The sequence below is a fragment of the Uliginosibacterium gangwonense DSM 18521 genome (assembly GCF_000373965.1).
Taxonomy (GTDB): Bacteria; Pseudomonadota; Gammaproteobacteria; order Burkholderiales; family Rhodocyclaceae; genus Uliginosibacterium; species Uliginosibacterium gangwonense.
Genome location: NZ_KB892838.1, coordinates 115344 through 173014, shown reverse-complemented (window position 1 = coordinate 173014; position 57671 = coordinate 115344). Strand labels below are relative to the sequence as shown.

General features: G+C 54.2%; 51 protein-coding genes and 2 pseudogenes (2 of these 53 cut by a window edge). 28 read left to right on the top strand and 25 right to left on the bottom strand.

The genetic code is table 11. From position 1 onward, the window contains the following. The 5 genes in view from gmtY to gmtX (B145_RS29475) are tightly spaced (at most 1 nt apart) and all read left to right on the top strand, a layout consistent with a single transcriptional unit that may run on beyond the window. On the top strand, nt 1-1413 hold the 3' portion of the coding sequence (gene gmtY, locus B145_RS0108140; RefSeq protein WP_018606534.1) for a gamma-mobile-trio recombinase GmtY. Its footprint begins 60 nt before the window's first position; only the last 1413 of its 1473 coding nucleotides appear in the window; its start codon lies off the left edge, out of view; its stop codon occupies nt 1411-1413. 1 nt (nt 1414) lies between these two features. Continuing rightward, nucleotides 1415-2512 (top strand): VPA1269 family protein, encoded by a 1098-nt coding sequence (locus tag B145_RS29490; RefSeq protein ID WP_211209786.1) that lies wholly within the window; start codon nt 1415-1417, stop codon nt 2510-2512. After that, nucleotides 2509-4371: a gamma-mobile-trio integrase GmtZ gene (gmtZ, locus tag B145_RS29485; protein ID WP_211209785.1), complete on the top strand. Its 1863-nt coding sequence runs from the start codon at nt 2509-2511 to the stop codon at nt 4369-4371. Before B145_RS29490 ends, gmtZ begins: the two co-directional genes overlap by 4 nt. Next, complete coding sequence (gmtX, locus tag B145_RS29480) at nt 4361-4606, top strand: gamma-mobile-trio protein GmtX (RefSeq protein ID WP_018606532.1); 246 nt, start codon at nt 4361-4363, stop codon at nt 4604-4606. The genes gmtZ and gmtX (B145_RS29480) overlap by 11 nt, the downstream gene beginning before the upstream one ends. Continuing rightward, entirely contained in the window at nt 4582-4992 is a 411-nt protein-coding gene (gene gmtX / locus B145_RS29475; protein ID WP_018606530.1) for a gamma-mobile-trio protein GmtX, read from the top strand. The genes gmtX (B145_RS29480) and gmtX (B145_RS29475) overlap by 25 nt, the downstream gene beginning before the upstream one ends. Nucleotides 4993-5111: 119 nt before the next feature. Here gmtX (B145_RS29475) and B145_RS0108125 read toward each other — a convergent pair whose 3' ends face one another. Further along, a complete protein-coding gene (locus B145_RS0108125; RefSeq protein ID WP_018606528.1) occupies nt 5112-5663 on the bottom strand; it encodes a PaaI family thioesterase in 552 nt (183 codons plus the stop codon). Between the two features lie 50 nt (nt 5664-5713). After that, on the bottom strand, nt 5714-7015 hold the full coding sequence (locus B145_RS0108120; protein ID WP_245541843.1) for a DHA2 family efflux MFS transporter permease subunit: 1302 nt from the start codon (nt 7013-7015) through the stop codon (nt 5714-5716). A 10-nt stretch (nt 7016-7025) separates the two neighbouring features. Between B145_RS0108120 and B145_RS29300 the strand changes: the two genes are divergently transcribed. Continuing rightward, entirely contained in the window at nt 7026-7241 is a 216-nt protein-coding gene (locus B145_RS29300) for a hypothetical protein (protein WP_245541842.1), read from the top strand. A 9-nt stretch (nt 7242-7250) separates the two neighbouring features. On the opposite strand, the gene B145_RS0108115 is transcribed toward B145_RS29300, so the two are convergent. From B145_RS0108115 to B145_RS24880, 3 genes are all read right to left on the bottom strand, one after another. After that, a complete protein-coding gene (locus B145_RS0108115; protein WP_018606524.1) occupies nt 7251-7952 on the bottom strand; it encodes an SDR family oxidoreductase in 702 nt (233 codons plus the stop codon). Between the two features lie 74 nt (nt 7953-8026). Continuing rightward, nucleotides 8027-8662 (bottom strand): TetR/AcrR family transcriptional regulator, encoded by a 636-nt coding sequence (locus B145_RS0108110; RefSeq protein WP_018606523.1) that lies wholly within the window; start codon nt 8660-8662, stop codon nt 8027-8029. A 68-nt stretch (nt 8663-8730) separates the two neighbouring features. After that, nucleotides 8731-9030 (bottom strand): Rossmann-fold NAD(P)-binding domain-containing protein, encoded by a 300-nt coding sequence (locus tag B145_RS24880; RefSeq protein ID WP_211209784.1) that lies wholly within the window; start codon nt 9028-9030, stop codon nt 8731-8733. A gap of 118 nt (nt 9031-9148) precedes the next feature. On the opposite strand from B145_RS24880, the gene B145_RS0108100 reads away from it, so the two are divergent. Continuing rightward, nucleotides 9149-10114, top strand: coding sequence for an IS481 family transposase (locus B145_RS0108100; RefSeq protein ID WP_026258952.1), 966 nt, complete (start codon nt 9149-9151; stop codon nt 10112-10114). Nucleotides 10115-10154: 40 nt separating this feature from the next. Here B145_RS0108100 and B145_RS24875 read toward each other — a convergent pair whose 3' ends face one another. Continuing rightward, nucleotides 10155-10358, bottom strand: a complete 204-nt coding sequence (locus tag B145_RS24875) for a site-specific integrase (RefSeq protein ID WP_018606520.1) — start codon at nt 10356-10358, stop codon at nt 10155-10157. 266 nt (nt 10359-10624) lie between these two features. On the opposite strand from B145_RS24875, the gene B145_RS0108090 reads away from it, so the two are divergent. Beyond that, the gene (locus B145_RS0108090; protein ID WP_018606519.1) at nt 10625-13144 is read left to right on the top strand and encodes a S8 family serine peptidase; all 2520 of its coding nucleotides are present in this window, start codon (nt 10625-10627) and stop codon (nt 13142-13144) included. A gap of 530 nt (nt 13145-13674) precedes the next feature. On the opposite strand, the gene B145_RS24870 is transcribed toward B145_RS0108090, so the two are convergent. Both B145_RS24870 and B145_RS29470 read right to left on the bottom strand, forming a co-directional pair. Then, nucleotides 13675-13902, bottom strand: a complete 228-nt coding sequence (locus B145_RS24870) for a helix-turn-helix domain-containing protein (RefSeq protein WP_018606517.1) — start codon at nt 13900-13902, stop codon at nt 13675-13677. Between the two features lie 104 nt (nt 13903-14006). After that, on the bottom strand, nt 14007-16790 hold the full coding sequence (locus B145_RS29470) for a diguanylate cyclase (RefSeq protein ID WP_018606516.1): 2784 nt from the start codon (nt 16788-16790) through the stop codon (nt 14007-14009). Nucleotides 16791-17065: 275 nt separating this feature from the next. Between B145_RS29470 and B145_RS0108070 the strand changes: the two genes are divergently transcribed. The 4 genes and pseudogenes from B145_RS0108070 (at nt 17066) to B145_RS0108055 (ending at nt 19831) form a co-directional block, all read left to right on the top strand. Continuing rightward, nucleotides 17066-17791 carry a hypothetical protein gene (locus B145_RS0108070; RefSeq protein ID WP_018606515.1) on the top strand — a complete coding sequence of 242 codons (726 nt, stop codon included), beginning with the start codon at nt 17066-17068 and terminating at the stop codon, nt 17789-17791. Next, nucleotides 17772-18128, top strand: a pseudogene (locus B145_RS24860) (response regulator); the annotation flags it as partial. The gene B145_RS0108070 and the pseudogene B145_RS24860, both read left to right, overlap by 20 nt. A gap of 41 nt (nt 18129-18169) precedes the next feature. After that, complete coding sequence (locus tag B145_RS28390) at nt 18170-19024, top strand: magnesium transporter MgtE N-terminal domain-containing protein (RefSeq protein ID WP_157288321.1); 855 nt, start codon at nt 18170-18172, stop codon at nt 19022-19024. 90 nt (nt 19025-19114) lie between these two features. Next, nucleotides 19115-19831: an MgtC/SapB family protein gene (locus B145_RS0108055; protein ID WP_026258951.1), complete on the top strand. Its 717-nt coding sequence runs from the start codon at nt 19115-19117 to the stop codon at nt 19829-19831. 1232 nt (nt 19832-21063) lie between these two features. Here B145_RS0108055 and B145_RS28470 read toward each other — a convergent pair. Together B145_RS28470 and B145_RS0108040 are read right to left on the bottom strand one after the other, a co-directional pair. Further along, a pseudogene (locus tag B145_RS28470) lies at nt 21064-21421 on the bottom strand (transposase); the annotation flags it as partial. A gap of 86 nt (nt 21422-21507) precedes the next feature. Next, the gene (locus B145_RS0108040) at nt 21508-23892 is read right to left on the bottom strand and encodes a phosphoketolase family protein (protein WP_018606509.1); all 2385 of its coding nucleotides are present in this window, start codon (nt 23890-23892) and stop codon (nt 21508-21510) included. Between the two features lie 447 nt (nt 23893-24339). Between B145_RS0108040 and gnd the strand changes: the two genes are divergently transcribed. Together gnd and tal are read left to right on the top strand one after the other, a co-directional pair. Then, complete coding sequence (gene gnd, locus B145_RS0108035; RefSeq protein WP_211209783.1) at nt 24340-25368, top strand: phosphogluconate dehydrogenase (NAD(+)-dependent, decarboxylating); 1029 nt, start codon at nt 24340-24342, stop codon at nt 25366-25368. A gap of 80 nt (nt 25369-25448) precedes the next feature. Next, nucleotides 25449-26537 carry a transaldolase gene (gene tal, locus B145_RS0108030; protein ID WP_018606507.1) on the top strand — a complete coding sequence of 363 codons (1089 nt, stop codon included), beginning with the start codon at nt 25449-25451 and terminating at the stop codon, nt 26535-26537. Here the strand turns inward: tal and B145_RS0108025 are convergent. The 3 genes from B145_RS0108025 to B145_RS0108015 are packed head-to-tail and all read right to left on the bottom strand — an operon-like array spanning nt 26524 to nt 28495. Further along, the gene (locus tag B145_RS0108025; protein WP_018606506.1) at nt 26524-27021 is read right to left on the bottom strand and encodes a TPM domain-containing protein; all 498 of its coding nucleotides are present in this window, start codon (nt 27019-27021) and stop codon (nt 26524-26526) included. The genes tal and B145_RS0108025 overlap by 14 nt on opposite strands. 2 nt (nt 27022-27023) lie before the next feature. Continuing rightward, complete coding sequence (locus B145_RS0108020; RefSeq protein WP_211209782.1) at nt 27024-27866, bottom strand: TPM domain-containing protein; 843 nt, start codon at nt 27864-27866, stop codon at nt 27024-27026. Next, entirely contained in the window at nt 27863-28495 is a 633-nt protein-coding gene (locus B145_RS0108015; protein WP_018606503.1) for a LemA family protein, read from the bottom strand. Before B145_RS0108015 ends, B145_RS0108020 begins: the two co-directional genes overlap by 4 nt. Nucleotides 28496-28909: 414 nt before the next feature. Here B145_RS0108015 and B145_RS0108005 point away from each other — a divergent pair, with 414 nt between their 5' ends. From B145_RS0108005 to B145_RS0107955, 11 genes are all read left to right on the top strand, one after another. Then, entirely contained in the window at nt 28910-29740 is an 831-nt protein-coding gene (locus B145_RS0108005) for a PRC-barrel domain-containing protein (protein WP_018606502.1), read from the top strand. Nucleotides 29741-29855: 115 nt separating this feature from the next. Further along, on the top strand, nt 29856-31118 hold the full coding sequence (locus B145_RS26965; RefSeq protein ID WP_245541841.1) for a cation:proton antiporter: 1263 nt from the start codon (nt 29856-29858) through the stop codon (nt 31116-31118). 226 nt (nt 31119-31344) lie between these two features. Continuing rightward, nucleotides 31345-31635: a sll1863 family stress response protein gene (locus B145_RS0107995; RefSeq protein WP_018606500.1), complete on the top strand. Its 291-nt coding sequence runs from the start codon at nt 31345-31347 to the stop codon at nt 31633-31635. Nucleotides 31636-31708: 73 nt separating this feature from the next. Next, nucleotides 31709-32341, top strand: a complete 633-nt coding sequence (locus B145_RS0107990; RefSeq protein WP_018606498.1) for a BON domain-containing protein — start codon at nt 31709-31711, stop codon at nt 32339-32341. Between the two features lie 117 nt (nt 32342-32458). Further along, entirely contained in the window at nt 32459-33475 is a 1017-nt protein-coding gene (locus tag B145_RS0107985; protein ID WP_018606497.1) for a phospholipase A, read from the top strand. Between the two features lie 74 nt (nt 33476-33549). Further along, nucleotides 33550-36162 carry a cation-translocating P-type ATPase gene (locus B145_RS0107980; protein WP_018606495.1) on the top strand — a complete coding sequence of 871 codons (2613 nt, stop codon included), beginning with the start codon at nt 33550-33552 and terminating at the stop codon, nt 36160-36162. A 200-nt stretch (nt 36163-36362) separates the two neighbouring features. Next, the gene (gene ppk2, locus B145_RS0107975; RefSeq protein WP_018606493.1) at nt 36363-37196 is read left to right on the top strand and encodes a polyphosphate kinase 2; all 834 of its coding nucleotides are present in this window, start codon (nt 36363-36365) and stop codon (nt 37194-37196) included. Nucleotides 37197-37209: 13 nt separating this feature from the next. Further along, complete coding sequence (locus B145_RS0107970; RefSeq protein ID WP_033406609.1) at nt 37210-38715, top strand: efflux transporter outer membrane subunit; 1506 nt, start codon at nt 37210-37212, stop codon at nt 38713-38715. Nucleotide 38716: 1 nt separating this feature from the next. Then, nucleotides 38717-39919 carry an HlyD family secretion protein gene (locus B145_RS0107965; protein WP_018606487.1) on the top strand — a complete coding sequence of 401 codons (1203 nt, stop codon included), beginning with the start codon at nt 38717-38719 and terminating at the stop codon, nt 39917-39919. Continuing rightward, nucleotides 39883-42669, top strand: coding sequence for a ribosome-associated ATPase/putative transporter RbbA (gene rbbA, locus B145_RS0107960; protein WP_018606485.1), 2787 nt, complete (start codon nt 39883-39885; stop codon nt 42667-42669). The genes B145_RS0107965 and rbbA overlap by 37 nt, the downstream gene beginning before the upstream one ends. Beyond that, a complete protein-coding gene (locus B145_RS0107955; RefSeq protein ID WP_018606483.1) occupies nt 42669-43796 on the top strand; it encodes an ABC transporter permease in 1128 nt (375 codons plus the stop codon). The genes rbbA and B145_RS0107955 overlap by 1 nt, the downstream gene beginning before the upstream one ends. 233 nt (nt 43797-44029) lie before the next feature. On the opposite strand, the gene B145_RS0107950 is transcribed toward B145_RS0107955, so the two are convergent. The 3 genes from B145_RS0107950 to aceK all read right to left on the bottom strand — a co-directional run bounded on the left by B145_RS0107950 (nt 44030) and on the right by aceK (nt 47990). Next, a complete protein-coding gene (locus B145_RS0107950) occupies nt 44030-45343 on the bottom strand; it encodes a PQQ-dependent sugar dehydrogenase (RefSeq protein WP_026258943.1) in 1314 nt (437 codons plus the stop codon). A gap of 80 nt (nt 45344-45423) precedes the next feature. After that, nucleotides 45424-45675: a hypothetical protein gene (locus tag B145_RS24850; protein ID WP_169558543.1), complete on the bottom strand. Its 252-nt coding sequence runs from the start codon at nt 45673-45675 to the stop codon at nt 45424-45426. A 542-nt stretch (nt 45676-46217) separates the two neighbouring features. Beyond that, a complete protein-coding gene (gene aceK / locus B145_RS0107940; RefSeq protein WP_018606475.1) occupies nt 46218-47990 on the bottom strand; it encodes a bifunctional isocitrate dehydrogenase kinase/phosphatase in 1773 nt (590 codons plus the stop codon). A gap of 221 nt (nt 47991-48211) precedes the next feature. Between aceK and icd the strand changes: the two genes are divergently transcribed. Together icd and B145_RS29040 are read left to right on the top strand one after the other, a co-directional pair. After that, nucleotides 48212-49456, top strand: coding sequence for an NADP-dependent isocitrate dehydrogenase (gene icd / locus B145_RS0107935; RefSeq protein ID WP_018606473.1), 1245 nt, complete (start codon nt 48212-48214; stop codon nt 49454-49456). A 544-nt stretch (nt 49457-50000) separates the two neighbouring features. Beyond that, nucleotides 50001-50291: a hypothetical protein gene (locus B145_RS29040; protein ID WP_211209781.1), complete on the top strand. Its 291-nt coding sequence runs from the start codon at nt 50001-50003 to the stop codon at nt 50289-50291. A gap of 184 nt (nt 50292-50475) precedes the next feature. On the opposite strand, the gene B145_RS0107925 is transcribed toward B145_RS29040, so the two are convergent. The 3 genes from B145_RS0107925 to B145_RS0107915 all read right to left on the bottom strand — a co-directional run bounded on the left by B145_RS0107925 (nt 50476) and on the right by B145_RS0107915 (nt 53905). Continuing rightward, nucleotides 50476-50946 carry a hypothetical protein gene (locus tag B145_RS0107925; protein WP_018606469.1) on the bottom strand — a complete coding sequence of 157 codons (471 nt, stop codon included), beginning with the start codon at nt 50944-50946 and terminating at the stop codon, nt 50476-50478. A gap of 104 nt (nt 50947-51050) precedes the next feature. Continuing rightward, nucleotides 51051-52307 carry a pyridoxal-dependent decarboxylase, exosortase A system-associated gene (locus B145_RS0107920; protein ID WP_018606467.1) on the bottom strand — a complete coding sequence of 419 codons (1257 nt, stop codon included), beginning with the start codon at nt 52305-52307 and terminating at the stop codon, nt 51051-51053. Beyond that, nucleotides 52304-53905 carry an acyl-CoA ligase (AMP-forming), exosortase A system-associated gene (locus B145_RS0107915; RefSeq protein WP_018606465.1) on the bottom strand — a complete coding sequence of 534 codons (1602 nt, stop codon included), beginning with the start codon at nt 53903-53905 and terminating at the stop codon, nt 52304-52306. The genes B145_RS0107920 and B145_RS0107915 overlap by 4 nt, the downstream gene beginning before the upstream one ends. An 89-nt stretch (nt 53906-53994) precedes the next feature. Between B145_RS0107915 and B145_RS0107910 the strand changes: the two genes are divergently transcribed. Continuing rightward, on the top strand, nt 53995-54273 hold the full coding sequence (locus B145_RS0107910; protein ID WP_051082558.1) for an acyl carrier protein: 279 nt from the start codon (nt 53995-53997) through the stop codon (nt 54271-54273). A 135-nt stretch (nt 54274-54408) separates the two neighbouring features. Here the strand turns inward: B145_RS0107910 and argB are convergent, their stop codons facing one another. The 6 genes from argB to B145_RS24840 form a co-directional block, all read right to left on the bottom strand. Then, the gene (gene argB, locus B145_RS0107905) at nt 54409-55299 is read right to left on the bottom strand and encodes an acetylglutamate kinase (protein WP_018606461.1); all 891 of its coding nucleotides are present in this window, start codon (nt 55297-55299) and stop codon (nt 54409-54411) included. 142 nt (nt 55300-55441) lie between these two features. Then, the gene (locus B145_RS0107900; protein WP_018606459.1) at nt 55442-55855 is read right to left on the bottom strand and encodes an Hsp20/alpha crystallin family protein; all 414 of its coding nucleotides are present in this window, start codon (nt 55853-55855) and stop codon (nt 55442-55444) included. A 204-nt stretch (nt 55856-56059) separates the two neighbouring features. Continuing rightward, nucleotides 56060-56500, bottom strand: a complete 441-nt coding sequence (gene nudB / locus B145_RS0107895) for a dihydroneopterin triphosphate diphosphatase (RefSeq protein WP_018606457.1) — start codon at nt 56498-56500, stop codon at nt 56060-56062. Nucleotides 56501-56534: 34 nt separating this feature from the next. Further along, a complete protein-coding gene (locus B145_RS27345; RefSeq protein ID WP_018606455.1) occupies nt 56535-56990 on the bottom strand; it encodes a barstar family protein in 456 nt (151 codons plus the stop codon). Beyond that, entirely contained in the window at nt 56987-57361 is a 375-nt protein-coding gene (locus tag B145_RS0107885) for a guanyl-specific ribonuclease (RefSeq protein WP_018606454.1), read from the bottom strand. Before B145_RS0107885 ends, B145_RS27345 begins: the two co-directional genes overlap by 4 nt. A 237-nt stretch (nt 57362-57598) precedes the next feature. Then, a protein-coding gene (locus B145_RS24840) for a GGDEF domain-containing protein (RefSeq protein WP_018606453.1) crosses the window boundary here: on the bottom strand, nt 57599-57671 show its final stretch. Its footprint extends 1016 nt past the window's final position; only the last 73 of its 1089 coding nucleotides appear in the window; the start codon falls outside the window, past its right edge; the stop codon is at nt 57599-57601.

The following is a 57671-nucleotide window of genomic DNA, read 5'->3' as shown; positions in this document are numbered from 1 at the left end:
ATTCCCGTCATCCTTACTGAGCATGGCCCGTTGAAACCCTTGGTCAACTACTTTCTCGCTCACGCGCAGGTGCGCAGCAGTGCGTGGATGACCAAGACCGCACAAGCCGTGGGCCTACTTCTCGACTACATGTCGGCGAACCACGATTGCTTCGATGACCCCAAGGATTTGTTTGAAGCTTTTGCCCAGCGTTTGACTACTGGAACGGTGGGGGCGGATGGCGTCGACCCCAGTGGACTGTACTGGCTGGGGCGCAACCCCGCTGTGGTGCGGATGCTGGCGAACAGTGTTTCGGGCTTCTCGGACTGGATGGCGCGCGAACTAAACACCAAGCCACTCAACCCATGGAGGGACGCCACGCACAGCGAGGAAATGCTGGCCTGGGCAGCCTGGTACCAAAAGCGCGACCGCGCCTTTCTGGCCCATACGTGGGACAGGGAAACCGCCTCGCTGACCATGACCCGTGCCCGCAATGCCCTACTCAAACGTACGCCGGTGATTGACCATGAGCCAGTCAAACGCTTTTCTGACGAGTGCATACACGAGTTGCTATTCAAGGGCTTCATCGTCCCTGGCAGGCAGAAAAGTCCGCGTCTTGAAGAACGGCTTAACCTGCGCGACATTCTGATCACGATGCTAATGCATTACGGTGGCTTGCGTATGTCAGAGCCGTTTCAACTCTACGTGCATGACGTGTTGCCTGACCCGGTGCATGCAGATCGAGCCTTGGTGCGCATCTTCCACCCGAGTCAGGGCACCGCGCCACCTGATTGGCTGGATGCCAAGGGTAAGCCGACTCAATGCAACCGACAGGCCTACCTGAACGGCAAGTACGCCCTGCGTCCGCGAAATGAGTACGCCCTGAGCGATCAGCTTTTTGCTGGTTGGAAAGGTAATGCGCTTGATTCCAAAGAACATTTCATGTACGTGAACTGGTTTCCGCAGTGGGCTGGCGAATTGTTCTGGAAGCTCTGGGTGCTGTGCATGGCACAGCGGGCGCAACTGGACTGCGACCATCCCTTTGCCTTCGTGACTCTGAAAGGCAGCCCGTACGCCATTGACTCCTTCGAGCGCCAGTATCGCCGTGCCGTGGAACGCATTGGATTGCAGGCAGCCAAAGCCTTGGGTACCACACCGCACGGCCACCGTCACGCCTACGGTCAGGCGCTGGCTGATGCCGAGATCGATCCGATCTTCCGGAAGAAAGCGTTGCATCACAAATCACTGGAATCACAGGTCGTCTACACAGAACCGGACCGTGTCAAGCTCGTACGCGCGCTGGGCGCTGCTGCGGAACGTGAGAAAACCGGCAGCGTCCTGCCGCCCCCCGACTTCCTCTCCTACGGTTTCAAGGATATTGATCCTCTGGGGCTGATTAGTGGCACGGATCCAAAATTATTGAGGAGAAGGTGAGTTGGCAAGCCCAAGATCAACAATACGCGGCACCAACCTAAATTTCGATCCTGAGTTTCGCTTCTTGCTGGTGCTCGATCCGGCCCTTGAGGGCTGGAGGGCGCTCGCCGCCGAGTGGTGGCTAACTCAGAAAGCAACCCGCAACAGGGCCACTGCAGTCGTCACCTTCTTCGTTCGCTACCTGCACGCGCTGCAATTGGACACGCGTCCCATCACTTTGTTCGAGGCAGGCTCCGGCCTGCCCGACCTGTGGAAAACGCTGAACCAAGTGCCCCTCCAAGAAGCGAGCCAAAAAATTCAGTACGACACCATCAGCGATTTTCTCGATTGGGTGCTGCGTACTGAGCTAGCTGAGCCCGATTCCGAAGGCTATCGGGTGGTGCCGACGCACTTGAAACATCCCTTTCCCCGCATTCGACTCAAACAAGTCGGCAAGATATCCGATCTGAGCTTCACGTATGTCACCGAACGAGATCCGCGCATGGGGCACTGGCAGGCGCTGGCCGCCGAGTGGCTGGGGGCCCAGAAAACAGCCGTTCATCTACGCCGCAATGCCCTCGACTGCTTCCTGATTGATTACCTCGTAGGCTGCGAGCTGCCGCACCATCCCATCGAGTTCCTCAAACGCAGCACGCCCAAGCCAAATTTTAGTGAGGTCCTTGTCAAGCGGAAAACCTATGGTGCGGTTGGCCAGTTAGCTGCAGGGGAGATTAAACACAATAACTATGCCGCCGACTTCCTCGACTGGGTGCTCGTCGAAAAACTTTCCATCGACGATGAGTACGGCCACCGGGCTATTCTGCCCAACCTGCACAACCCGATTGCTCGACTGTCCACGTCTGGCCTCGCCACCCCGACGGAAACTGTCAAGGCAGCACTGTCTATCCGCTACATCAAAGAACTGCGCATGCTGCTCGCCGAAGGTCCAAACTTTCGCGACTGGGGGTGGGCTCAGCAGGTGACGGACGGCGGAACATCGGGGGGCGACTGGTTCGTGGTTGATCCCAAACTCATCAACCGAAATGATCCGGACTGCGTGTGGCGCGAGCGAAACTCTACCCTTTATGAGCAAAAAAACTCAAGCTGCCGCCTTGTGTGACCGAGCTGTGGTCCCCGGTGCGCGCCGTGGCTCTTTATCTTAAGTTGGAACTGCCGCTGCGCACGTTTCAGGTACGGATGCTGGACTCTGGTGAGGCGGATACATGGCGCTATGTACACGACCCAAGGGGCGGCTCTTTTGAGCCCAATGACGTCCCGTTTTCCACCGGCAGCGCTACACGACCCTATCAGCGCGGTGTATTTCACCGCCACGTCAACGAGTCCGGCGTGGGCCTATTCATCAATACCAACAAGACCGCCGACATTAACAAGGCGGAGAACGCTAAGGGCTATGTCATCCCTTGGGCGCACGAGACGGTGTTGTATTGGCTAGCGAAGCTGCGCTGCTGGCAGGAACGCTACAACCCGATCAATGAACCAATGGCGTGGGCTGCACTGGAGGCGAAGCACTTCGGTTGCACACCACCGCACCCGGAGGTGCTGGAGGCCCGCGGGAGCGCCTGCTTCCTATTCCGCGATGCTGCGGCAAAGCACGACGACCGGCAAAAGCCTCTGGGCGATAATTCACTCTCCCGTATCTGGTATCGGCTTCTCGCTCGACTCGAACAATGCTGCCTAGCGCGAGATGAAACGCTGGACGGCGGTACGCCGATCCAGTTTGTAGATCACGACCGCGACCAAGCGACGTACTTCCCGCTTCATGCGTTGCGAGTGTCTTTGATCAGCTACCTGATACTTGATTTGCAGTTGCCCCTCGTCGTGGTCTCCAAGCTGATTGCCGGCCACTCTCGCGTCATAATGACGTTGTACTATACGAAATTCGGCCACGCCTACATGAAAGAGGTACTGAACGTCGCCGAGCGTAATACGCTGGCAATCGACGAAGCCAGCCACCGACGTTTCTTGATGGATGCGAGCATGGAGCAGGTCAGCCAGCGTTTTGCGAGCGTCAGCGTTGACGCCATGCGTGCCGCTGTCGGTCACAAATCTGCAGCTACTTTCGTCTTCGAGGACAAGGGCCTCTGCCCGGTGGGCGGGTCAATGTGCGATGCGGGCGGGGCGTGCATAAAGGAACGTCAGACAGAGCCAACCTACGCCCCAGTCCCAGGCTACCCTAATGAGCGCAACTGCGTGCGCTGTCGCTTCTTCCTTTCCGGTCCAGCCTTCCTGCCTGGTCTGCAGGCGCACTTTAATACCGTCAGCTACGAAGCGCACGAACGCAGTGAGCGCCATAACGACCTCCAGGAGCAAGTCTCCATTTTGGAAAACCGACGTGCCGATTGTCAGCGCGACGGTCATTTGTTCACCGAAGCCCGCTTACTGGAACGCCTCTCGCAGCGCTATGAAGCGGAATCAGAGGCGATGGGCAAGCTGGTCAATGACATGCAGGCCACGTACTACCTGATCGCTCGCTCGATGGAAATCATGAAGGAAGCCCATAAGGAGGGGGGGCAGCTCGTGGCGGTAGGTGAGATGCACGACATTCAGATGGGCTTCACCGAAACAGCCTCAGAGCTGCACCAGCTCGAAGTTCTTTGCGAAAACGCCACTATTTATCCAGAGATCGATGCACGCAAGCCGACCCTACGGCGCAGCCAGTTGCTTGATTGCATGCTGGAGTTCAATAAGATGCCGCCGATCTTCTTTCGCCTGACTCCAGAGCAGCAACTAGCCGCCGGCAATGCCGTGATGCAACTTATCCAAGCACGCACCGGCTCGATCAAGGGGGCGCTAGAATGTGTGGAAGGACATCGCCGACTGCGCGACCTAGGCATCGTTGATGACACCTGGGACGTGCTTGCAGAGAAGGTGGCTGGCACCCCTGCCTACGAAATCATTGATGCGGCCCGCGTCAAACGGACACTACCCCACCCAAAAGGAGACAGCAGTGCATCCTGATGAACTTCTGGAGCAGCTCAAGGCCAATACGACGTCCCGCAAGGCGAAGAATCTCGACATCATTCATGCCGTATGTCGGGAGCAGCATGAGCGCGGTAGTACCGATTTCTCCGTGGCAACAATTTCTAAGATATCCCAAGAGCGCGGCGGCCCGGTCACATCAACCATCCATAACAAGACAGGGGACGACTTCAAGGGTTTGATCAGGGCTTGGGCCGGCCATACGGGGGGGTAACCCGCAAGGTACGTAAGCTCAGCGAGAACCCGATTCACGACGTTCTAAACAAGATCCCTGATCCCGCGGTTCGCGCTGTCATGGGGGCGATGCTCGCCGAAAATAAAAGACTGCGTGGCGAGGTGAATCTGCTCAAGGCGAACACCAAGGTCATCATCGACCAGACAACGAGACCGGCTAACCAAAGGCAGGATGCAATTCAGATCCTGCCTGCGTCGACCGGCCTCACCGACTCGGAGAAGGAAGCGCTGCGGCACGCGACCAGTGATGAACTAATGCAGGACGAAGGGTGGAAGCAGGACAGTCACGGGCGAATCCTCAATGCCAAGGGCCGAGCGATCTTCAAGATCGGGTTCGTTTCGGCCATCCGGAAAATCTTGGAATAAGTACAGAACCGGGACAGTGACCATTCTTCCACCGACAGCATCTCGGCCAAAGCGGTCACTGGCATAGAATGCAGCAAGCATCCGCTTATTATTCCATTGCGGTCATGTAGCCGTTGACATTAAGGCGTAGCTGCTCGTGCATTGAAGACAAAACAGGTTGCGGTCGCATGTGCGTATAACCTGCCTTTCTCGTCCTCGACGCGTGCCTCCGCCGTAGCCATTTGACCGCCTCGGTGCAGAACCCTGGCGATGGCACGCAAAGGCCCGGTCGTGTGCAATGCGGGCCGTACGATGTTGATGCTCAGTTCCGCCGTCGTGTAGGAGCGCCCAGCGGGTAGTGTCGTTTGTACAGCACACCCCAGCGCTGAATCCAGAAGGGTAGCAAACCAGCCCCCGTGCACCGTCCCTAGGGGGTTGTAGTGCGGTAGCAGCGGGATGCCCTGGAAGACAGCATGGCCGTCGCCCACTTCCAGCAGCGCCATATTCATGGTTTCGTTCATGGGCGGATATGGCAACTCGCCAGACATCATGGCTTCGAGAATCTCTCGCCCGCTCTTGCCAGCTAGTTGTTCCATTTTGGCTATGCCAGGCACTCCACCTCCGTTACGCGCGCGCTGCACTGCATCAGTCTGAAGATTGATCCAGACGCTTGATTGTTTTTCGATTTCCATAGTTGTCTCCAATTCAGATTGAGAATACCTTGATCACGGTATTCTTGAGATCAGGGGCCTTTCACAATCACTTTTGGCAAGGTATTGACGGGCAGGCAGAGGACTGCCGTTATCAATGCCAGCAAGATATGGCACCAGTAAACTGCATTGAAATCGGTGCGTTGCAGATCAACGCTACCCAGCAACAGAACGGTCAGTGCAACGCCCATGACTGACCCAATTTGCCGTATCGCTTGGTTAATGGCACTGCCAACGGCATACTGGTCTTTGGGCAAGTGGCTGACAGCGGCACCCGACAAAGAGGGCAGCACCATACCTACCCCCATGCCACTGAGAAGTGCTCCCGGTAACCATTGCGTCAGATAGGCCGGCTCTGTTCCTGGCACCAACAAAAACCACAGTCCACTCGCCGCATAGACCAAACACCCTACCACCAGCAATGGACGGTGGCCATGACGGCTTGCGAGGCGACCTGAGAGTGCCGCGACCGGGGTCACCATCAAGGGTCCAGGGGTAATAGCCAAGCCCGCCAGAGGTAACGAGTAGTGCCAAATCGATTTCATGTAAAAGAAAAAGGTAAAAAACATGATCGAGAATGCAATCCCAAAACTCAAGGTCGCAAGATTGACATAGCTATAGGTCGCGTTTCGGAACAACCCCAAGTCCACCAGTGGCGCGGCAGCAATCCGAGCCCAAACCACAAATCCAACGATGCCTGCTATCCCGAGGCTTGCAATCCATAGCAGTTCATAGCGTGACCAATCAGGTGACTCAGCTTGCACAATGGACAGCGCCAGGGCACCAATACCGATGATCAGGAAAATCATTCCCACCAAGTCCAAGGGGCGCTCGGTGGTTGACTGCTTGGCCTCCCTCAACAGTATCGCCCCCCGCCATATTGCAAACAGGCCCAAAGGCACGTTCAGATAGAACGCCCATTGCCAACCGATCGACGCAACGACAAATGCGCCAAGACTCGGCCCTACCGCAGCAGCCAAACCACCGACGGCACTCCATAGGCTGACCGCAACAGCTCGTTTATGTGTCGGAAATGCTGCCAGCACAAGCGAGAGCGAAGCTGGCGTCAGCAATGCTGCCCCCATGGCTTGCAGCGCTCTTGCCGCGACCAGCCATTCCACGCTGACGGCCAAGCCACAGGCTACAGAAGACGCTATAAACAGCATGACGCCAACGAGAAACACTTTCTTGCGTCCATGTCGGTCTGCCAATCCCCCGGAGGGGATTAGCATCGCTGCATAAACCACCGTGTAGGCGTTGAGTACCCACGAAAGATCGGCCGCAGTGGCTTGCGGAAAACCTGCTCGCAAAGCGCTGAAGGCTGCGAACAACATGGTGCCGTCCATGGAAACAAGGAACACTGCAATACTTGCCACCCAAAACACCGGCCATGGTGAAGTGCTGCCAGACGGCCCGCTAAAAAATGCATTTGGCATTGAAACAAGTGAAGACGTTTGGGTCTGGTCGTCAGGAATAGCCATGTATGTATTCCAGATTATTGGTATGCCTGACTCATCAAAGTCAGGCATACCAAGTTATTCGGCCTATAGGGGGTTATGAACGTTCAGGTCAGCGCGACCCCAGATAGACCGGTGGCTGAGCTGACAAGCCGCCATGTACTTGTCGGGTGAGTTCATCGGCGAGCGCCTCTTCTGCACCTGCCTCCAGTGCGTCGAGCGCGTATTTCACGATATCCTCGGGCGACGACTTCACTGCATCGAGCCCCTTCGTCAGATCAGTGTCGACGAAACCCATGTGCAGGCTCATCACCTGTGTGCCCTGCTCACGCAGCTCGTTGCGCAAGCCATTGCTCAGACTCCAAACTGTGGCCTTGGATGTCGCATAGGTCGCCAGCATTGGAAAACTCAACCAGCTACCGATCGATGCCACGTTAAGCAGTGCCCCACCCCCATTGCGTGCGAGTGCAGGGGCAAACGCACGGCTCACGCGCAGCACCCCGAAAACATTGGTCTCGAAGTGACGGCGAAGCAGTGCTTCGGCATCGTCAGCAAGGAAACCGCCAATCGCGGCAATGCCCGCGTTGTTCACGACAATGCTCACGTCGCTCGCCACACGTGCGGCAGCCTCAACATCATCGGGCGAAGTCACATCGAGCTTCAGCGGCTCGACGCCCGGCAAGGCAACGCTCGCAGGATCGCGCGCGCCCGCATAAACCTTGCGTGCACCGCGAGCAAGGAAAGCTTTTGCAAAGGCCAGACCGATGCCTCGGTTTGCACCAGTGATGAGAACAGTTGAGTCAGCGATTTTCATGGGATATCTTTCTTATGATGGTCATCATATTTTCAAGCAAAAAGCGAGGCTGTCTGTGACATGCCATGAGAGCCTCAGTTGGGGAAAACGGGTTTAAACTGTGTGACGAGTTGCTCACGCGTCCGCGCCAACAGATCACAGCCCTGTTGGCCACCGAACACACGCGCAAGTTGCAATGCCCCGACCAGCGTGGCAGCGACACTCGCTGCTTGGGCCGGATCTATTCCATCCGGCAGCATTGAACGTACCAATTCGACAAAAGCGCTCGCATGGCGGTGCGCTTCGTCTCGCACAGTGCCGTCCAGACGAGGCACCTCGGAAGCCAATGCAGCAACCAGGCAGCCGCACTCGATACGCTCCAGATTACTTTCGTGCAGGTACGAATCCACCAGTGCCTTGATTCGACAGTCTCCGCTCGCCACACGACGAGCAATCGCCTCTTTCAACGCGTTCGAACTGTCCCGCCAGGCCCGTTGCATTGCTTCAACTACCAGCGCATCTCTTGACTCGAAGTGCGCATAGAAGCCACCGTGGGTAAGGCCTGCCTCCTTCATCATGTCGGCGACGCCAACGCCATGGGTGCCAGCTCGCCTGATCGCGCGAGACGCGACGTCGACGATACGCTCGTGAGTGATTTGCTTGCGATTGAGTGGGGTCTGCATGATGGTCATCATATTATAACCATCATACAGATACGTCAAGGCATCCATCCCCATCCATCTCAATCGTTCACAACCGCATCAGAATCGATAATCACTTGCAGGCGTGGCACCTTGATTCAAGCAAGCCCAAACGTTTTTCTCAAGCCTTTCTCGACAGGGCCTGCAGGCATGAAGCTACGCAACCAGGCCAGAAGAGAGGCCGCTCCTTTGGGGGTACGACGCATCTTCCATGTACCCAAAGCTGCGTCGACCACCGTCTCGGCGACACCCTCTGGCGAGGGAGCTTTCTGGATGTTGTTTTGGATTGCTTGAGAAACGATGCCCAGTTCCTTTTCGTAATCAGAAATCCTGGCGACGGTTCGCGGCGCGTTGAGATCCAGATTCGTTTTGGTAAAAGAAGGTTCGACAAGTGACACACGAATGCCGAATTGGCGTACCTCGTGATCTAGCGTCCCACCAATCAGCGTATAGGCGGGTGTGTTTAGTCCCACAGTGTCCTGGTGTAACTTATAGCCAGCTACGGAGGGATGACTTATGGGACCGGTACTACACGGATGCGCCCGAACGACAGAGGTTGTGCGTCGAGCAATACAACATAGTCAAGCGAGCCTGAATGCGCTGGCCGATCAGTACGGAATTAATCCAAAGACAGTGGCGAAATGGCGCAGTCGGCAATTTGCTCACGATGCGCCGATGGGGCCGAAAACAAAACGCTCTACCGTACTGACCTTGGAGGAAGAAGCGAGCGTTGTTGCCTTCCGAAAATTGACGCTATTGCCCCTGGACGACTGTCTGTATGCGCTTCAACCAAGCCTTCCTCATTTGACACGATCCTCGCTGCATCGTTGTTTGCAGCGACATGGAATATCACGTCTTCCCGAGGTAGAAGGCGACAAACCCGCCAAGAAGAAATTCAAGGCTTATCCGATTGGCTACTTTCACATCGACATTGCCGAAGTACAGACTGATGAAGGGCGGCTGTATCTCTTCGTAGCCATCGATCGGACATCAAAATTCGCCTACGCAGAACTACACAAGCAATCTGATCGCACCATTGCCTCTGATTTTCTGGCTCGGCTTGTTACGGCGGTTCCGTACAAGATTCATACCGTTCTGACGGACAACGGTGCTCAGTTTTGCATACCACCCAAATACAGAAATGGCGTGACTGCCCGCCACATCAGACACATGTTCGATCTTCGTTGCGACCGCTTTGGCATTGAGCATCGACACACGCTGCCCAAACATCCTTGGACCAATGGCCAAGTAGAGCGCATGAATCGAACGATCAAGGATGCAACCGTCAAGCGCTACCACTATCAATCGCACGAACAACTGAAGAACCACTTGCAGACCTTCTTGATGGCCTACAACTTTGCCAGACGATTGAAAACCCTCAAGGGCCTGACTCCCTATGAATACATCTGCAAAATCTGGACAACCGAACCGGAACGTTTCAACATTAACCCAGCCCAGCACACTGTGGGACTAAACACCTAGTACCGCTCTCTGCAAATCTCGATACGATCATAAAATTCTCTCAATCGTCCAGAACACGCAGATTGACCAGATCGCAACTGCGTAGCTTGCTATCAATAGCCAGGTTGAACATGGCCAGATCACGCACATGACCCTCCCTCTGCAGATGAAACCGAATCGCCCAGATATCTTTGGGTTTGAGAGGGGGCTTTTGCCCAATCAGCTTGCCTTTGTTCCAGGGCTCACGACGAAGAGTTGATTCCATGACAGACTCCTGTTGTTGATCGGAGTTTTAATCTGGATCATGGAACGACAGGCCGCTTCCATGGAAGATGCAGAATACGTACAATTGGCCATCCAGATGATTGCTTTTTCACATAAATTCGTCTCACTGAGTTTAATGACAAGACCGATCTATTCGGCCGAAACATTTGGTATTTCATGAAACAATTAAAGGGTAGATCCCTTTTAGCTAGCTTTGCTTATGGCAGAATGCATTTTCTGTCTGCGTATTTACTCTGGATTTTTCCGATGAAATTCGCCTTTGCTCGTAATTCCACTGGGTTGCTGACCTTGTTGCTGGCCTTGGCCGCTTGTTCTGGAGGTGGCGGCAGTGCTGGCGGAGGTGGCGGGAGCGGAACCCCGCGTTACACGATCAGCGGCACGGTGATTTTGCCCGACACCGCAGCCGTGGATAGTGACACCAACGATCCGGCGCAGGTCGGCTGGGCCGGCAATGATACGAATGCCACGGCCCAGAGTCTCAATACCCCCGTACAACTGGTGGGCTATCTTAATCAGCCGGGCAAGGGCGCTGCGGGCAAAACCTACGCGGCAGGCGATCTGCAGGACATCTTCAAGGTCAGTCTGGTGGCTGGCCAGGTCATCGAGCTGAGCTTTGCCAGCAACACGACCGACAACGACATTGATCTGTTGCTCTTCGACGTCAGCTCGGCGTCAGCGGTCCCCGTCGGCGTATCCAGCTCCAGCACTAGTCGAGAATGTATTGCCGTCACGAAGGATGGTAGTTATTACGTCATGCCCTGGATTGTCAAGGGCGCTGCGGTGTACTCCCTGCATATCAGTGCCGCCAATGACGGCACGAGTTGCGCCAATGGCATGAGCAACACGGCACTTTTTGTGCCGGGCGAACTGGTGGCTCAGGAAAGGGTGAAGAGCGTCGCCCAGTCTGGCAGCCTCGCAACACCGGCGATGCAAGCGACGGCCCATATCCCAAAGTTGCTGAGCGTGCCAAACGGCGCCACGCAGCTGAGTCTGGCGGGGCATGCGACGCCGGTTAGCGTAGATCAGCGCGATGTGGAGATCCAGCAGGTCGTGGGCACTTTGCGTTACGCCAAGGAACTGATGGCCAGCGGCAATTATGCGTATGTCGAGCCGAATTTCCGCACGGAACGGTTTTCAAGTTACGCTCCGAATGACCCAAAATATAGCTACCAGCTCTGGAATTACGGCCAGATCAACGTGCCGGATGCGATGGATCGGATCAAGGCATTTGGCATCACTGGTCAACGCCCCATCATTGCGGTCATCGATAATGGCGTCTTTTCCGAGCACCCGGATCTCCAAGACCAGATTGTCAGCCCCTATACCTTCACTGCATTGACGACCGCCCCTGGTGCAGATGACCCACGCACGGCAAACGAATGCAATTCAGGTGTAGCGCTCGACAGTTGCGGGCATGGCACTTTCGTGGCGGGAGTAGCGGCAGCAATCGCCAACAACGGCGTGTACGGCACGGGTGTCGCGCCCATGGCGCTGTTGATGCCGATTCGGGAAGACGATAGCGAGTACAACCAGATTCAGGCCATTCGCTATGCCGCAGGCCTGAGCAATAGTTCCGGCACCCTGCCTGACCGCAAGGCCGACGTGATCAACATCAGTTGGGGGAGCGGTGCGGCCTGCTCGGCAGGTTTCGCCGACGCCATCGCTGCGGCTCGCGCCCAGAACGTCGTCGTCGTCGCAGCGGCTGGTAACACGAAAGCAGGCAAACAGACGCCACCCATCGTCGCCAGTCCGGCCAGTTGTCCGGGTGTCATCTCGGTGGGTGCAACCAATGCCAGCACGACCCGCACACTCTATTCAGCCTTTGGCCCGGCCTTGACGCTGACCGCGCCAGGTGGCGATGCCAGTTCCTATATCTACAGCACGGCAAGCGCCTTCAGCTCGCGGACAACCCCTGCAGATAAGGCGGATTTCTACTACAATTACGGCACCTCGTTTTCTGCGCCACACGTTGCTGGCGTCATTGCCCTGATGCGCTACGTATCCCCGGGCATTACCACAGAGCAGATCGACACCCTGATCGCCACCGGTCGCCTGACCGATGATCTAGGGGTTGCCGGGCGTGATGATGAATACGGTCAGGGCCTGATCAATGCACGCAAGAGCGTCGACGAAGCCTATGCGCTAGCCACTGGCGGCAGCATCCCCGGTGCCGTAGTCCCCCTGCCAGCCTCGATCAGTTTCGGCAGCGTTCTGAGCAGCACCACGCTGAAAGTGAAACTCACCGCGAGCGGCAGCGAAACTGTTAGCAGCATCGTGGCCAGCAGTCCCGCCATCACGATCACGGCAACCGCCAGTGTCGACGCCGCAACCAAACTGGGCGATTACACCATCAGCGTCAATCGGCTGCTATTGCCACTCGGCTACAGCTATCCGACTCTCACCGTAACGACTTCCACGCGGACTTTCACGGTACCCCTCAGCGTGACCAAGCTCTCTGTCAGCACCAGCCCGAGCGCCACACTAGGGACTGTGTGGGTGCGCGCCACCAATCTTGAGACCACTACGACTTACATGCAGCGCCTTGATGTCAGCGGTGGGCGTTACAGCTGGAATCTCAGTGGCATGCGCGGCGGCACTTACGTGCTGAACGCCAGTACGGATCTGAACAACGATGGCATGTTTTGTAATGCCGGTGAAGCCTGCGGTGACTATCCGGGCAATGGGCAGACCTTCCAGATTGGCAGTAACTTGACTGGGCTCGATTTTTCGATGGCGCCTACTTTGAATACAGCTAGCACGCCCTGACAAACGTGGAAAATGCTGGTTAAATACTTATTTTTGAATGGCTTTTTAGCTCCCAATTGCAGACAGATAGCTTGCCGAAAGCCGAGCGTCTCTTTTGGGTCGGGAGGGTGAGTTCGGCAGGCGCGAACCGGCCGTTCAACACGATGTCTATCGGAGCGGGGGCTAAGCGCCACATTGCAGACCGTGGCGGCCTACCAATCGAATGGCAGTTCTGGCCGAGTTCCGGGCGTTTCGGATCGGACGGGTAGAGGGCAAGATAGGCTTCGCTGCTTTCGCCGAATCATTGTCGGATCACCCCGCGAATGATTTCATCATTTAGTTGACTGCGTGAAACCCAAGGTATTCAAAAGGCATCTAATCCGGCCCGTCCGGCCAAGGCACAGCCTCAGTCAGTATCTGCATCACATTACCGTCTGAAAGCCAGGCAATCGCTTCGGCAACCGTAAGTGGGATTCTCAGGTCGTAGCAACATCCACCACACTTCCCAAGCGACATTTGATAGCTTGGCTTATGGCGAAGTACCTTTCAATTTAGCCAGACAATAGTGACTTATATATTATGGTGGCATATTCTCTAAACAGGCTTTCAACATCCCGTTTGGGTGGCGCGCCGAACAGGCGGCTGTATTTCCGGCTGAACTGGGAGGGGCTTTCGTAGCCGATTTGAAAAGCGGCTGCAATGGCATCCCGTTGTCCGTTCAGCATAAGGCGCCGGGCTTCACTTAAACGCAGCCACTTTTGGTATTGCAGGGGACTCATTGCTGTGAGGGTACTTGCTCAAGTACTGTTGCGTGATGGGCAATGGTGTCGGATAGAGCCGATATCGGCACTACTGCAAGAGCTGACGCGCTTTCAGGTCGGCGTCAATTGTGGACAGCCACGTTTGAGTCGGCTTGCGTTTTGTGTGGTTTGTCCGTGAACAGGCTGAAATATTTGCAGTCGGCCTTGAGCATGTGGCCCACGATAACTTCAGAAACTAGAAATTCAGTCAGTTCGCCAATTGAAACGAAGGCCTTTTCGTTGCGTTCTCTCAGGTTTTTCGCTCGGGTGATCAAGATGTTGTGCAGGCTTGCATGTGCACTGAGGCCGCTAAAGCCTTGTGCCTTCAGAATCTCTTCCTCATCTGAAAAATGTTTGATCACTTCTGCCAATAGTTGGTCGAATACTTGATTGAATTGTTGGTGCGTGCATTCTGGTTGGAGTGACAGGTTCAGTAGATCATTAGCGAGCCTGAACAGTAAACGGTGCTCTTGGTCGATAGTGGTCTGGCCGCTGTTATAAAGAGACTTCCACTGTAATCGGATGATTTGAGGGGGAAGGTCTGGCGTCAAGGATTCGGTGCTTGGGGCAAAAAGCTCGATGGCATTTCGACCGGCCTTTTTGGCCCGGTACATGGCTTCGTCGCCACAACGGAGCAAATCACGCAGATTGTCGGCGTGTGCTGGGTAGAGGACAATGCCAATGCTGGAGGATATTCTGAGCTCTTTGCCATCGGTTGTGACAAAGGGGGCTTCCAAGGCGGCATGAAGTTTTTCCGCGATGGAAAGTGCCAATGTTGGCATTCCGGTATCTGGCAGCAGCACCACGAACTCATCGCCACCGATTCGTGCCACCGTGTCGGAAGCACGCACGCTATGTTGCATCCGTTCCGCTACATGTTGCAACAGCCAGTCGCCTGTTTCGTGCCCAAATTCGTCATTGATCGGTTTGAATCTGTCCAGATCAATAAAGAGTAATGACAGGCCTGATTGTTCCCGTTGGGCGCTGGCGATGGATTGGTGAAGTCTATCTTCCAGCAGGCGACGGTTGGGGAGATTGGTTAAAGGGTCACGAAACGCGAGGTCGTGGATCAGGGCTTCATTGGCTTTCCGCTCGGTGATGTTTCGGCTGACGCCTAGAATCCGATAGGGGCGGCCCGTTTCGTCCAGCAACAGCGTTGCGACGAGTTCTACCGGGAGGAGCTGACCATCCTTGCAGGGGAGTTCTACTTCGGTCGTGGCATAGAGTGACGAGCTATTGTTCGCCTTGAAATCAACCAGCAGTTCAATCAGCTTGTTGGTGACCTTGGTGACTACCTCTGTCGGTAGATAGCTGTCCACGGTTTGGCCGATGACTTCCTCGGCAGTCCAGCCACGCAGATTTTTGATGGAGGGGCTGATATAGCTAAAACGCAGGCTGGGTAAATCTACTTGCCAGATCACATCATTGGTGTTTTCCGCAATGAGGCGGTACATCTCTTGGCTGCGGCTCAGGTCTTCTGCCATGCGAGCACGTTCCACGGCGAAGCGCACCAGATTGGCATATTCTTCTATCTGCCTGATTGCTTCTTCAGAAGGTTGGGCGGGCTGATTGTAATATATGGCAAACGTCCCCAGAACTTTGTTGCTTCTGTTTTTGAAGGGCTGCGACCAGCATGCACGGAAACCTGCCTGGGCTGCGAGTTCTCGATATCCTTCCCAGAACGGGTGCGTCTGGACGTCATCAACAATCACACGTTCACCGCGGAATGCAGCAGTCCCGCATGATCCGACGCCTTCTCCGATGGGAACCTCTGCCAGTGCTTCCGTCCAGTATTTCGGCAGACTTGGGCCGGATGCGGGGAGCAGCAGTGTTCCTTCGCTGTTGGCAAGCAGGATCGAGCAGCTCGTTCCAGGCGTTTTTTCCTCGATCAGGAGTATCAATTCATCCAGTATTTCACTCAAGGGAACGTTGTTGCTAATGCGTCGCAGAACTCGGTTGGTGACCCAAAGGTAGCGGTTGCTTTCAAGCAGTTGTTCCTCAGCCCTGTGTCTCGCTTCAATCAACTCTCCCAGTTGCTGTCGGGTTTTGTTCAGCCACGCAATCACGCTGTCTGCGTGAGCTTGGATAGGCTGAGTCAATGGCAAAAAGTCGCCTTGTCCAATCTTGACGATTTGGGCATACACATCGTTGGGCGATGCCCCCAGCAAAGCCTTTAGGGCGCAGTAGCTGCGCCAAAACAATAGGAGCCAGACGATACCGATGCAAATGAACACCAACTGCAACAGCGATTCATGGAGTTGTATTTGACGCAGGGCTTCCGTGGTTTGGTGGTTGACCAATTCTTTGACCGCATTCGCTTGCTCTAGGGTATCGAACTTGGCCCGGAGATATTCCGCACTAAAAAGCATCTGAAGAGCTTGCTGGCGTCCGCGGTAAGAATCTTGCGGATTTTGTTCAGATTTTTGTATGGCTGCGACTTCCGTTCTTGTCAGCAGATCGGAATTGCGCTTGATGGCGGAGAGTAGGGCTGATCCTTCTGCGCCTGTGGTTTCGCGCGTAACCAGGGTGAGCAGGGCATCGATGTACGACGGATTGGAGCTTGCGGTCTGTTCGTTGTGACCAGAATCGTCGTCAGGATAAATTGCTCGTCTGAGTTCGCTGTAGTAATGCTCTTTGTAGCCGGGATCTCCGGTAACGATATAGCTTCGCGCCATCCGCGGGCGCGTATCCAGGGACTGATGCAGGGCTTCGGCCAGCAGCGCTACACGAACACGCCTGTCGTTAAAATCCTTGATGCCATCCTCGACAAAAAAATCAGCAAAAAAAACAAGGATTAACAGCCCTGAGACAAAGGTCATTGCGGCAAGCCAACCAGTCAGAATGACGTTTCGTTTGGATTGAGGCATGGCGCGAAGATGCGGCTATTCAATGATTGCAAACATATAAGGGTTGGTCCTGGTCACCATAAGGGCATACGCACGTAAGGCTACAAGGCATTTACGGTTGAAAGAATGCACCCTTGAGTGGATACGGGGGCGAGCAATAGATTGTTACCTTTGTGGGTATTAGGAGGTCTTTATCCTGTTTTTTGGGGGGACATAGGACGCCAAGATTACTGTTGCGTGATGACCAGCGGTCTGGGCGTTGCTTGGCAACCGGCCCAGCAGCTTCCTCGGCTGCGATGTTCCCGCCCAACCCGAAGCGGCGGCTCACCAAGAAGTCGCTCATCATGATTCTGCTGGCCCTGGCGGGCCTGTCTGTCGGCATGATCGCGGGTGGGTATTGGTTAAGCGCAGGCAAGGCCTTGCGCCCTTCCCCCACCGACACCACCCAGTTACCCGCTGCCGATGATGTCGCGCTCTTGGCGCCCATAGACCAAAGTGCGCCCAGTGCCCCCGGTACCGCCCCCATGGATCCGGCACCTGCATCGCCTGTCACGCCTGATGGCGGTGCATCAAGCCCGATCTCAGCACCCAGCCCGGTTGAGTCACCGGTCGTGGCGTCCGCACCCAATGCGGCTGCAACGCCAACAAGCACTGCAAGCACGCCCAGCTCTGCTCAACCCCATCCAACATCTTCGTCCTCCGCGTCGTCCTCGGTGGCCACCCAAGAGCCGGTCACACCTACAAAACCAGCGCCCCCCCAAACGACCGATCACTCATCTGCAGAACTTGAAACACGGCTGAGTCGGTTGGAGCAGGACATGCATGACCTGAAGGCTATCGTGGTGGCGTTGCAGCAGAACAAACCAGCCAAGGTCGCAACATCCCACACTCATCAAGCAGAGACGCCACAAGGGGCTTCAAGTGCTTCGGATGCTCCTGTGACACCTGCACCGAAACATCACGTCGCCCGTACGCGTAAGCCTGCCAAGGTGGCAACACACCATGAAAATTCTGGTCGTTGAAGACGAAACAAAAACCGGTGATTACCTGAAGCAAGGTATGGGCGAAGCGGGCTTTATCGTCGATTTGGCGCGTGATGGTATTGATGGCCTGCACTTGGCATTGTCCGAGAACTATGACTTAGCCATTCTGGATGTCATGCTGCCGGGCATGGATGGCTGGCAAATACTGGCCAGTTTGCGTAAAGCAGGCAAAGACATGCCTGTGCTGTTTCTCACCGCCCGCGATCAAATCGAAGACCGCGTCAAAGGACTGGAGCTTGGGGCAGATGATTATTTGGTTAAGCCTTTCGCGTTTTCAGAGTTGCTTGCCCGTGTACGGACACTATTACGCCGAGGCAGCAAGGCAGTTGAAGCCGCCTGTATGCCAGCGAAGTGGATTTGAGCCACGCCCGCCTACTGCGACGGCTCGGGCTCAAGCGCATCGCCAACATGTACGCCAAGAAGCATCCAGACACGATGTTGTCCTGGACCTATATTCAGCCCTTGCCAGAGTCAATTGGCAGCTTCAAGGGCAATGTCAAACTCAAGGTGCTGAAGGAGAACCTTGCAGACATTCACCCCGTAGACCTTGCCGATATTCTGGAAGAACTTGACCAGCCTCAGCGTGTGGCGGTTTTTGAGCAGCTCGACAATGAACATGCATCGGATACGCTTGAGGAAGTGGAGCCTCGCGTCCAACGCGAACTGATTTCGTCCATCAAGATCGAAAAAGCCGTTGAACTCATCAAACAAATGACAGCCGCACAGGCGGCAGACATCATTAACATCCTGCCCACCGACGAGGCCCAGGAAATTGTCGGCAGGCTCGACCCCGAGTTCGCCGCCAAGGTGGGCGTGCTGATCAAACAGCACGAAGAGACGGCCTCGTTGTTCATGCTGCCCGGCTTCATCAGTTTCGCGCCCACCACCCTGGCACGCGAGGTACTCGAATCCTACCGTTATGTGGTACGCGACAAAGATGTGATCATGTACATCTACGTGGTGGAGGCAGAGCAGAAGCTGGTTGGCGTTATGGATATCCGTGAAGTCTTGCAAGCCGAGCCAGAAGCAAGGTTAGGCGACATCATGAATACCAACGTCATTTCATTCAACCCGGCAGATTCCCTGCGCCAAGTAGCAGAAGCATTTGAACGTTACAGCTTCCGGGCGATACCAGTTACTGATGAGCAAGAGCGTATCCAAGGTGTGATTCCCTACCGGGATGTGATGAACCTAAAGCATAGCTACGTTTAACACTCACCCCTCTGGACAACGGCGTACCTATTTGACATGGTACGCCGCGAAGCCTTGCGTTTATCCACATTCAACAAACAGGAACCCCGCATGGAAATCCTGCAAAATTTTCACCCCGAGACCCTTCTCAATACCCTGATCTGCCTGATTGCAGCGTTTTTTCTCGGCGCCCTGATCGGGCTGGAGCGACAATACCGTCAACGCAATGCTGGGCTACGAACCAACGTCCTAGTCTCTGTTGGCGCAGCAGTATTTGTAGACCTTGCCAACCGGCTCGGCAGTCACGAAGCAGCCGTCCATGTCATCGCCTACGTTGTCTACGGCGTTGGCTTCCTGGGAGCAGGCACCATCATGAAAGAAGGTGCCGACGTGCGTGGCCTCAATACCGCAGCCACGCTTTGGGGCTCCGCAGCCGTAGGCGCCTGCGCCGGAGCCAGCCTGCTGGCAGAAGCGATACTAGCCGCCTTCTTTGTGCTTTCGGCCAATACATTGTTACGACCGGCGGTCAACTGGATCAACCGTAAGCCCATTGACGAGAAATCCAGCGAAATGACCTATGTGCTCTGTGCAGTCGCCCCGCGTGAGGAACAGAAAGCCGCACTGGCCACTGTAGAAGCACTTCTTGAAGGACATCACTACCCTGTCGCGGATCTGGATGTTCAACCCTTCGGAGATGATGGCATCGAGATTACGGCTACGCTTCTGGCTACTTCGGTCGACTCTGCCGAACTTGACGACATCGTCGCACACCTGGTAGCCAAGAGTTATATCGAGCAAGCATATTGGAACTCAAGCGCGAGTGATTAGCCAATCACTATATATTAAACTAAAGCAAAGCCAGATGAGACTTCGCTTCAACTTATTGTACTTGGTGCCTCTACGCCCATGGCGTGTGCTGCTTTGCGCATTGTTATTTCAGAGGAATTAATGGCAGACAGCTTTTGGCCTCAATCTGACCTTTGGCGAGGGGGGGTTATAGACGGAGAAATGTGCCCACCGACACGCCATTCTAGCCCCCAGCGCAGTACCCTTACTGACGAATCACATCAGTATCTCGGACATCTTTGTGTTGTTAAGTATCTCTTAAGATAGGCGCCTTACACTGGCCTCACGTCGTCAACAGAGGAATACCAAAATGACAAAACAACCCAGTTTCGCAAAGGACATGTTCATGGTCATATTTGGCTGTGTTGTGTCAATTATGGTTGTGGCTTTTCTTGCTCTCCCGTATAACATCTCCATGCATTTCGGTGAAGCAACCCAGCTTTCTGCCACTGCGGCGAGCTATCACTTGACTTAATAAGTGCTGCTCGAAAAAACCCGGTGGTGACATACGCTAGGTAAATCGCCAAGGGTTTGAGGTTCCCCCGGAGTTTCAACATCCACCACGGTCGAGGTTCGTCTGTGGCTCGACCGTGGATTACTCCCAACGACTCTTGTTGATGGATGACCAGACCTTCGTTTCCACAGAATTCATTGTCGGTAACTGACCGGTTGTGGCCGATATCGGTCGCCAATCTTGCTTCAATGCTTCATTGGTCCTCAAGGTCGACTTAAACGGTCAGAGTTTTGGATAGCGGTCGTTCAGCGTTCGACGTAACCGGTTGACGGAGGGGCTATGCCGATAGCTTGCGAGAGCCAACACGACGAGTTGTCCCAAGATTATCAATGCGCGTTTGGCCGCGAATTGGGTCGAAGTACCGACTGGCCGCGAACTTAATTTCGTAATGGTTGCGTTCCGACACAACAAGCTCACCAACATTGGCGCGCTGCATGATGCGACGGACCATTCGAACTTCCTCCGGTCTGAACTTGTTCCGTTCGTCGCCTTTGTACTTTTTCTGGAAATCGTAATCGAAGAAGTGTTGGGCCTCGGGATAGATGAGGACAAAGTCGGGTCGCACCCCAGAGAACTCGCAGAGTGTGTATGTATAGGACTGCAGGACGCAATCCAAAAGCTTCTTAACGCTCTCTGAAGAAATGGGCGACTTGACCTCAATGCCGAACGCGCTCGCTCGGAACCCCATTTCGATAATGTGAGGTTTAGGCCTCACTTCCTCTTGTGCCAACGGCGCTTTCATCATGGCCCCGTCAATGCTCTGCCAGCGCCAGGCAATTCCTTCCAGTTCGTCGTATTCAGCCAATCCCGCACGCCAGATGGCTTCAAACAATCCCGCCTTCTCCCAATCCAGAAAATGCTTATGAATTGCACTGGCGCTGCCAAAACGCTCGAACGGCAAGGCCTTCCATTGACACCCGGTGCGCAGGCTTGGGTTTGCGCACCGCCCCAGCTTTGCGGACAAAATCCTTATCTGTCGTGCGCCCTGCCTTGGGAGGAATGAGGGGTTCTACACGACTCCAGAACTCATCTATCACTTCCCACGATGGCATATCCATTTGAACTCATAAAACATGAAAATGACATTATCCACTACTTAAGGATAGACTCTAAAGCCCTTTTCTGCGGCTTGAGCCCAGCTTCATTATGAGTTGACTCCCAGCGTCACGGGCCATTGCCAGTCGCGGATCTCAGGCATGTCTTGACCATTGGTATTGATGTACTGCTGGTGCTTGGTCAGCTTGTCCTTGAGTTGCAGCTTAAGGTAGATGCCCTTGTCACCACACTGGGGTAGACGATCAAGGGCGTCGATGACCAAGTGAAAGCGATCCAGTTCGTTGAGTACCGTCATATCAAAGGGTGTAGTAATTGTGCCTTCTTCCTTGTAGCCGCGAACGTGGATATTGCGGTGGTTGGTACGTCGATACGTCAATCGATGAATTAGCCACGGATAGGCGTGATAAGCGAAGATGACGGGCTTGTCTTTTGTAAACATTTCATCGAAATCCACGTCTGCCAGGCCATGAGGATGTTCTGAGCGTGGTTGCAGACGCATCAGGTCAACAACGTTAATGACGCGAATTGTCAACTCGGGTAGATGTTCACGCAGAATCGCAACTGCTGCCAGAGTTTCCAGTGTCGGCACATCACCGCAGCAAGCCATGATGAGGTCTGGTGCAACCCCCTGATCGTTGCTAGCCCATTGCCAGATGCCAATGCCATCAGCGCAATGCTTGGTTGCCTCTTCAATGGTCAACCACTGTGGGGCGGGGTGCTTGCCAGCGATCACGACGTTAACATAATGGTGGCTGCGCAGACAATGGTCCATCACGGACAACAAACAGTTAGCATCTGGGGGCAAATAGACGCGTACTACGTCGGCTTTCTTGTTGACCACGTGATCAATGAAGCCGGGGTCCTGATGCGTAAAGCCGTTGTGATCTTGTCGCCAAACGTGTGAGGCCAGCAGATAGTTCAATGAGGGGATTTTGTGGCGCCATGGGATGTGGGCGGTCACAGTCAGCCATTTTGCGTGTTGGTTGAACATCGAATCGATGATATGAATGAAGGCCTCGTAGCAGTTAAAGAGGCCATGCCGCCCGGTCAGCAGGTAGCCTTCAAGCCAGCCCTCGCATTGATGTTCGCTCAGCATGGAGTCCAGCACGCGTCCGCTCGGAGCGAGGAATTCATCGTTGGGTTCGGTTGCGGCATCCCATTGACGTGCCGTCGTTTCGAATACTGCTGCCAGACCATTTGACATAGTCTCATCCGGGCCGAATATGCGAAAATTGCGCTGTCTGTCGTTGAGCTTGGCTACATCACGCAGGAAGAGTGCAAGCACCCGCGTATCACCGTTGCCGCGTATACCGGGCTGTGGTACTGATTGTGCATATTCACGAAAATCTGGCATGCGCAGATCGCGCATAAGCAAACCACCATTTGCATGCGGATTGGTGCCCATGCGCCTTACGCCCCTCGGCGCAAGTTCAGCCAGTTCAGCCTTCAAAGCCCCAGACTCATCGAATAGCGTTTCTGGGTGATAGCTCTTGAGCCAGTTTTCCAGCAACTGCAGATGTTCGGGATGGGTAGTCGGGTCTGAAATCGGTACTTGATGCGAACGGAAGTTGCCTTCTATTGGCTGGCGATCGACCACCTTTGGCCCGGTCCAGCCTTTTGGGGAACGTAGCACGATCATGGGCCAGCGCGGTCTGATGAGATCACCGTTGTCGCGGGCGTTGTGCTGAATGTGTTTGATCTGCTCAATGGCCAGATCAAGTACAGCGGCCATGGCCTTGTGCATCAGCTCGGGCTCATCGCCCTCAACGAACAGAGGCGTCCAGCCATAGCCACGTAGCAGTTGGTCCAACTCTTCGTGGGTGATGCGTGCAAGCACTGTAGGATTGGCTATTTTCCAGCCATTAAGATGCAGGATAGGTAATACTGCGCCATCACTTGCCGGGTCAATAAATTTGTTTGAGTGCCAGGCTGTTGCCAGTGGTCCGGTTTCTGCCTCGCCATCACCTATCACGCAGGCCACGATAAGCTCTGGGCTGTCAAGCACTGCACCGAAGGCATGGCTCAGCGAGTAACCCAATTCGCCGCCTTCGTGAATAGAACCCGGACATTCAGGGGATGCATGACTGGGGATCCCGCCTGGAAACGAAAACTGACGAAAGAGCTTCTTCAGACCCGCTTCATCTTGGCTGATGTCTGGATAGACTTCACTATAGGTTCCTTCAAGGTAAGTATTGGCAACTACAGCCGGGCCGCCATGCCCAGGCCCTGACACATAAATCATGTCTAAATCATACTTGTTGATGATTCGGTTCAGGTGTACATAAATGAAATTTTGCCCCGGTGTTGTTCCCCAGTGCCCGAGCAGCATGTGCTTGACATCCGAAAGAGCCAGCGGGCGTTTGAGCAGCGGATTGTCGAAGAGGTATATCTGGCCGACGGAAAGATAATTGGCGGCGCGCCAGTAAGCATCCATCTTTTGAAGCAGATCGGGGGTAAGACTGGGAAGAGTCATAATTCAAGAGCCTCGTTCTTTCATCTGAAACACACGGATTGAAATACATCCACAATTTTTCTCAAACTCTTCGTGATTCAGCTTCTGGGTACCGCAGATCAAAGATAGCAGCGGTTTTCCCGTTGCCTCTCGAAGCGAAGCCGCCAATTCGCTCTGGGCAAAAAGAGTGTTTGTTTGATGCCTCGTATTTTGAGATTTTTCCGCCTACGACAGCTTGCTGTCTGTACGCCAGCAGACAGACGTTCAGACACCGTTACGCGCATCGTGCAGTCGCAAATTTGTTTGCCTGGTAGAAATTTCTCTGGTTTTGGAAAATGCTGCTCAATATCCATTTTTGGAGTTTAGTGATTGAGTGGCAACGTTTCTCGAATTTCAAGTAGTGTTTTGAGCGTGTGGCACTGTTACACGCTATGAATCCAGAAGTGAGGATGAGCGATGCAGATTGGCATGGTTGGACTTGGACGCATGGGCGCGAGTATGACAGATCGCCTGATACAGGGGGGGCATCACTGCGTGGTCAACGATCGTGATGCAGCGGCCGTCAGGCGTCTTGTCGCCACAGGCGCGGTTAGCACATCCTCTCTGGAGGCGCTGGTCGTTGCGTTGGCGCCACCTCGCGCTATATGGTTAATGGTTCCGGCCGCTTTTGTCGACGAGATCATTGTTAGTTTATTGCCATTGCTTGATAAGGGCGACATTGTCATCGATGGTGGTAATTCCTATTATCACGATGACATTCGTCGCGCGAATGAGTTGAAGAGTAAAGGCATTCATTATGTCGATGTAGGGACCAGTGGTGGGATTGCAGGGCTTGATCGCGGATACTGCCTGATGATTGGTGGGGAGGAGGCGATTGTGCGGCACCTGGAGCCCTTGTTTGCAACATTGGCGCCCAGCGCTGGCACGATCATGCGCACGCCAGGACGCGACAATGCCATCAGCAGTGCAGAGCAAGGCTATTTGCATTGCGGCTCAAGTGGTGCGGGTCACTTCGTCAAAATGGTTCATAATGGCATTGAGTATGGAGTCATGGCTGCTTATGCCGAAGGGCTTAACATTCTGCGCAGCGCCAATGTTGGCAAAGCGGATCAGGCTAAAGATGCTGAGACGACACCACTGCGCCAGCCGGAGTTGTACCAGTACAACATGAACTTGCCCGAAATAGCCGAGGTATGGCGGCGTGGCAGTGTTATTGCTTCATGGTTGCTTGATCTGGCAGCTACTGCGTTAGTGGCAGACTCTGAGCTGACCGATTTCCATGGCCAGGTTTCTGATTCGGGCGAAGGGCGCTGGACAATCCAGGCCGCCATTGACGAAGCAGTGCCAGTGCCTGTGCTGAGCGCTGCGCTTTACTCACGCTTTAGCTCGCGCGGCGAAGATGATTTTGCCAATCGGGTGTTGTCGGCCATGCGGCATGAATTTGGTGGGCACGTTGAGAAGGCGGCTGAGAAACCTTCAACCAGCAACTCGAAATAAGTAGAGACTCGACACCCGCCGCGCATCAGTGAGCGAAGCAGGGCAAACAGCATGTTGCCTTACCTTGAAAGAAATAAGCCATGAATGCCAATACTAAGAAACTGCACAACTCAGACCAATCGATCTGGCTCGACAATATTACGCGTGATCTACTCGACGATGGTACGCTGGAGCGTTATATCAAGGATCTGTCGGTGACAGGGCTGACTTCCAATCCGACTATTTTTGAACATGCTATGAGTAACGGCACTGCTTATGACGAAGCTATCAAAGAATTGGCTGCAAAAGGCTTCAAGAGTGAAGCGCTTTTCTTTGAGCTCGCACTGCAGGATCTGACACGTGCAGCCGATCTATTCCGGCCGATTTTTGATGCCACAAAAGGTGTTGATGGCTGGGTCTCGCTTGAAGTCTCGCCGTTGCTGGCAAATAACACAGCCATCACGGTGAAGGTTGCTGCAGACTTGTATATGCGAGCTGCTCGCCCGAATCTTTTCATCAAGATTCCCGGAACAGAAGCGGGGATAGCGGCGATGGAAGAGTCGATTTTTGCAGGAGTACCTGTTAATGTCACGCTACTATTTTCGCGTGATCAATATTTGGCTGCCGCCCACGCTTATATGAGTGGTATTCAGCGCCGTCTTGATGTTGGGCTCGATCCAAAGGTTGGGTCGGTTGCCTCTTTGTTTGTTAGCCGTTGGGATGCCGCTGTTGCCAAAGAAACGCCGCTTGCGCTGCATAATCGACTTGGGATTGCCGTAGCAATGCACACATACCATACCTATCTCGAACTGCTTGCCTCAAAGAACTGGCGCAAGCTAGAAGATGCTGGCGCGCATCCGCAACGCCTGTTGTGGGCCAGCACTGGCACCAAGGACCCAGATGCACGTGACACACTATACGTCGAAGCGCTTGTTGCCCCAAAAACTATCAACACGATGCCAGAGAAAACCCTGCTGGCATTCGCCGATCATGGTCAAGCGGGTTCCTGTTTGGGCTTTGGTGATGATGTTTCGGAAAAAGTGATAGAGGAGTTTCGTAATGTGTCGATTGATGATACTGCGCTCGCTGCAAGGCTTCAACATGAAGGGGCCGAGTCGTTCAACAAATCCTGGCTTGCACTCATCGCGAAAATCGAGGAAAAGACTGCTGCCATGATTAAAGCACAATAGGTGTGTCTGGCAATTCATTGTGCTTTTTCAGGGATATAGGAAAGTGCTTTGTTAGATGGCGCGTAATGGCTTGAATACCGTGAGTCACACCACCTTCGTAGTTACCTTTGACAAAATCTGTTTCCATCATGTGGCATATCTTCTCCCATTCTTCTGCGCCCACTCTGGCGTGTATTCCGCGGTCTGCCACGATTTCAACGTGCCGATCGGCAAGCAATACATAAACCAGTACCCCACTGTTGTATTCGGTGTCCCATATTCGCAGTTGCGAAAATATTTCGATGGCACGTTCTCTTCCGGACTGCCCTTTGAAGAGTGGCATGCCATGAAGAGCCCCCTCTACTGCAAAGCGGATTTCTCCGCAGTGTGTTGCCTCACCTAATGTGATCTCTTGCCCAATGATCAGTAGTGTCTGCTTTGGAAAAGTGCGTTTGACCCGACCGGGGGTCATTGTCAGATGCTTTGCAATGCGTTTGATATTCATGGTTACCACCGTCCTGAGGCTCCGCCGCCGCCAAATCCACCTCCCCCACCGCCGAATCCGCCACCGCGGCCTCCACCCGATCCGCCTGTGCCAAATCCACCCAGCAGCCCGCTGCTGCCGCTTAGCAAAGTAAATGCGAGGGCCATAAAACCAGCGCTCAATGCAATGGATAGTGCGCCGGCAAAGAGCCAGGCAATCACCCCAACGCCTCCACCTGTTATAAGTGCGCTGGGGAATCTGCCTAGGACGGTACGCAATATGCCGCCAAGGACTAACGCAAGTATGAAGACGATTGGAGTATATTTCCCTATCTCTTGAGCGTTCTCATTTGAGCTTGAAGAGGGAGCAGGTAAGGGCTCTCCGTCAACAACGTGAATAATCTGGTTCACCCCGGCGCTAATGCCTCCGTAGTAGTCTCCCTGTTTGAAACGAGGCGTGATGATCTCGCTGATGATGCGCTTGCTTGTTGCATCATTGAGCGCGCCTTCAAGGCCATAACCGACCTCAATGCGTACCACATGGTCAGACTTTGCTATGAGCAGAATCGCGCCATCATCAATTTTTTTGCGCCCCAGCTTCCATTGCTCTGCAACGCGCATGGCGTATTGCTCAATAGTTTCGGGGGCTGTACTTGCAACTATGAGTACCGCAAGCTGACTGCCTTTACGGGCTTCAAGTGCTTGCAATGTCTGATCTAATATCGTGATCTGTTCCCCGCTGAGCGTTGAGGTCTGGTCAATGAGATGTTCGGTCAGGGGCGGTACAGGGATTTGAGCCCCCACCATGACTGACCAGCAAAACATGAGTGCTGCAAATGGAACTCTGGCTATGTTTGCTGCGGTCACGAGGGGGCTCCCGAAGAGGCCGCCGTGGTTTTGGCTGGAGCTGAGTCAAAATCAACGATGGGAGGCTTGGCGATTTCTTTTTCATTTTCAACAGCGAAGTTCGGTTTCGCTTTGTATCTCAATGCCATTGCCGTCAGGTTGGAAGGAAAGGAGCGCACTGTCACATTGTAGGTCAGTACCGACTGGATATACCGATTGCGTGCAACCGTAATGCGGTTTTCTGTACCTTCAAGTTGCGCCTGTAAATCGCGGAAACTCGCGTCTGCTTTCAATTGAGGATAGTTTTCGGATACCATCAGCATTTTTGAAAGCGCCCCCGATAGCCCGCCTTGAGCACTTTGAAATTTTGCAAACGCCTCTGGGTTGTTGAGGGTCTCAGGGCTTACCTGCATGCTGCCAAGTTTGGCACGCGCATTGGTGACTTCAAGCAGTACGTCTTTCTCATGAGCTGCGTAACCCTTCACAGTATTGATGAGATTAGGCACCAGATCCGCACGACGTTGATATTGGTTAACTACTTCGGACCAACTTGCCTTGATTTGCTCATCGCTGCTTTGCAAAGTGTTGTAGCCACAGCCGGGCAGAATGAGTACCAATAAAACCGAAAGAAAAAGCCATAGTTTCCGCATCTGATCTCTCCACAAGGGCCATACATACACGCATCAGCATCAAGCAGCGGGAGCAGGGGGCCTCAACTGCACGGTTGCTGTGCGACTCATACTGAAGATGTTAGCGCGTTGGGTCTGTGCGCCACCGGACATATGTAGAGGTGCCAGAAGCGCCAAGGCAAGCGTACGCAGGATGTACGCAGGTGTTGGTTGCGGGTTTTCAGATCAGTCAGGGTTGCAAGGTGGATTTTTTTGCATGCGGAGGTGTTTTATGAGTTTGCATATGTGCACAGGCATACAGACTAAGAGGTTTTGCCATAGCAAACTAGTATGGCGTTTCCCTCAAAGATCTGGCGTAACAAAGAGGTGTGGTACCGATTTCTTTCCCCTGGCATGGTCAAAACCTACGCCTCGACTCACCTAAAGGATATTTAGATGCTACGCGAATTGAAACAGATGGAGAATTTCACGATCGGCGCTACGGACGGAGATATTGGTAGCGTCAAAGATTTTTATTTTGATGATGATGAATGGGTTATCCGCTATTTGGTTGTCGAAACCGGTGATTGGTTGTCGAGTCGTAAGGTATTGGTTTTTACCCACGCAATTCAGCAACTTGATTGGGGGCGGAAAATCCTGCCAACGTCTGTAAGCCTTGATCAGATTCGGAATGGCCCGGATATTGATACCAAGAAACCTGTCTCGCGCCAGCATGAAATTCGGTATCTTGAATACTATGGCTACCCCTATTATTGGGATGGTCTTGATATGTTCCCAGGCAGTATGATGCCGGATATGTATTTGCCCATGGCCATTCGTAGTGAGGAAGAGCGTGCGGCTATGAAGAAAATGCGAGCCTCACAGGAGAAGAAGGTGAAGGCCGAACATCGTGATGATGACCCTCATTTACGCAGCTGTGCAGCTGTAGCCGGCTATCACATCCATGCCATTGACGGAGAAATCGGCCATGTGCATGGATATCTGATTGACGAGAAAACCTGGGCTATCCGCTACATCATTGTCAACACCAGCAACTGGTGGTTGGGGCACAAGGTTGTGATTGCGCCGGAGTGGTTTCAGGATATCGATTGGGCTCAGAAAAGAGTTTCGGTGGATTTGCTTCGTCATTCAGTCGAGCATTCTCCCTCCTATAGCGAAACAATTCAGTTTGACCGCCAGCATGAGGCTGCCCTTTATGCGCACTACAAGCGCGTAGACTATTGGCCGGTAGAGGGTGTCGTTGAGCAGGCAGCATCGCATCCCTAGAAGCCTATTTGGAATGCTTTCAAAATAGCAAACTCTTGGAGTCCGCAGGCGCCATCTATGATTTTTTCATGAGAAGTCTGAGGTGTAATTCCCGGTGCAACAGGAAAAAATTGCAATGTCAATTTCCGTTTGGGCGCTGGTAATTGGCGCGCTCTTGATCGCGATGGCACTGACCGGTTCGTTGATGAAGCGACTTCCCGTCAGTGCGTCGATGTTTTATCTACTGGGCGGTTACGGACTTGGGAGTGCAGGCTTGGGGCTGATGGCTCCCGACCCACACCGGATGGCCGGTATACTTGTACGGGGCGCCGAAGTGGCGCTGTTGATCTCACTGTTTTCTGTTGGCTTGAAGCTGGGCCTGCCGTTTTCCAGCCACCATTGGCGCTTGCCGTTACGCTTGGCATTTCTTTCAATGGCGATCACTGTTGGGCTTATTACGCTGGTCGGAGTATTTTGGCTCCATTTGCCGCTGGGCGTAGCCGTACTGCTCGGCGGTATTCTGGCTCCTACTGACCCAGTTCTTGCCTCGGATGTTCAGGTTGACGAAGCGCATGATAATGATCGCTTGCGTTTCAGCCTGACGGGCGAAGGGGGACTTAACGATGGAGCGGCATTCCCATTTGTGATGTTGGGCTTAGGTTTGCTCGGTATGCATGAACTCGGGGCTGTGGGCTGGCGATGGTGGGGGTTTGACGTATTCTGGGGGCAGGCAGGGGGCTTGTTGATCGGAGCCGTTCTCGGCGCGATCATTGGCAAACTGGTAGTTTATTTACGAACACGCCATCAGGAAGCGGTCGGCCTTGATGAATTCCTGGCGCTTGGCCTTGTTGCGCTGGCCTTTGGTGTAGCGCAATTGGCTAATGCCTCAGGTTTTCTTGCTGTATTTGCCGCAGGTCTCGCGCTTCAGCGTACCAAGGAACGTTCCCGCAGACAGAAGGCGCCGGAAGAGGGGCAGGCCGGACTGCAGAACAAGGAAGCTCACCTTGCTGTAGCAACGCACCCCAACCTTGTGGGCGCTTACATGATGCAAGCAGTACTCGGTTTCAATGAGCAACTGGAGCGCATTGCCGAGTTGGTAGTCGTGCTCGCTGTTGGGGCCATGCTGGCATACGTGCATGTTGATCTGGCGACGACTGTTTTCATCATTTTGTTGTTATTTGTAGTGCGCCCACTTTCTGTATGGCTGGGGTTGCTCGGTGCCCAGGTGTCGGACGATCAGCGATTGCTGATTGCGTGGTTCGGTATTCGTGGTATCGGTTCAATCTACTACCTGTTGTTTGCACTGAACTACGGGCTTACAGGTTTATTGGCGGATCGGGCTATAAATATCACCTTGTCTGCGGCGCAGCATCCATCATTCTGCATGGAATATCGGTAACACCTTTAATGTCGCTCTATGCCCGGCGCCAACATCGAGGAAATCGCCTATCCAGTTCCGAGAACCGATACCGTGAAAAGCGCTGACGTTCAGTTTATATCCCCTCTATGCATAAAAACGGAATGGTTTCAATTGTTCGTTGCCGTACAGAACCCGAGCTTGAAAAGGAATATGCTCGGCCAACAGTATGAAATCTGTCGGTTTCATTGTGTAGGAGGTCAGAATCATGGGATTGACTTCAGATTATGTAGAGAAAATGCAAGCATTGCTTAAAAAGTGGGATGCTGACTTTGATGTTCTGGCCGCACAAGGAAAGAAGGCTGGCTCAGATGTACGAGCTGCATACCACGAGAGAATCACTGAATTGCGAGCGGGGCGTGCTGCCGCGCATGAAACGTTTCATGATCTGCGGATTGCAGCAGAATCTGCTAATTCAAAAATGCATGCGGGGATGGATTTGGCATGGGAATCCATGCGAACAGCCCTGGAAAAGGCGTTTTCAGACCTCAGGAAGTAATCACTAAAGATGAAATACCTCATGCAGTTTGTCGTCTGATATAAATTTCAATATTTAAATGGAAGACTCGAATATGCTCAACCATGAACTTTTCAAAAAGTCCTCGTTACATCAGACACTGGCTATCACATGTTTGATATTGGGGCTAGGCGTTTCTACAGTAAACGCTGCAAACGATGTTACGACTACCTCAGAGAGTCACAGTGATGGGGTGGTGAAAGCCGTTACCGATTCAGCCATCACGACGAAGGTGAAGGCCAGTTTGATAAATGAGTTGGTCGTTAGTAAATCAAATATTAGCGTGACTACTATTAATGGAGTGGTGACTTTGAAGGGAACAACCAGCAGCGCAGATGCTAAAACACTGGCAAGTGACTATGCAAGAAAAGTGGAAGGGGTCAAGGGGGTTCATAATAATCTGAAGCTTGCAGAAAGCAGTAGCATGGCCACCAAAACCAATGACGCAGTTGTCAAAACTGAGCGGGTTGTGAGTGACAGTTGGATTACAACCAAGGTGAAGTCAGAAGTTTATGCTGATAGTGTTAGCAAAGGCTTCAAAGTTGGCGTAAAAACAGTACATGGAGTGGTGATTCTTAGTGGGAAGTTACCCAATCAGGATGGTATTGACCATGTAAAAAATATTGCAAGTAAGGTTAAAGGAGTAAAAGATGTAGATACGTCAGCACTTACAATCGTGAGCCAATGATCGAATGGCCCGCAGGAAAGCAGGTTGATGTTATAAATATTTTTATGGCCTTGTGTATAGAAAAAACGCATTTTGCGTTTCTGTTCATATAGTCGTGTCGCTCTGGTGGAGTCCCTGATGCAAACAACGGCTTTTGCGCTAGGAATTGCCTCCTGGCTGTTAGTGGGCGTAGCCTCAGCTGAAACAGCGCCTTTGGCTCATCCTCAGGATGAGGCCATGCTATGTTTAGCCCATAAAACAGCGAGTGCAATTGACACCGCCACCATTGGTGAGCTTCGCGCAGCTTGTGCTGCTGAGGCAGCAGCCAAGCAGACTCCTCAGGGAAGCGTATCTGCGGCTCCCGTGCTGACGCAAAGACTTGCCGCTGAGCGTGATGCCTTCAATAATCGCTATGTCATCGCGCCGTATCGCCTCAATTATTTATTGCTGGGCAGCTATGCGGAGCGTCGCCCAAGCAACGCAGTTTTTTCGACGAGCGATGGTACTGATACCCGTGCACAGAAAAGTGAAAGCAAGTTCCAGATCAGCTTGAAATTCCCTTTATGGCTTGATGCATTTGGCGGTGCAGGCGATTTTTTGGGTGGTTATACCCAAAGATCATTTTGGCAGATGTACAACCGCAGCGCATCTTCACCATTTCGTGAAACTAATTACGAACCGGAACTCTGGTTTAGTCATGTAGTGAATCAGCCATTCTTGGGGTGGAACCTGTCTTCACTCACTCTGGGTGTCAATCACCAATCGAATGGCCGGGGCAGCACTTCATCTCGTAGTTGGAACCGGGTTATTGGCAGCGTTGCGATGGAACATGGCGGCGTTGCAGTCGTGCTCAGGCCGTGGTGGCGTATTCCTGAGAAAGGTGAAAGTGATGACAATCCAGATATCACGGACTATATGGGGCACTTTGATCTTACTTTGCTTGCGCACGTGGGTGAGCATACGTTCGATCTGATGTTGCGAGACAACTTGCGGTTGAACCATAACCATGGTGCCATGCAATTGGGTTGGAGCTTTCCCTTTACTCAAAAACTCAAAGTCTATGCGCAGTGGTTTTATGGTTATGGCGAGAGTTTGATTGATTACAAGTTGCGGCAAAACACCCTTGGTGTCGGCATTCAATTGATTGATTGGTAACGATTGGCACATGAGCATGATTTTGCATTGAATGTGGCAATACATTTTCAACGTTGTTGAAACAGGTAAGCATCATGCCCCAGCTTTTGCCAAAAGCAACTGATTTGCCTGTGACAGGGTTAAGCGTGGCAGAAGCGGCTGAGCGTCTCGTCAACGAAGGGCCTAATGTGTTGCCAGGCAGTGCGCCGAAGTCGATGATTGCCATTGTGTTTGAGGTGCTTACAGAGCCAATGTTTGTAATGCTGCTGGTTGCAGGTGGCATTTACCTTGCCTTGGGTGATCGTGCCGAAGCAATGTTTTTGCTTGCTTTTGTGTTTGTGGTCATTGGTATTACGCTGATGCAGGAGCGTAAGACGCAACGCGCATTGGAGTCCTTGCGCGACCTGTCTGCTCCGCGTGCGCTGGTGATTCGAGATGGGCAGACTGTGCGTATTGCTGGGCGCGACGTGGTACGTGGTGACATTCTTGTTCTGCGCGAGGGCGATCGTATAGCGGCTGATGCATTGCTACGTAGTGGGCAGTTGTCTGTAGATGAATCTCTGCTCACCGGCGAAGCTGTGCCAGTAACGAAATTGCCTTCCACGGAAGCAGTACCTGAGAAGGGAAAGCCTCTTGCCACGCCTGGCGGAAAGGATGGTACCTCTGCATTGTTTGCCAGCACAGTGGTAACACGCGGTGTGGGTGTAGCAGAGGTGTGTGGGACTGCAGCGGCCACTGCAGTTGGGCGCATCGGAGAAGCGTTGAACGCTACGCATGAAGAGCCGTCAACCCTGCAACGGAATTCACGCCGGTTGGTGCGCAATCTGGGTATCGGCGCATTCATCGTGGCCGCAACCCAGGTGTTGCTGGGCTGGAAATGGGATGGTCGCCCACTCCTAGATAGCTTGCTCTCAGGCATTGCTTTGGCAATGGCTGTTTTGCCTGAGGAAATTCCGGTGATTCTGACTGTTTTCTTGGCCATGGGCGCATGGCGGATTTCGAAGGAAAAGGTTCTGACGCGTAGAGTCGCCGCCGTTGAGGCGCTAGGGGCTATTACCGTGCTGGCAGTGGACAAGACTGGCACGTTGACTCAGAACCGGATGGCCGTTGCCGAACTGACCACCGCAGAGGGATGCTTTACGCCAGAAGGCGCTTCAAGCATGCCTGAGGCATTCCATGCGATAGTGGAGTTTGCCATGCTGGCAACACCTGGTGACCCTTTTGACCCCATGGAAAAAGCCATACGAGGATTTGGCTCGCGGTGGCTCGCCGGCACCAAACATATACATGAGGCATGTGCACCTGAGTTTGAGTACGAAATCTCGCCAGAGATTTTAGCGATGACAAAAGTTTTTGCCAGCGACCAGCCTGCCGAGCATTTGCTTGCGACTAAGGGCGCCCCGGAAGCGGTTGCAGACCTGTGTCACCTTGATGGCGTAAAACGTGATGCACTTCGTCACCAGGTCGAAGAAATGGCCGAGCGAGGCTTACGTGTGCTGGGCGTGGCGTGTGGGAGCTGGACTGGCGTGGTTACCGCGCAGAATGCCCAACCCGGTTGGCCAAAAAGTCAGGATGATTTTACCTTTACTTTTCTGGGGCTGCTCGGCTTGGCCGATCCTCCGCGAGCAGAGGTACCCGCAGCGCTGGCCGAGTGTCGACGTGCTGGGGTGCGTGTGATCATGATGACAGGGGATCATCCGGTGACAGCATTGGCCATTGCACGACAGGTTGGCTTGTCGGAGCGTCCAGATGTCATTACGGGTGAAGAGATCAGCGCACTGGACGATATGGCGTTGCGCAAGCGCCTCCAAAAGGTTGATCTGTGCGCCCGCCTGCAGCCAGCACACAAGTTGCGTCTGGTGCAGGTTTTGCGTGCTGCGGGCGAAGTGGTGGCCATGACGGGGGATGGCGTCAATGATGCACCGGCGCTCAAAGCAGCCGACATCGGTATCGCCATGGGTGAGCATGGTACTGATGTGGCCCGCGAAGCCGCTGCATTAGTGCTGCTTGACGACAGCTTTGCCCGCATTGTCGAAGCCATTCGCCAGGGGCGGCGTATCTATGACAATATCTGCAAAGCCACACGCTTCACCTTCGCGGTACACATGCCGATCATCGCGTTGGCATTTGCTCCGGTGTTATTGCATTGGCCCGTACTGCTGCTGCCAATCCACATTGTTTTGCTGGAACTGCTGATTGACCCGGCATGTTCTATTGTTTTTGAGGCTGAGCTGGAAAGCCCCGGCTTAATGGAGCGGCCACCGCGTACTCTGACAGATTCACCATTTGCGCCTGCGCACCTGGGTAATGGTGTTTTGCAAGGCTTGGGCATGGCTGCAGTTCTGTTGGCGGGGGACGCTTGGCTCATTGCTCAGGATTGGGATGCGTCGCAAGGCCGCAGCGTGGTTTTCGGATCTTTGGTCGTGGGGGTGTTGCTCTTGATTCTCTCAAACCGGGATTTGGCACGACCTGCGATCATGGGTGTTGCCGATAAAAATCCTTGGTTATGGCGCATGGCCGTTGCTATTGGGCTACTGCTTGTGTTGATGATAAGCATCCCTTTGTTGCGTCAACTGATGGGGCTGGCGCTGCCAAGTCTGATCGGATTGGCCATTGCTCTTGGAATGATTTTGGCAAGTTTGGTCTGGTTAGAGCTTGTGCGTTGCGTGAGTCGGCATTTCTCCCCGCTCGTGCCCCAAAAATCATAGAGTTTCCCCTCACCGTTGCAACGGTTCCACTGTGCGTTACCAGACAGAAAAATGCACCTCAAAATTGCATACTGGGTATATGCAGTCTGATCACGTCCTTGCATAGGTAAGGCGATTCGTGAAGCCGTTCAAACTGCGAAAAATCCACCGGGACATTGCAGACAAGTTGAGCGGTATAACTTTTGAGGTGTTGTGATTCCATGAGCAAGCGTCAATCCAAACACAAACGTGACAAGGTAGCTGATTCTGAAAATAAATCTCAGCATGAAATTGCTATCACTCATGACGAGTACGAGACTCAGCTTCGCGTTTTACAGATGGAACTCGTCAAGTTGCAGCGCCATATCATTGATACAGATGATCGAATTCTGGTATTGCTGGAAGGGCGCGACGCAGCGGGGAAAGACGGTAGCATCAAGCGGATCATCGAGCACCTTAGCCCCCGTGAAACGCGTGTAGTGGCCCTCAGTAAACCCTCCGATCACGAGCGTAGTTGCTGGTATTTTCAGCGTTATGTGGCGCATTTGCCCAGTGCCCAGGAAATGGTTCTCTTCAACCGCAGTTGGTATAACCGGGCGGGCGTTGAGCATGTGATGGGTTTTTGCTCTAAGGGCGAACTGGACGAGTTTATGTTGTCCGTGCCCAAATTCGAGGAAATGCTTATCAGTTCAGGCATTAAACTTTTGAAGTATTACTTGGATATAAGCAAGGATGAGCAGATCCAGCGCCTTGCCGAGCGTAAGCATGATCCCCTTAAGCGTTGGAAGACGAGCTCCATTGATGCCTCGGCCATCAAACATTGGGATGCTTACTCGGAAGCCCGCGATGCGATGCTCCTCGGTACGCACTCCGAAATTGCCCCCTGGCATATCGTGCGGGCTGACAATAAGCGTTTTGCGCGTTTGAATCTTATCCGCGATATCCTCTCTAGACTCGATTATGCTGGGAAGAAAGGCAAGTTGGTCCGCCCTGACCCTGCCGTTGTATTCGGGTTTATGATTGACTCTATTGGGGCCCGACAACTGTCATATTGACTGGGGAGGGGCGATGAGCTGCAAGCTATTTGATGGTGACGCCCTACGCAGGCATGGCAGTGTTGCATTAATATTTCTGTTCATAGCAACTGGTTGCGTTTCTATGGCGCCGACTTACGAGCGGCCCCCTTTGCCTGTAATGGATCACTATCCGCTCAGAATGGAAGAGGAGGTGATAGGTACAGGAAATCCGGCTGCAGCGACTGATTGGCACGTGTATTTCTCAGATCGGCGCCTGCAAGATGTAATTGCACAGGCACTAGAGAATAACCGAGATTTGCGCATTGCTGTATCGCGGGTCGAAGAGGCACGTGCGGCTTATGGCATACAGCGTGCCGAACAATTTCCAAGCATTGGTTTGGGTGTTGACGCCAGCCGTTCGCGTATTCCGGGAGATCTCAATTTGACCGGCAAGCCCCTGATGGGTAATCAGTTCCAGGTGGCATTGGGGGTGAGTGCCTGGGAGATCGATTTCTGGGGGCGTGTTCGCAGCCTCAAAGAGGCAGCGCTTGAAAGCTATTTTGCTACAGACGAAGCACAGCAAGCTGTGACAGTTAGCCTGATTGCCCAAGTGGCGAATAGCTATCTGGCACTACGCGAATTGGATGAGCGGCTGATCTTGGCGCGTCAGACCACTGCCAGTCGTGCGGAGTCATTAAGAATATTTCGTCGTCGTGTCGAGGTGGGTGCGACGTCGCACCTGGAGCTGACTCAGGTTGAAACCTTGTGGCAACAAGCGACTACTTTGGGGGCTCAATTGGAGCAGGCTCGTGCGACTCAGGCCAATGCGCTGACCTTGCTGGTGGGCGCTTCAGTGGAACTTGGCACTCCACCAGAAAAATTCGATGATGCGAGCGTGCTGAAGGAGTCAGCCGTTGGCATGCCATCTGATCTATTGCTTGACCGCCCTGATATTGTGGCTGCAGAACACCAGTTGAAGGCGGCCAACGCCAATATCGGCGCAGCTCGTGCCGCTTTTTTCCCGCGTATCGCACTGACGGCTTCGTATGGTACAGCTAGCGCTGAACTTGATGGCCTGTTTGGTTCCGGTAGCGCGGCCTGGAATTTCGCCCCCAGCCTTATATTGCCCTTGTTTGATGGTGGGCTACGGCGCAACAACCTGAGCTTGGCACAAGCACGCAAGACCCGGGCAGTCGCGGAGTACGAGAAAACCATTCAGGAGGCGTTCCGCGATGTGGCGGATGCGCTGGCGGCGAGTCATTGGCTTGGTGTGCAAGTGCAGACCCTGCAGGCCACTCGGGCAGTGCAGACCGAGCGCGCGCGATTGGCTAAATTGCGGTATGACAATGGCGCGGCAGCATTTCTGGAAGTGCTGGATGCACAACGCGATCTGCTGACAGTGGAGCAGCAGTGGGTACAAGCCCGGCGTGCTTTGCTTTCAAGTCGAGTCGGGCTGTATGCAGCGCTGGGGGGTGGTACACATTATCTGGCTGCGGAAGGCTCAACTTCCCCGAGTGCATCCGCGAATTCCTCCGCACACTCAATCAAGGCAAAATGACATGATTTCGCCCACTACGCCTGAAGCACCTGCTGCACCCGCAGCGACTCCACCGCCGACACCACCACCCGCTGCACCGCCTGCCAAAAAGGATGCTCCTAATCAGCCTAATGAGGCTGCGCCCGTAGCGAAGAAATCTGGTGTAAAAAAGCTGCTCGTTATCGCATTGATTGTGCTTGCCGTCGTGGCCGCAGGTATCTACGCCTGGATGAAATTGCACGTAACTGGCCCAGGAGAGGGTTTCGTCAGTGGCAATGGGCGCATTGAAGCGACTGAAGTGGATGTCGCGACAAAATTGGGGGGCAGGGTTGATAGCATATTGGTAAATGAGGGAGACGCTGTTAAAGCGGGCCAACTCCTGGCAAAGATGCAGATCCAGGTGCTCGATGCGCAGCGCGACGAGGCCCGCGCTCAGCAACAACGAACGGTCAGTGCTGTGGTGGGGATGCAGGCGCAGGTAGCGGCACGCGAAAGCGACAAGCTTGCCATGCTGGCCCTGGTGGCACAACGCGAGAGTGAATTGGATGCTGCGAAGCGGCGCCTCACGCGTTCTGAAACGCTGGCGAAGGAGGGGGCGTCGTCGGAGCAGGAGCTGGATGATGATCGTGCCAAGGTCCGCAGCGTACAGGCTGCTGTTGCTGCCGCCAAGGCACAGGTTGAAGCGGCACAAGCTGGAGTCGTTGCATCACGTACGGCGGTGCTGGGGGCTCGCTCCACAGTGGTTGCAGCAGAGGCAACGGTTGCCCGCGTTGATGCAGACATCAACGATAGCGCGTTAACGGCGCCTATTGATGGCCGCGTGCAGTACCGCATTGCACAGCCTGGAGAGGTATTGGGGGCTGGCGGCAAGCTGCTCAATCTTGTGGATCTTTCTGATGTCTACATGACATTTTTTGTCCCAGAGACCCTGGCAGGCAAACTCGCACAGGGGAGCGAAGTGCATATCATTCTGGATGCAGCCCCCCAGTTCGTGATTCCTGCCAAGGTGTCCTTCGTGGCCAGCACTGCACAATTCACCCCTAAGACGGTTGAAACCGTGAATGAGCGACAAAAGCTGATGTTCCGCGTCAAGGCCCAAATCGACCGCGATCTATTGCAGCGGCACCTCAAACTGGTCAAATCCGGCTTGCCTGGCGTTGCCTGGGTCAAACTGGATGCCCAGGCACAATGGCCACCAGAACTGGCCGTGAAGGTGCCGTGGTGAAAACGTCCTCTGATAGCGCTTCATACGTTGCGCAAATTAGTGTGCTTAGTCTGCATTACGGAAAAACCGTTGCGCTTGACGGGGTGACTCTCAACATTCCTGCCGGCAGCATGGTGGGGCTGATTGGCCCGGACGGAGTGGGAAAATCTAGCCTGATGTCTCTACTTGCAGGCGCACGCGTCATACAGCAAGGTAGTGTAATGGTGCTTGCCGGTGATATGTCTAGCTCAACGCACGGCACAGCCGTATGCTCGCGCATTGCATATATGCCACAGGGATTGGGGAAAAACCTCTATCCGACTCTGTCTGTGGAGGAGAATCTTCAGTTCTTCGGGCGTTTGTTCGGCCACGATGCTGCCGAGCGCCGCCGCCGTATTGACGAACTGACAACCCGAACAGGGTTGTATCCATTTCTGACTCGCCCAGTGGGCAAGCTCTCCGGGGGCATGAAGCAAAAGCTTGGCTTGTGTTGCGCTCTGATCCATGACCCCGATCTACTGATCCTTGACGAACCCACCACGGGTGTCGATCCCCTTTCACGCAAGCAGTTTTGGGATTTGATTGATCACATTCGTAGTGAACGCAAAGGTATGAGCGTGATTGTTGCCACAGCTTACATGGAGGAGGCCGATCATTTTGACTGGTTGGTCGCCATGAATGCAGGAAAGGTGTTAGCCACCGGAGCACCTGCAGCATTACATGAACGTACCGGTACCGCCTCATTGGAAGAAGCGTTCATTGCGCTGTTGCCCGAGACGGAGCGGCGTGGTCATCAGCGCGTGGTGGTACCCCCTTTGGCAGAGTCTGGCGATGCGAGTATTGCCATTGAGGCCAAAGGGCTCACCATGCGTTTTGGCGATTTTGTGGCAGTGGATCATGTTGATTTTCGCATCCGGCGCGGCGAGATATTCGGTTTCCTGGGTTCCAACGGTTGCGGAAAATCGACCACCATGAAGATGCTTACAGGCCTGCTGCCCGCTAGTGAAGGGCAAGCGTGGTTGTTCGGCCGACAGGTCGATCCGGGCGACATTGCCACACGCCGTCGCGTGGGGTATATGTCACAGTCATTCTCTCTGTATGGGGAGCTTACAGTACACCAGAATCTGGTGTTACATGCTCGTTTGTTCCGCTTGCCGGAAGCGGGCATTGCTGCGCGCGTGGATGAAATGGTAGCGCGCTTCGGTCTGGGCAATGTGCTAGAGAGCTTGCCAGAGAGTCTCCCCTTAGGTATCCGGCAACGCTTGTCACTGGCAGTCGCCATGGTGCATAAGCCCGAGATGTTGATCCTTGACGAGCCGACCTCCGGGGTAGACCCCGTTGCGCGTGATGTGTTTTGGCAGTTAATGATTGATCTGGCTCGCAATGATCAGGTCACGATCTTCATTTCCACCCATTTCATGAACGAGGCAGAGCGCTGTGATCGTATCTCGCTGATGCATGCTGGGCGTGTATTGGTGACCGATACCCCAGCGGTGCTAGTCAAACAGTGTGGTACCGCAACGCTCGAAGAAGCCTTCATAAAATACCTTGAAGATGCTGCAGGGGAGGGGGGGCAAAAGGCCGTTGTGCCTGCTCTTCCTCCCTCAGCGGGTTCTTCTGTCGAATCCTCTATACGGATTCGCCAGCGCTTTAGCTTGGGCCGTGCTTTCAGTTACACGCTGCGCGAAACACTAGAATTGAAGCGCGACCCATTGCGGGCAACGCTTGCCTTGCTGGGTACCGCCATCCTGATGTTCATCATTGGCTATGGCATCAATCTGGATGTGGAAAATTTGCCCTATGCCGTGCTTGATCACGACCAGACGGTATTGAGCCAGAACTACACGCTGAATTTTTCAGGCTCGCGTTATTTTATCGAAAAACCACCCATCTCCGACTATGCAGATCTTGATAAACGTATGCGTTCTGGCGAGTTGTCTTTGGCCATTGAAATTCCTCCCGGTTTTGGCCGTGATCTGCAGCGTGGCGCCGTGGTACAAGTAGGGGCCTGGGTGGATGGTGCAATGCCCACACGTGCAGAAACGGTACAAGGCTATGTGCAGGCCATGCATCAAATGTGGTTGGCTGATACGGCAATCCATCGCCTTGGCGTCAAGGCTGCCGTTGCAAGTAACGTAGAAACCCGCTATCGCTACAACCCCGATGTCATGAGCCTGCCTGCCATGGTTCCGGCTGTGATCCCCATGTTGCTGATGATGATTCCAGCTATGCTGACAGCTTTATCGGTAGTACGTGAAAAGGAACTCGGTTCAATCATCAATTTGTATGTCACCCCGGTCACACGCGTGGAATTTCTACTTGGCAAACAGCTGCCCTATATTGTTCTGGCGATGCTCAATTATGTGCTCATGGCGGTGCTAGCGATCACGGTATTCGGAGTGCCAATCAAAGGGAGTGTCCTTACCTTGACATTGGGGGCACTGATCTTTGTGATGAGTTCCACGGGGTTTGGTCTATTCGCCTCAACCTTTACCCGCAGTCAGATTGCAGCCATGTTTGTCACCATGATCGGTACGCTGGTTCCTTGTGTACAGTTCTCCGGTTTGCTCAATCCTGTGTCATCGCTCGAAGGTATTGGCGCCATGATTGGTCGCATTTATCCGGCCACCCATTTTCTGAACATCAGCCGTGGTGTGTTCAACAAAGCACTTGGGCTTTCGGAATTGCTCCCCTCATTCTGGCCTTTGCTTGCCGCAGCCCCGATAATCCTTGGTGTGGCTGTTGTATTGTTGAAAAAGCAAGAACACTGATGAATACTTCTTTTTTGAATATATACCGATTGGGCATAAAGGAACTGTGGAGCTTAGCCCGCGATCCGGTCATGATGGTGCTGATCGCGTACACCTTTACGGTGTCCATTTACGTTGCCGCCACAGCCATGCCCGAGAGCCTGCATAACGCTCCTATTGCTATCGTCGATGAGGATGGCTCTCCTTTGTCGGCACGTATCATTTCCAGCTTCTATCCGCCTCACTTCAAAACTCCGACAATGATCTCGCTTGCAGAGGGCGATGTGGGCATGGATAGCGGCGTCTACACCTTTGTTCTGGATATCCCGCCGAATTTTCAACGTGATGTGCTTGCCCAGCGCGTACCAACAATACAGCTCAACATTGATGCAACGCGTATGACGCAGGCCTTTACAGGTAACGGCTATATTCAGCAGATTATTTCAAACGAAGTGAATGATTTTAGCCGACGCTACCAAAGCACTCCACGTTTGCCTGCAGATTTGGTGCTGCGCATGCGATTCAATCCTAACCTGGAACAAGCGTGGTTTGGTTCCTTGATGGAAATCATCAATAACGTGACCATGCTAGCCATCATTCTAACGGGCGCAGCGCTGATCCGCGAACGCGAACATGGCACAATTGAGCATTTACTCGTCATGCCTGTGACGCCGGCGGAGATCATGCTGGCAAAGGTCTGGTCGATGGGGCTTATCGTTCTGTTGGCCGCTTTAATCGCATTGATTTTCGTTGTGCAGGGGGTGTTGCAGGTGCCGATACAGGGCTCGATTGCCCTATTCATGGTTGCGGTGGCATTGCATTTATTTGCTACCACTTCGATTGGAATCTTCCTGGCTACATTGGCACGCTCCATGCCACAGTTTGGGATGCTATTGGTGCTTGTCCTGATTCCTTTGCAACTGCTTTCTGGAGGATCTACACCGAGAGAGAGCATGCCACTGTTTGTACAAAATGTAATGTTGGCGGCACCCACCACCCATTTCGTGGCTGCTGCGCAAGCAATCCTTTATCGCGGAGCGGGCATTGATGTGGTCTGGCCTCAGTTTGCGGGAATCGTGTTTATTGGCATCGTGCTTTTCACGGCCGCGCTATTGCGTTTCCGAAAAACGATTGCTCAGATGTCTTGAGTGTTATTTTATTGTTGGAGAGAGCAGGCGGTATTCCTGCCGTGTGCCCCGTTCTGAGTGCCAAGCTTGTATTGGTAGAGGTCCTTGGTATACGGCTGTTCGTCGTGTATGTTTGGTTTGAGGAGTTTTGAATGATATGGTGCCACCAATTGTGCGGGTGTCATGTAATTCAATCCGCGATGTGGTCACTACTGATTGCTGCATTCCTGACGCCATGCAGCAATCAGGATAAGTCATTTTGAGGCACTTACCCGCCAGATCACGTTGCCCACGTCGTCAGCTACGAGTAACGCCCCTTGCTTGTCGATTGCTACGCCAACTGGACGACCGAAAGCCTCGCCATTCTCGCTGAGAAAGCCGGTCAGCACATCCACCGTGGCGTTACCTGCTGGCTGTCCATGATTGAATGGCACAAAGATCACTTTGTAACCGCTATGTGGCTTGCGGTTCCACGAACCATGCTGCCCGATGAACATGCCCTTAACGAAGGGTGGCGGTAGAGCCGAGCCAGCCGAAGAGGCTAGTCCAAGAGATGCGGTGTGTGGCCCCAGGGCGAAATCCGGAGAAATTGCGCGAGCGACCAATTCGGGCCGTGGCGGTGTCACCCGCTCATCGACGTGCTGTCCATAGTAGCTATATGGCCAGCCGTAAAATCCGCCCTCACGTACTGATGTCATGTAATCTGGCACAAGATCACTACCGAGTTCGTCACGTTCGTTGACGACAGTCCACAATGCCCCTGTATTGGGCTCCCAAGCCAAACCATTCGGGTTGCGTAGCCCGGAGGCAAAAATCTGGTGCTTGCCACTATTGAGATCGACGACCCAGATGGCAGCACGCTCAGCTTCAACTGCCATGCCGCGTTCACCGACGTTACTGTTTGAGCCAACTGTGACGTAAAGCTTGCTGCCATCCTGGCTGGCAATCATATTCTTGGTCCAGTGGTGATTGATCGTGCCGGCCGGAAGATCAAGAATCTTGGTACCAGGAGTGTTGATACGCGTCTCGCCTGGCGCATAGGAGAAACGCATTACTGCATCCGAATTGGCAACATAAAGATAGTCGCCGATCAGCGTCATTCCGAATGGTGAGTTCAGCCCATCCAGCAGTACCGTACGCTGGTCGACCTTCCCGTCGCCATTGCTGTCACGCAGCAGCGTGATGCGGTTTGCGCTCGGAACGCTGGCGCCTACCTGCTTCATGAACAGCGCCATCAACCAGCCCTTGACTCCCGGACCGTCATCAGGCTTTGGGGGAGCGTTAGTCTCAGCGACCAGCACATCGCCATTGGGCAGTACGTACAGCCAACGTGGATGGTCCAAGTGATCGGCAAATAGGGCGACACGAGTACCTGGCGCTGCGATCGGTGTCGTACCCGGCGCCCAGCCCTTGGCGGGGGCGATATTGACGGTTGGAATCAATGTCCGTTGTGGTGGGGGCAATGTCGGCTGGGAGCCGGTGCCAGCGGAAATGGGCAGCTTGGCCATCTCACCGCAAGCGGTCAGGATCAAGAGCCCAAGCAAAGGCGGAGTGGAGGTTAGTCGCATCGATTCACCTATTCGTCAATTTGGGTCGCGCTTGCGACAAAACCAACAGCCCTGATCTTGGCACTGAGGCTAGGCCTTCGTCATACGGGAACTTGGCTGACGACATCTTGCACCTCTCCCACCGCATCCCCGACGATTTCGCGTGCGATGGTTGTCTGTTCCGAACTCTGCGTCTGCACAACCAAGACGACCTGACCATTGGCGATGGCATCATGAATCAGGTCGGCCAGCCAACCGCTTTTCTGTTCTACGCTCGAATTGACCCCGGCCGCTGCACCAACAAAGGCACCGAGACTGGCGCCCCAGCCGAGCATGACCAGCGGCGCGACCAAGGGGCTGGCGACATCATGTCATAGTAGCAACCGAGGCACGTCATGCCTAACATGGCGCTCAACCTCGCTCCTTTCAGTCGCTGGACGCTGCGCAATAAAGCCGCGCAGCGCCGGTTAGCTCTACGTTAAAACGTCCGCTTTCCAAAAGCCTGACCGTTCGCAAAGGGTCGGGAGTGTGAGTTCGCCCGATCAGGAAGCGGTCGCTCAACCCAAATCTTAGCCAAGCGGCAGCTAAGCAACCTATTGCAGCCTGTGGGCGCCGAGTGGGTGAATGGCCGTTTTGGCCGAGTTTCGCGCATTGGGTACTGACAGGTTTCAAAGTCACGGTCCCTGAAAAGGGGGGGGGCGTGAAGTGTGGTGTTGCTCTCAGAAACGACAAAATGAATCGGCCGCAGATTTCTCTGCGGCCGATTCGTAGGCTTACTAAACCGAAATCCTTGCTATGACCCAATCACATCAAAGTAGTGGCATTTCCACACGGTAGATGGGGAGGAGTCGTCCCCTTTTTTCATGATCTGCGTAATGCCAACAGGCCCAGGCTCTCACTGGTGCGGTGTGAGTCGAACGCTCCGTCCATCTGGCCCAACGAAGCGTAAGGATTGGGGATAGGGAAAGAAATCTTCGATGATTCCTTGATGGATGCGTTGTTGGATGTCTTGCCAGAATTCCGGATGCAACAGATCGGCGTGCTGCTTCATGAATACATCGCGTATGCGCGATTGGCCGAGTAGAAAGGTTGCAAACTCCTCGGGGAACACGTCTTTTGGACCAATCCTGTACCAAGGCTCGCTACTCAATTCCGCTTCCGGGTAAGGGGCCGGGGGGATATGGCGGAAGTGGCAATCGGTCATGTACTCGATTTCATCATAATCGTAGAACACCAGCCTGCCATAGCGGGTCATGCCGAAATTTTTCCAGAGCATGTCGCCTGGGAAGATGTTGGCATTGGCCATGTCACGGATGGCGTTGCCATACTCTTCGATCACATGGTTCAACTGCTCATCGTCAGCTTCTTGCAGATAGATGTTAAGCGGGGTCAGGCGTCGTTCGATGTAGAGGTGATTGATTACCACCACATTGCCTTCAGTGCTCACGCTGCTGGCGCAATGAGCCTGGAGTGCAGCCAGAACATCCGGGTGAAAGCGGTGGCGGGGCAGGGCAACCTTGGAGAATTCCAGCGTATCCGCCATTCTCCCCACACGGTCGATCTGCTTGACCATCAGGTATTTGTACTTCACCGTTTCAGGCCGCATTTCCTTGCGGATCGCCCCCTGGTCCTTGATGATCTTGAAGACATAAGGGAAAGAGGGGAGCGTGAAAACCTCCATCACCATCCCCCGGATACCCGGTGCCACAATGAATTGGTCTTGCGAATGGGTGAGATGGCTGATCAGATCCCGGTAGAACATCGTCTTGCCCTGTTTACCCAGGCCGAGCATGGTGTAAAGCTCGCTGCGTGGCTTGTTGGGCATGATTGAGCGTAGGAAATGGATGTAACCCGAGGGGGTTTCCATATCGACCATGAAGTAGGCGTGGGAGAGCGAGAACAGCAGGGAGATCCGCCATGCATCCAGCAAAACGGTGTCCACATAGAGCCCGCGTTGCCCATGGCGGATCACGATTGAAAAAGGATATTCCTGATAGCCATTGATGGCCTTGCCAATGATGTACGCGGCCTTGTTACGGTAGAACGGCGAGAAGAGTACCTGCACCTGCAGATTCACCTCGGGCTCGGGCCAGCCCCCAAAGTGCAGCTTGGCTGTGTACAACACATTGCTAATGTCGCGTCCCAGGTCCTCAAAAGGCACCTCCCAGCCAAAGTGCAGGATGATTTCGCGCAGCATGTAGCGCAGACCTTGCTGTTGCGGGTAATAGCTCAGGTAGCACGGGGGATAGGCGGTGATGAACTCCGTCGAGATGATTGGGCGGGCGAAGATGTAGTCGTTATGGAAATAGGTGCGATGCAGAATCCGGCAGCAAACCGAGTTGAAAAAGGTTTCTGCCAGTTCGGGCTGCTTATGGTTGAGGAGTTGGGCGATAAATTGGAGCTTGACCTGCTGCCAGGTGGCATCTGACAGATGCTGGGCATTCAGTTCCTGGTTGAGGCGTTGGACGGTTTCATTGACCCGCTCATCGTAGTAGCGCACGCGGCTGCTGACCGCTGCCAGCGATCCCGCCCAGTCGCACTGCTCAAACCGGGCCTTGGTCATCCGGGTGGTGTCACGGAAAATCCGATAGTGGTTGTTGAAGCCATCGATGAGCATCTGGGCGATCAGGTGTGCTTCCCGCTCTGCGGGGGGTGCTGAGGTGTTCATTTTGGGACTCATCAGGCACGGCCTCCCACCTCTTCGCGCCTGAAAACGAATGTTTTCGGGCTTGTTGTATCGATAACAGCCAATTATTGCGAAAATTAAGCCATAATTATCAGCTCATGTTTTTTGTGTATACGCGGTTTGCCCGGTTGGGCGCAGCCAACTGGCTGGGCGGGGTGTATACACCATGACACGAAGACCCTGTACCGAGAGGAAAACACCCAATGAGCGCATCCCTGATCAAGGTTCCCGCTGGCGGCCAAAAAATTATTCCTGGCCAAGCCATTCCCGACAATCCCATTATTCCCTTCATTGAAGGCGATGGTATTGGTGTTGACATCACCCCAGTCATGATCAAAGTGATTGATGCTGCGGTGGAGAAGGCTTACGGCGGCAAGAAGAAGATTTACTGGATGGAAGTCTACGCAGGTGAGAAGTCCACCCGCCTGTATGGCGAAAATGAATGGTTCCCGGCGGAAACCTTCCAAGCGCTCAAGGATTATTCCGTTTCCATCAAGGGCCCGATGACCACCCCTGTGGGCGGTGGCATCCGTTCGCTGAACGTGGCGTTGCGCCAGGAGTTGGATCTGTACCAGTGTGTGCGTCCGGTGCGTTACTTCACCGGCGTGCCTTCCCCGCTGAAGAAGCCGGAGCTGGTCGACATGGTGATCTACCGTGAAAACACCGAAGACATCTACGCCGGGATCGAATGGCAGGCAGAAACCGACGCAGCCAAGAAGATCATCAAGTTCCTGCAAGACGAAATGGGCGTCAAGAAGATCCGCTTCCCTGCTACCTCCGGTATTGGCATCAAGCCGGTGTCGCGTGAAGGCAGCGAGCGTCTGATCCGTGCCGCCGTCAAGTACGTCATCGAAAACGACCGCAAGAGTCTGACCCTGGTGCACAAGGGCAACATCATGAAGTTCACCGAAGGCGCCTTCCGCGACTACGGCTATGAACTGGTCAAGCGCGAATTCGGCGCCGTGGAAATCGACGGTGGCCCGTGGTGCAAGTTCAAGAACCCCAAGACGGGGCGTGAAGTGATCGTCAAGGACGCGATTGCGGACAACTTCTTGCAGCAGATCCTGCTGCGCCCGGCAGAATACGACGTGATCGCCACCCTGAACCTGAACGGCGACTACATCTCCGACGCACTGGCTGCACAAGTCGGCGGCATCGGCATTGCCCCGGGGGCCAACATCTCCGACCAATACGCCTGTTTTGAAGCCACCCACGGTACCGCGCCCAAGTACGCAGGCAAGAACATGGTCAACCCCGGCTCGCTGATCCTGTCCGCAGAAATGATGCTCCGCCACCTGGGCTGGAAGGAAGCGGCTGATCTGGTCATCAAGGGCATGGAACGCGCCATTGGCGCTGGCACCGTGACCTACGACTTCGCCCGCGCTACCGAAGGCGCCAAGGAAGTCTCCTGCTCCGCTTTCGGCGATGAAATGATCAAGCACATGTAAGCTTGTGCAGGATTTACGCCTGAAAGACAAAGCCCTCAGAGAGGATTCTCTGAGGGCTTTTTTGTGTCTGCGTATCCTGCGTGGTCATTTGTAGGGGCGGATTCGCGAAGCAATCCGCCATTGTGCCGCCCGATATCCGAATGCGCTAATTTGCCGCGTTGCGGCGGATTGTCGCTGCGCTCCGAATCCGCCCTACAATGACTCCTTCATCACTCAACCAGGTGGCGGACGATGCCGAACTATAGGCGGTTTTTGGTGCCCGGCGGGACGTATTTCTTTAAAGGCATTTCCGCTTGGGGCGCAAATTCATGCATATGTAGACCCTAAACAGCCCGACGACGCTCTACTCGATAGAACACGCCTATCAGATGCAGAGCGTTGGAAAATCGGTCTTGGAATCATGTATTTCGTCATAGGTGCCTGGCTATTCAGAGCCCTAAGCCAGCTTAACCTCTAATAACCAAGATACACATGCATACTTTGCCCGCGTTCATCAGCCTAACTGGTTGTTCAACAGGGTCGTAATTCCAAGCAAGAGGATGTAATGTCACTACGAGAAAAATTGGCAGACTCTGAAGGATCATTAGCAACTGCAACCGACTACCCGCCTAACGATTATCCGGTGTGGAGTTACTGGACCTACGAAACCCACATGGCGGATCTTAAGGAGCTATGGGCCGAGATACGGGAGAGTCTCAAGCGAGACCACGACAAAGTGCCCTTCATTGATGAGAAACTGCAGGAGGCATTTGCCGCCTTCGATGCGGGTGAGAAGGACAGGGGCGTCAAGGCGATACTGGCCATCTACAACCTTGAGGTAGACCAGTTGCGTTAAGGCCGTAACCCGGAATTTGTTTTTTAATTGTGTCGGAACAGCACAGCACCATCCGACATCTGATCAATATGCAAACCACTAACATGCGTCGGATGGAGCTTATGGTTTATCCGACTTACCCTCCAAGTTGTCTATTCCGGGTTACCTTGCGTGGTAGGTGCCTGATTCGCTGGCGAACCGGGCGCTATGGAGCCTCGCCATGGACAGGTCGGACGCCGCAGCGCTCACTGATGCGGCGGGCTTGTTCTTCGAAATTTCCGTAGATATTCTCGTCGGCGTCAAAAAATAGCTGGTTCTTGGCGATGTAATCCACGCAGTCAGCCAGTGACTCGAATATGGCACTCACGCTACCCGGGTCTTTCTTTTCCCTCGCATCCAGCAGATGCAGGAACGGACTCGCAGCATCCGCTTCTCCTGCCGCTTGCTCAGACATTAGATACTTGACAAAGGCATGTATGTAGTACTGAAAAACAGGCCGTGGGGCGTAGAGTAGTTCGTCGCTCCTTTGGATTGCACGGCTACCTTTGAAATAGTGAATAACTTCGTCGATTGATTTCCCGAAGAAAAGACCATGCATATACCGAACGTCCAAGTCTTCTTTGTAGCCATACCAAGCTGGCTTATCAGGAACACCAGGCTTTCGAGCGGCTGGCATTTGTGGCACCTATGGTTCGAAATTGTCGGCCTGCGCGTTTTTTAGCAATGCGTAGGGCGGATCATTTGAAGGGTGGATTCGGAGTGTAGCGATAATCTCTATGTTTAAACTAGCACCTCAACCACATGCGGATGACTGAGGAAGTCTTGCGGGCTGGCGCTGGCGCCGTAGGCGCCGGATTGCAGCACGGTGATCAGGTCGCCGGGCTGGGCGCAGGGGAGTTCCATGCGTTCGGCGAGTATGTCCAACGGAGTGCAGAGCGGGCCGGTGATGCTGACGGTTTCCTTGTCGGTGGCATCGGCGCGATTGGCGATCATGACAGGGTAATTCTTGCGAATGACTTGCCCGAGGTTGCCGGAGGCGGCCAGATGGTGGTGCATGCCGCCATCGGTGATCAGGAAGACTTGCCCGCGTGATTCTTTTCGATCCAGTACCCGACAGACATAAACGCCTGCTTCCCCTACCAGATAACGCCCGAGTTCAATGGCAAGCCGTGCTTGCGGGAGTTCCTGCTTGGTGCGTTCGGCCAGTTCGAGCAGGTTGGTGATGATGGGGTCGGTGTCCAGCTCGGTTTCGCCAGGGAAATAGGGGATGCCAAAGCCGCCGCCCAGATTGAGGCTGAGGACGGGGCGGGGGGCATGGGCGGCAAGTTTGAGTGCTAGGGCGTAGCTCAATTGCTGCGCTTCGATGATGGCTTCTGCACGCAGATTTTGCGAGCCCGCAAAGAGGTGAAAGCCTTCAAATTCCAGTCCGAGTGTGTGAATCGTTTCCAGTAGCGCAGGCACTTGTTCGGCATCAACGCCGAAGGGCTTGGCGCCGCCGCCCATCTTCATGCCAGATGATTTGAGTTCAAAGTCCGGATTCACGCGCACGGCAACACGGGCGGGGAGGCCGAGCGTGTTTGAAATCTCAGCCAACAGGTGGGCTTCACGGAAAGATTCGATGTGCAGCAGGATGCCTGCGGCTACGGCCTGCGTGAGTTCTTCCTTGCGTTTGCCGGGGCCCGCGAAGCTGATCCGGGTGACGGGCATGCCTGCGTCCAGCGCGATCTTGAGTTCTTGTGCCGAGGCGACATCAAAACCATCGATCTGCGGGGCGATGTGGCTGACCAGTGCAGGGAAGGGGTTGGCTTTGACGGCATAGTGCAGCTCAACCTTCCCCTCGAATGCCAGGAGCAAATCCTGAATCGAGGCGGTGACAAGCTGCCTGTCATACGCGTAGAAAGGCGTCTGCCCCACGCGCTGGGCAAGGCGGGTAATGGTGATATCGCCAATGCATAATTCACCGTGTTGTACCGGGAACTGGTGTTGGGGGGCGTGGATGGGGCGCTTGGGGGTGCTGGTCTGGTTATGCTCGCTCACGCGTTATCCTCCAATGCATTGGCGTAGCGTTGCCGTAATTCAGTACGGTTGATTTTGCCATTCTGATTGCGCGGCAGTTGCTCGTCGAGGCAAATGATGCGGGCTGGTATCTGGTAGGCCGGGCAGTGGGCTTTGAGATAGGCAAGCAGTGCGGCGGAATCGGTGTGGTTGGCTTTGAGTTTGACGATCAGCACGATGGCTTCGCCTATGCTGGGGTGGGGGACGCCAAATGCGCAACATTCCGCAGCGACACCACTGGTATAGGCGGCTTCTTCAATTTCGGTAGGGCTGACGCGATAGCCGGATGTCTTGATCATTTCATCACGACGACCGATGAAGTAGAGGTAACCCTCTTCATCCATACGCACCGTGTCGCCAGAGAACACGGCGATTTCGGGCTGCGGCAGACCTGAGGGGCGGATGTGTTCTGGTAGTGTGGCAGGCAGGGGGCGGAAGCGCTCAGCCGTTTTCTGCGCATCGTTCCAATATCCCATGGCCACAAGCGGGCCGCGCTGTACCAGCTCCCCGGCTTCATTTGGATTACATAAGCTGCCATCTTCTCGCAGCACCAGGACTTCGTTATTCGGGATGGCCTTGCCAATCGAATCCGGACGATGGTTGACTTGTTCTGGCGGCAGATAGGTTGCGCGGAACGCTTCGGTCAGCCCATACATGAGGAAAACCTTGGCTTGCGGCAGATAGCCGCGTAGCCGATCCAGTATTTCCAGCGGCATGCGTCCGCCCGTACTGGCGATGTAGCGCAAATGTTGGCTGGCGGTCTCAGGCCATTCCTGTGCAGCAAGCTGAATCCAGAGTGGGGGTACTGCGGTCAGCCCGGTGACTTTCCATTGCGTAACGGCCTTGATCACATCACGCGGCATTAGGTAGTTGAGCAGCACGACCTTGGCGCCGGCATGGAATGCCGTGGTCAGTTGCGAGAATCCTGCGTCGAATGACAGGGGCAACACCCCCAACAAAACATCGTTGGCCTGGTTCCCCAGATAGCCGGCTACACTTTTGGCACCCGCCACCATGTTGCGGTGGGAAAGCACGACCCCCTTGGGACGTCCGGTACTCCCAGAGGTATATAGAATGGCCGCCATATCGGTTTCGGTGACCCGATGGAAGCTGGCTTCACCACGTGGCATCTGGGACCACGAATGTAAATGGATGCGCCCCAGTACAGGCAGCTCCTTTGCCTCTCCAGTGAGACTGATATGGGCGAGGTCGGGGCAATGCTGCAGAACATCATTCAGGGTCGCCAGGCGTTCGGGCGAAGTCACCAGCAAGCGGATATTGCAGTCGCGCAGGATATAGGCAACCTGTTCCGCTTTGAGGATGGGGTTGATCGGTACGAACACGCATCCGGCGGCAGCGCAGCCAAAGGCCGCGATGACAGCTTCCAGGCGTTTGTCCAGATAAATCCCGATGCGCTCGCCACGTGCGAATTTCAGGTACGAAAGGGCACGGGCGAAGGTGCCGACCTCATGCCACAGCGCAGCGTAATCCAGGCTGTCCGCTGAGGTGGCAAGCGCTGGCGCGCTTGGATTGCGTGAGGCCTGCACGCCAATCAGATGGTGAAGCAGATATGCGTCCATTGGTAATTTGTATCTATTACATCCTGGGTTGTCGGACCGAAACCACTATAATGTCGCACTTTTCTGCGGCAATGCCGCAAGTGGTAAAGATGAAGGAGTTGATTGTGTTATCGCTGGATCGTACCCGGCAGGCAGTGCTTGCCGTACTTGACGATACTCTCGGCCTCGGTGGTCGTGCAGCTTCGTTCGATGACCAAACCCCCTTGCTGGGTGCGGTGCCCGAGCTGGATTCCATGGCGGTGGTCGGTTTGATCGCTGCGCTGGAGGAACACTTTGGTTTTTATGTGGGGGATGATGATATCGATGGTTCCACATTTGAAACGGTTGGCACGCTCACCCACTTTGTAGCCAGCAAACAGGCAGCCTGACTCAAAAATAGCACACTTATCTGCTTTGGGCGGCTTGCCGTCTGCATATTCCGGAGAAGAGCCGTCTGTTGTCTCAAACAGGCCCAAAACGCTTGCGTGGTAGGGTGCGCGCAGGCGTCTTGGCTGTTGTGGCACTCAGTGGCTCTTGATCATGGTTCCCACGCCGTGATGGGTCAGGATTTCCAGCAGCAGGCAGTGTTCCACCCGGCCATCAATGATGTGAACCGAGCGAACCCCGTTGCGTGCTGCATCCAGTGCGGAACTGATCTTGGGCAGCATGCCGCCTGAGAGGGTGCCATCGGCCACCAGATCATCGATTTGGCGTGGTGTGAGGCCCGTCAGCAGCTTGCCTTCCTTGTCCAGTACCCCAGGGGTATTGGTGAGGAGGACGAGTTTTTCTGCCTTCAGCACTTCCGCCAGTTTGCCTGCCACCAAGTCGGCATTGATGTTGTAGGTCTCGCTGTTTGAACCCACGCCGATTGGCGCGATGACCGGGATGAAATCGCCGGAATCCAAGAAGGTGATGATGGAGGGGTCGATCTGGGTAATTTCGCCCACTTGGCCGATATCGATCATCTCCTCCGGGTTTTCGCGGTCATGCATCAGGAGTTTGCGGGCGCGGATAAAGGCTCCATCCGCACCAGACAGCCCTACGGCCTTGCCGCCATGCTTGTTGATGAGACTGACGATGTCTTTGTTAACTTGGCCGCCGAGTACCATCTCGACAATGTCCATGGTCTCCTCGTCGGTGACGCGCATGCCCTGGATGAACTCCCCCTTTTTGCCGACCCGGCGCAGCAGATCGTCAATTTGCGGGCCGCCGCCGTGGACGATGACCGGATTCATGCCGACGAGTTTGAGCAGTACCACGTCACGCGCAAAGCAATCCTGCAGCTTGGGGTCCGTCATGGCGTTGCCGCCATATTTGATCACAATGGTCTTGTCGTAAAAGCGCTTGATGTAGGGCAGGGCCTCAGCAAGGACCTCCGCCTTGACCAGGGGCTCCAGCTGCATGGTATCTGACATTGTGCAAAACCTTCCAGGGGTAGATGAATAGGGTACCGGCAAGCATCTAATACCGGCCAGACGCGATTCTAGCGCGTGTCGGCCCACAAATAAAAAGCGGAGCACGTATGCTCCGCTTTGGCTCTGCGTGAGCCAGATCGAATTACTCGATCTTCAGGCGCTTGGCCTGGGTGATTGCCCTCTTCGGCAATGTGAGTTCAAGTACGCCATCAACATATTTGGCAGTGGCTTGTGTTTCTTCGACAGTGCCTCCTAGTTGGAAACTACGGGATACTTTGCCGAAGCTGCGTTCAGTACGCAGCACCTTTTCTCCTTCCTTGGTTTCCTTCTCCTGCCTGCGTTCCGCCGAGATCGATACCGTGTCCCCTTCAATATGGACATGGATATCTTCTTTTTTCATGCCGGGCAGTTCAGCATGAACGGTGAAGTTTTGCGCATCTTCATGCACATCAACACAAATCGAGGGCATATCCGTTTCGGCGCCAAATCCAACTGGGCGGACGAGGAAGCCACGGAAGAAGTCCTCAAGCGGATCACGAGTAATCAGGCTGGCCATTTTTCCTCTCCTTTCCGAAGCCACACCCGAACTTCCCGTCAGAGCGAAAGCTCCCAACACCGGAAACACCGCGCTATGCGGAAGCATCGGGAGGCCTCATTACAGGGCGCAAAACAACAGCGCCCTACTAAAGGTATAAGCCTCGGCGGCAAGGAGATCAAGGACAAGTATGAACCGGTGTTCGAATGGCGTCCTGGCGAGAAGTCAGCTTGCCAAACGATGGGGTAGCATGAGGATGGCGTCGTGGTTGGTCCACGAAAAGCAACGTGTAGCAGCCTCCTGCCAGGGTAGCCAACACTGGTCACGATGCTCTGCACTGGCAAGGCGTACCGGCACCGTATCCGGGATGCAGAAGCTGAAAACGTGTTCCAGATTGTGCGTGACATCTGGCGCATAGCGCTCCCGCCACAGCGGCAGGATTTCAAAGTGGTTGCTGATGTTCCACTCGCAGAGCGAGTCGGCAGATGCGATCAGCCCGGTTTCCTCTTCCAGCTCACGCTGTGCTGCCTGGAAGGGAGATTCCCCTTCTTCCAGGCTGCCTGTAACGGATTGCCAGTAACCAGGGTGGCGGGCGCGTTCAATCAGCAAAATCTGCAGATTGAGGGTATGGATAACGACAAGTACGGATTCTGGCTTTTTAAACAAATTACTTTCTCTCTCTAATATTTTCTCTATTGGGTCAGGTTTTCACCCCGATATGGGGCAGATCGGGGTGGTCGCCCACAAACAGCACCCAGAAGGCTACATTCTGCGTCTGCCAGGCTTTGACGGTATCTTTGAGCAGTTGGAGAAAGGTAGCATGGGCGGCGGGAAAATTCTTTCGCAAGACCTCGCTACGCTGCAGAATGATGAGGTAGCCATCGGCCTCATTCCAGGACATATCAGCGAGAGAGTCCGCCAACGCGTCCCAGTTTCCACCATACCAATCCGGGAAGTGCAACGCCTTGCCCATGATCCGCAGTAGCTCTTGCTCCGTACGCGCCTGACTCAGGTCGATGCGATAGACGTTGAAGCCAGCGCTAGGGCCGGCGTGAAACAACGCACGGGCCGTGTCATCATCGGTTACGTAGACGTTGGCTTGGTCAAGATCCCGCAACAACTGCGCGGCATCAGGAGCGAGTAGATTGGCTCTCATGGCTGAATCCTTCTGAAGCTGCGGTAGTGGTCGGCGGTGTAGTAATACTCTTCAGGCTCGCCACGGATGATGCGCCGTGGCCCCCGGTCTGATGCACCGGGCGTGGGAACCGTGTATTCGTGGTAGTAATCTGCAGGTCTGCGGGGCAGGCGCAATTCACGATTCTGAAATGTGACGCCATCGCGCCGGTAAGGAAATGGACCTCCTCGGCGAATCAGCTCAAGTGTCGATTGCGCCTCGACAGGAAGTTCGCTCAGGCGGACTGAACCCAGGGGCGGAGAATTGCCTGTGTCAGCTGCTGATGTCGTCAGGGCACCAAAGGCCAGAAAGAACGCACATAACAGGAAGCGAAACAGTTTCTGGGCCGACATGAGCGCAAGCCTTGCCCGGCGCGAGGCCGTGTGGTGAATCCCGTTGAAGTGTAGCGAGAGAACCCTATGCCTGCTCGCAGACCTATGGGAAAGCAGATTTTTGAAGCGGATTTGTCCGAAGGTGTTCCCTACGTGCATCAAGCCAGAAGCCATCGCGGCGTCTGGGCGCAATCATAGCAGGCTTCTGGCAGAGATGTCCGTGTTGCCGGGAGTGTGAAGGGTTGGGCAGGGCCTGGGTTAGTCGAACAAGGCGTCGATATCTGCCTGCAAATCGCTGTTTGAAGGCGCTTCCAAAGGCGGTTCGATCAGA

Bases quoted from the DNA above. Each gene is read 5' to 3' on its own strand.
- B145_RS0107985 (WP_018606497.1), top strand. From the start codon at position 32,459: ATGCAAACAACGGCTTTTGCGCTAGGAATTGCCTCCTGGCTGTTAGTG.
- B145_RS27345 (WP_018606455.1), bottom strand. From the start codon at position 56,990: ATGAGAGCCAATCTACTCGCTCCTGATGCCGCGCAGTTGTTGCGGGAT.
- B145_RS0107965 (WP_018606487.1), top strand. From the start codon at position 38,717: ATGATTTCGCCCACTACGCCTGAAGCACCTGCTGCACCCGCAGCGACT.
- B145_RS0107910 (WP_051082558.1), top strand. From the start codon at position 53,995: ATGAAGGAGTTGATTGTGTTATCGCTGGATCGTACCCGGCAGGCAGTG.
- B145_RS0108120 (WP_245541843.1), bottom strand. From the start codon at position 7,015: ATGTTGTTCGCAGCCTTCAGCGCTTTGCGAGCAGGTTTTCCGCAAGCC.
- B145_RS0107885 (WP_018606454.1), bottom strand. From the start codon at position 57,361: ATGTCGGCCCAGAAACTGTTTCGCTTCCTGTTATGTGCGTTCTTTCTG.
- B145_RS0108125 (WP_018606528.1), bottom strand. From the start codon at position 5,663: ATGGAAATCGAAAAACAATCAAGCGTCTGGATCAATCTTCAGACTGAT.
- B145_RS29040 (WP_211209781.1), top strand. From the start codon at position 50,001: ATGTCACTACGAGAAAAATTGGCAGACTCTGAAGGATCATTAGCAACT.
- B145_RS0108100 (WP_026258952.1), top strand. From the start codon at position 9,149: ATGGGACCGGTACTACACGGATGCGCCCGAACGACAGAGGTTGTGCGT.
- B145_RS24870 (WP_018606517.1), bottom strand. From the start codon at position 13,902: ATGAGTCCCCTGCAATACCAAAAGTGGCTGCGTTTAAGTGAAGCCCGG.
- rbbA (WP_018606485.1), top strand. From the start codon at position 39,883: ATGGCCACCAGAACTGGCCGTGAAGGTGCCGTGGTGAAAACGTCCTCT.
- B145_RS0107925 (WP_018606469.1), bottom strand. From the start codon at position 50,946: ATGCCAGCCGCTCGAAAGCCTGGTGTTCCTGATAAGCCAGCTTGGTAT.
- B145_RS0108015 (WP_018606503.1), bottom strand. From the start codon at position 28,495: ATGCGGAAACTATGGCTTTTTCTTTCGGTTTTATTGGTACTCATTCTG.
- B145_RS0108110 (WP_018606523.1), bottom strand. From the start codon at position 8,662: ATGGATGCCTTGACGTATCTGTATGATGGTTATAATATGATGACCATC.
- B145_RS0108055 (WP_026258951.1), top strand. From the start codon at position 19,115: ATGGAAATCCTGCAAAATTTTCACCCCGAGACCCTTCTCAATACCCTG.
- B145_RS0108025 (WP_018606506.1), bottom strand. From the start codon at position 27,021: ATGAATATCAAACGCATTGCAAAGCATCTGACAATGACCCCCGGTCGG.
- B145_RS0107950 (WP_026258943.1), bottom strand. From the start codon at position 45,343: ATGCGACTAACCTCCACTCCGCCTTTGCTTGGGCTCTTGATCCTGACC.
- aceK (WP_018606475.1), bottom strand. From the start codon at position 47,990: ATGAACACCTCAGCACCCCCCGCAGAGCGGGAAGCACACCTGATCGCC.
- B145_RS0108070 (WP_018606515.1), top strand. From the start codon at position 17,066: ATGTTCCCGCCCAACCCGAAGCGGCGGCTCACCAAGAAGTCGCTCATC.
- B145_RS0108090 (WP_018606519.1), top strand. From the start codon at position 10,625: ATGAAATTCGCCTTTGCTCGTAATTCCACTGGGTTGCTGACCTTGTTG.
- B145_RS26965 (WP_245541841.1), top strand. From the start codon at position 29,856: ATGTCAATTTCCGTTTGGGCGCTGGTAATTGGCGCGCTCTTGATCGCG.
- B145_RS24875 (WP_018606520.1), bottom strand. From the start codon at position 10,358: ATGGAATCAACTCTTCGTCGTGAGCCCTGGAACAAAGGCAAGCTGATT.
- B145_RS0108115 (WP_018606524.1), bottom strand. From the start codon at position 7,952: ATGAAAATCGCTGACTCAACTGTTCTCATCACTGGTGCAAACCGAGGC.
- B145_RS0107980 (WP_018606495.1), top strand. From the start codon at position 33,550: ATGCCCCAGCTTTTGCCAAAAGCAACTGATTTGCCTGTGACAGGGTTA.
- icd (WP_018606473.1), top strand. From the start codon at position 48,212: ATGAGCGCATCCCTGATCAAGGTTCCCGCTGGCGGCCAAAAAATTATT.
- tal (WP_018606507.1), top strand. From the start codon at position 25,449: ATGAATGCCAATACTAAGAAACTGCACAACTCAGACCAATCGATCTGG.
- B145_RS0107995 (WP_018606500.1), top strand. From the start codon at position 31,345: ATGGGATTGACTTCAGATTATGTAGAGAAAATGCAAGCATTGCTTAAA.
- B145_RS0107900 (WP_018606459.1), bottom strand. From the start codon at position 55,855: ATGGCCAGCCTGATTACTCGTGATCCGCTTGAGGACTTCTTCCGTGGC.
- B145_RS0107955 (WP_018606483.1), top strand. From the start codon at position 42,669: ATGAATACTTCTTTTTTGAATATATACCGATTGGGCATAAAGGAACTG.
- B145_RS0108040 (WP_018606509.1), bottom strand. From the start codon at position 23,892: ATGACTCTTCCCAGTCTTACCCCCGATCTGCTTCAAAAGATGGATGCT.
- ppk2 (WP_018606493.1), top strand. From the start codon at position 36,363: ATGAGCAAGCGTCAATCCAAACACAAACGTGACAAGGTAGCTGATTCT.
- B145_RS0107990 (WP_018606498.1), top strand. From the start codon at position 31,709: ATGCTCAACCATGAACTTTTCAAAAAGTCCTCGTTACATCAGACACTG.
- B145_RS0107915 (WP_018606465.1), bottom strand. From the start codon at position 53,905: ATGGACGCATATCTGCTTCACCATCTGATTGGCGTGCAGGCCTCACGC.
- B145_RS0107970 (WP_033406609.1), top strand. From the start codon at position 37,210: ATGAGCTGCAAGCTATTTGATGGTGACGCCCTACGCAGGCATGGCAGT.
- B145_RS0108005 (WP_018606502.1), top strand. From the start codon at position 28,910: ATGCTACGCGAATTGAAACAGATGGAGAATTTCACGATCGGCGCTACG.
- gnd (WP_211209783.1), top strand. From the start codon at position 24,340: ATGGTTGGACTTGGACGCATGGGCGCGAGTATGACAGATCGCCTGATA.
- B145_RS29470 (WP_018606516.1), bottom strand. From the start codon at position 16,790: ATGCCTCAATCCAAACGAAACGTCATTCTGACTGGTTGGCTTGCCGCA.
- argB (WP_018606461.1), bottom strand. From the start codon at position 55,299: ATGTCAGATACCATGCAGCTGGAGCCCCTGGTCAAGGCGGAGGTCCTT.
- B145_RS29300 (WP_245541842.1), top strand. From the start codon at position 7,026: ATGGAAACAAGGAACACTGCAATACTTGCCACCCAAAACACCGGCCAT.